The 57,222-nt window shown below is 58.0% G+C and carries 54 protein-coding genes and 1 tRNA gene (2 of these 55 only partly in view); 31 read left to right on the top strand and 24 right to left on the bottom strand.

Annotation, left to right across the window (positions count from 1 at the left end; genetic code table 11):
- From QMG40_RS13795 to xerD, 8 genes are all read left to right on the top strand, one after another.
- On the top strand, positions 1–745 hold the 3' portion of the coding sequence (locus tag QMG40_RS13795; RefSeq protein WP_283531648.1) for an HAD-IIA family hydrolase. Its footprint begins 278 nt before the window's first position; the window shows 745 of its 1,023 coding nt (coding positions 279–1,023); its start codon lies off the left edge, out of view; its stop codon occupies positions 743–745.
- Positions 746–747: 2 nt separating this feature from the next.
- Positions 748–963: a hypothetical protein gene (locus QMG40_RS13790; protein ID WP_283531647.1), complete on the top strand. Its 216-nt coding sequence runs from the start codon at positions 748–750 to the stop codon at positions 961–963.
- Positions 960–1,775 (top strand): TlyA family RNA methyltransferase, encoded by an 816-nt coding sequence (locus QMG40_RS13785; protein ID WP_283531646.1) that lies wholly within the window; start codon positions 960–962, stop codon positions 1,773–1,775. Before QMG40_RS13790 ends, QMG40_RS13785 begins: the two co-directional genes overlap by 4 nt.
- A gap of 119 nt (positions 1,776–1,894) precedes the next feature.
- Positions 1,895–2,971 (top strand): NAD kinase, encoded by a 1,077-nt coding sequence (locus QMG40_RS13780; RefSeq protein ID WP_283531645.1) that lies wholly within the window; start codon positions 1,895–1,897, stop codon positions 2,969–2,971.
- Positions 2,968–4,695 (top strand): DNA repair protein RecN, encoded by a 1,728-nt coding sequence (gene recN, locus QMG40_RS13775; RefSeq protein ID WP_283531644.1) that lies wholly within the window; start codon positions 2,968–2,970, stop codon positions 4,693–4,695. The genes QMG40_RS13780 and recN overlap by 4 nt, the downstream gene beginning before the upstream one ends.
- 69 nt (positions 4,696–4,764) lie before the next feature.
- Complete coding sequence (locus tag QMG40_RS13770) at positions 4,765–6,471, top strand: CTP synthase (RefSeq protein WP_283531643.1); 1,707 nt, start codon at positions 4,765–4,767, stop codon at positions 6,469–6,471.
- Between the two features lie 5 nt (positions 6,472–6,476).
- On the top strand, positions 6,477–7,160 hold the full coding sequence (locus QMG40_RS13765; protein ID WP_283531642.1) for an NUDIX domain-containing protein: 684 nt from the start codon (positions 6,477–6,479) through the stop codon (positions 7,158–7,160).
- Between the two features lie 95 nt (positions 7,161–7,255).
- Positions 7,256–8,224, top strand: a complete 969-nt coding sequence (xerD, locus tag QMG40_RS13760; RefSeq protein WP_283531641.1) for a site-specific tyrosine recombinase XerD — start codon at positions 7,256–7,258, stop codon at positions 8,222–8,224.
- A 71-nt stretch (positions 8,225–8,295) separates the two neighbouring features.
- Here the strand turns inward: xerD and QMG40_RS13755 are convergent, their stop codons facing one another.
- Genes QMG40_RS13755 through QMG40_RS13745 form a run of 3 tightly spaced genes read right to left on the bottom strand, consistent with a single transcriptional unit; the run spans position 8,296 to position 10,483 of the window.
- Positions 8,296–8,700 carry a RidA family protein gene (locus QMG40_RS13755; RefSeq protein WP_283531640.1) on the bottom strand — a complete coding sequence of 135 codons (405 nt, stop codon included), beginning with the start codon at positions 8,698–8,700 and terminating at the stop codon, positions 8,296–8,298.
- Entirely contained in the window at positions 8,697–9,458 is a 762-nt protein-coding gene (locus tag QMG40_RS13750; RefSeq protein WP_283531638.1) for an IclR family transcriptional regulator, read from the bottom strand. Before QMG40_RS13750 ends, QMG40_RS13755 begins: the two co-directional genes overlap by 4 nt.
- Positions 9,455–10,483 (bottom strand): sugar kinase, encoded by a 1,029-nt coding sequence (locus tag QMG40_RS13745; RefSeq protein ID WP_283531637.1) that lies wholly within the window; start codon positions 10,481–10,483, stop codon positions 9,455–9,457. The genes QMG40_RS13750 and QMG40_RS13745 overlap by 4 nt, the downstream gene beginning before the upstream one ends.
- A 249-nt stretch (positions 10,484–10,732) precedes the next feature.
- On the opposite strand from QMG40_RS13745, the gene QMG40_RS13740 reads away from it, so the two are divergent.
- Genes QMG40_RS13740 through QMG40_RS13725 form a run of 4 tightly spaced genes read left to right on the top strand, consistent with a single transcriptional unit; the run spans position 10,733 to position 15,781 of the window.
- Entirely contained in the window at positions 10,733–12,094 is a 1,362-nt protein-coding gene (locus QMG40_RS13740; protein ID WP_283531636.1) for a type III PLP-dependent enzyme domain-containing protein, read from the top strand.
- Between the two features lie 24 nt (positions 12,095–12,118).
- Complete coding sequence (locus QMG40_RS13735; protein WP_283531635.1) at positions 12,119–13,729, top strand: N-acyl-D-amino-acid deacylase family protein; 1,611 nt, start codon at positions 12,119–12,121, stop codon at positions 13,727–13,729.
- Complete coding sequence (locus QMG40_RS13730; protein ID WP_283531634.1) at positions 13,726–14,358, top strand: bifunctional 4-hydroxy-2-oxoglutarate aldolase/2-dehydro-3-deoxy-phosphogluconate aldolase; 633 nt, start codon at positions 13,726–13,728, stop codon at positions 14,356–14,358. The genes QMG40_RS13735 and QMG40_RS13730 overlap by 4 nt, the downstream gene beginning before the upstream one ends.
- 28 nt (positions 14,359–14,386) lie before the next feature.
- Entirely contained in the window at positions 14,387–15,781 is a 1,395-nt protein-coding gene (locus QMG40_RS13725; RefSeq protein WP_283531633.1) for a GntP family permease, read from the top strand.
- 91 nt (positions 15,782–15,872) lie between these two features.
- On the opposite strand, the gene QMG40_RS13720 is transcribed toward QMG40_RS13725, so the two are convergent.
- The 5 genes from QMG40_RS13720 to QMG40_RS13700 form a co-directional block, all read right to left on the bottom strand.
- Complete coding sequence (locus QMG40_RS13720; protein WP_283531632.1) at positions 15,873–16,688, bottom strand: IclR family transcriptional regulator; 816 nt, start codon at positions 16,686–16,688, stop codon at positions 15,873–15,875.
- Positions 16,685–18,421, bottom strand: a complete 1,737-nt coding sequence (locus QMG40_RS13715; protein ID WP_283531631.1) for a beta-N-acetylhexosaminidase — start codon at positions 18,419–18,421, stop codon at positions 16,685–16,687. The genes QMG40_RS13720 and QMG40_RS13715 overlap by 4 nt, the downstream gene beginning before the upstream one ends.
- Before the next feature lie 25 nt (positions 18,422–18,446).
- Positions 18,447–19,256, bottom strand: coding sequence for a carbohydrate ABC transporter permease (locus QMG40_RS13710; RefSeq protein WP_459253016.1), 810 nt, complete (start codon positions 19,254–19,256; stop codon positions 18,447–18,449).
- A gap of 98 nt (positions 19,257–19,354) precedes the next feature.
- On the bottom strand, positions 19,355–20,338 hold the full coding sequence (locus QMG40_RS13705) for a carbohydrate ABC transporter permease (protein WP_283531629.1): 984 nt from the start codon (positions 20,336–20,338) through the stop codon (positions 19,355–19,357).
- 31 nt (positions 20,339–20,369) lie between these two features.
- Positions 20,370–21,662: an extracellular solute-binding protein gene (locus QMG40_RS13700; protein ID WP_283531628.1), complete on the bottom strand. Its 1,293-nt coding sequence runs from the start codon at positions 21,660–21,662 to the stop codon at positions 20,370–20,372.
- Positions 21,663–22,033: 371 nt separating this feature from the next.
- Between QMG40_RS13700 and QMG40_RS13695 the strand changes: the two genes are divergently transcribed.
- The gene (locus QMG40_RS13695) at positions 22,034–22,546 is read left to right on the top strand and encodes an 8-oxo-dGTP diphosphatase (RefSeq protein WP_283531626.1); all 513 of its coding nucleotides are present in this window, start codon (positions 22,034–22,036) and stop codon (positions 22,544–22,546) included.
- Between the two features lie 24 nt (positions 22,547–22,570).
- On the opposite strand, the gene QMG40_RS13690 is transcribed toward QMG40_RS13695, so the two are convergent.
- The 5 genes from QMG40_RS13690 to QMG40_RS13670 all read right to left on the bottom strand — a co-directional run bounded on the left by QMG40_RS13690 (position 22,571) and on the right by QMG40_RS13670 (position 27,348).
- Positions 22,571–22,900 carry a cupin domain-containing protein gene (locus QMG40_RS13690; RefSeq protein ID WP_283531625.1) on the bottom strand — a complete coding sequence of 110 codons (330 nt, stop codon included), beginning with the start codon at positions 22,898–22,900 and terminating at the stop codon, positions 22,571–22,573.
- A gap of 146 nt (positions 22,901–23,046) precedes the next feature.
- On the bottom strand, positions 23,047–24,186 hold the full coding sequence (locus QMG40_RS13685) for a bifunctional 2-methylcitrate synthase/citrate synthase (RefSeq protein WP_283531624.1): 1,140 nt from the start codon (positions 24,184–24,186) through the stop codon (positions 23,047–23,049).
- A gap of 35 nt (positions 24,187–24,221) precedes the next feature.
- A complete protein-coding gene (gene prpB / locus QMG40_RS13680; protein WP_283531623.1) occupies positions 24,222–25,151 on the bottom strand; it encodes a methylisocitrate lyase in 930 nt (309 codons plus the stop codon).
- A 1-nt stretch (position 25,152) separates the two neighbouring features.
- Entirely contained in the window at positions 25,153–26,673 is a 1,521-nt protein-coding gene (locus tag QMG40_RS13675; protein ID WP_283531622.1) for an MmgE/PrpD family protein, read from the bottom strand.
- A gap of 39 nt (positions 26,674–26,712) precedes the next feature.
- Entirely contained in the window at positions 26,713–27,348 is a 636-nt protein-coding gene (locus QMG40_RS13670) for a GntR family transcriptional regulator (RefSeq protein WP_283531621.1), read from the bottom strand.
- A 206-nt stretch (positions 27,349–27,554) separates the two neighbouring features.
- Between QMG40_RS13670 and QMG40_RS13665 the strand changes: the two genes are divergently transcribed.
- Positions 27,555–29,465, top strand: a complete 1,911-nt coding sequence (locus tag QMG40_RS13665; protein ID WP_283531619.1) for an AMP-binding protein — start codon at positions 27,555–27,557, stop codon at positions 29,463–29,465.
- A 51-nt stretch (positions 29,466–29,516) separates the two neighbouring features.
- On the opposite strand, the gene QMG40_RS13660 is transcribed toward QMG40_RS13665, so the two are convergent.
- From QMG40_RS13660 to QMG40_RS13650, 3 genes are all read right to left on the bottom strand, one after another.
- Positions 29,517–30,086 carry a DUF559 domain-containing protein gene (locus QMG40_RS13660; RefSeq protein ID WP_283531618.1) on the bottom strand — a complete coding sequence of 190 codons (570 nt, stop codon included), beginning with the start codon at positions 30,084–30,086 and terminating at the stop codon, positions 29,517–29,519.
- Between the two features lie 524 nt (positions 30,087–30,610).
- Complete coding sequence (locus tag QMG40_RS13655) at positions 30,611–31,312, bottom strand: response regulator (protein WP_283531617.1); 702 nt, start codon at positions 31,310–31,312, stop codon at positions 30,611–30,613.
- A complete protein-coding gene (locus tag QMG40_RS13650) occupies positions 31,309–33,126 on the bottom strand; it encodes a sensor histidine kinase (RefSeq protein ID WP_459253012.1) in 1,818 nt (605 codons plus the stop codon). The genes QMG40_RS13655 and QMG40_RS13650 overlap by 4 nt, the downstream gene beginning before the upstream one ends.
- A gap of 129 nt (positions 33,127–33,255) precedes the next feature.
- Between QMG40_RS13650 and QMG40_RS13645 the strand changes: the two genes are divergently transcribed.
- Positions 33,256–34,650: a cation:dicarboxylate symporter family transporter gene (locus tag QMG40_RS13645; RefSeq protein ID WP_283531616.1), complete on the top strand. Its 1,395-nt coding sequence runs from the start codon at positions 33,256–33,258 to the stop codon at positions 34,648–34,650.
- 149 nt (positions 34,651–34,799) lie between these two features.
- Here the strand turns inward: QMG40_RS13645 and QMG40_RS13640 are convergent, their stop codons facing one another.
- Together QMG40_RS13640 and QMG40_RS13635 are read right to left on the bottom strand one after the other, a co-directional pair.
- Positions 34,800–36,476, bottom strand: a complete 1,677-nt coding sequence (locus QMG40_RS13640; protein ID WP_283531615.1) for a DUF6297 family protein — start codon at positions 36,474–36,476, stop codon at positions 34,800–34,802.
- A 4-nt stretch (positions 36,477–36,480) separates the two neighbouring features.
- Positions 36,481–37,275 (bottom strand): ABC transporter ATP-binding protein, encoded by a 795-nt coding sequence (locus tag QMG40_RS13635; RefSeq protein WP_283531613.1) that lies wholly within the window; start codon positions 37,273–37,275, stop codon positions 36,481–36,483.
- A 279-nt stretch (positions 37,276–37,554) separates the two neighbouring features.
- Here QMG40_RS13635 and QMG40_RS13630 point away from each other — a divergent pair, with 279 nt between their 5' ends.
- From QMG40_RS13630 to QMG40_RS13590, 9 genes are all read left to right on the top strand, one after another.
- Positions 37,555–38,436 (top strand): ParA family protein, encoded by an 882-nt coding sequence (locus tag QMG40_RS13630; RefSeq protein WP_283531612.1) that lies wholly within the window; start codon positions 37,555–37,557, stop codon positions 38,434–38,436.
- Between the two features lie 49 nt (positions 38,437–38,485).
- Positions 38,486–39,409 carry a segregation and condensation protein A gene (locus QMG40_RS13625; RefSeq protein ID WP_283531611.1) on the top strand — a complete coding sequence of 308 codons (924 nt, stop codon included), beginning with the start codon at positions 38,486–38,488 and terminating at the stop codon, positions 39,407–39,409.
- Positions 39,393–40,025, top strand: coding sequence for an SMC-Scp complex subunit ScpB (scpB, locus tag QMG40_RS13620; protein ID WP_283531610.1), 633 nt, complete (start codon positions 39,393–39,395; stop codon positions 40,023–40,025). The genes QMG40_RS13625 and scpB overlap by 17 nt, the downstream gene beginning before the upstream one ends.
- Positions 40,026–40,061: 36 nt before the next feature.
- Positions 40,062–41,210, top strand: coding sequence for a pseudouridine synthase (locus QMG40_RS13615; protein ID WP_283531609.1), 1,149 nt, complete (start codon positions 40,062–40,064; stop codon positions 41,208–41,210).
- Between the two features lie 7 nt (positions 41,211–41,217).
- Positions 41,218–42,321, top strand: a complete 1,104-nt coding sequence (locus tag QMG40_RS13610; RefSeq protein ID WP_283531608.1) for a prephenate dehydrogenase — start codon at positions 41,218–41,220, stop codon at positions 42,319–42,321.
- Complete coding sequence (cmk, locus tag QMG40_RS13605) at positions 42,318–43,058, top strand: (d)CMP kinase (protein WP_283531607.1); 741 nt, start codon at positions 42,318–42,320, stop codon at positions 43,056–43,058. The genes QMG40_RS13610 and cmk overlap by 4 nt, the downstream gene beginning before the upstream one ends.
- Positions 43,059–43,081: 23 nt before the next feature.
- Positions 43,082–43,771: a lysophospholipid acyltransferase family protein gene (locus QMG40_RS13600; protein WP_283531677.1), complete on the top strand. Its 690-nt coding sequence runs from the start codon at positions 43,082–43,084 to the stop codon at positions 43,769–43,771.
- A 2-nt stretch (positions 43,772–43,773) separates the two neighbouring features.
- Positions 43,774–45,330, top strand: a complete 1,557-nt coding sequence (gene der, locus QMG40_RS13595; RefSeq protein ID WP_283531605.1) for a ribosome biogenesis GTPase Der — start codon at positions 43,774–43,776, stop codon at positions 45,328–45,330.
- A 104-nt stretch (positions 45,331–45,434) separates the two neighbouring features.
- Positions 45,435–45,511, top strand: a tRNA-Pro gene (locus QMG40_RS13590).
- Between the two features lie 177 nt (positions 45,512–45,688).
- On the opposite strand, the gene QMG40_RS13585 is transcribed toward QMG40_RS13590, so the two are convergent.
- Positions 45,689–47,476, bottom strand: a complete 1,788-nt coding sequence (locus QMG40_RS13585) for an acyl-CoA dehydrogenase (protein WP_283531603.1) — start codon at positions 47,474–47,476, stop codon at positions 45,689–45,691.
- A gap of 194 nt (positions 47,477–47,670) precedes the next feature.
- Here QMG40_RS13585 and QMG40_RS13580 point away from each other — a divergent pair, with 194 nt between their 5' ends.
- Positions 47,671–48,417, top strand: a complete 747-nt coding sequence (locus QMG40_RS13580) for a sulfite exporter TauE/SafE family protein (protein WP_283531602.1) — start codon at positions 47,671–47,673, stop codon at positions 48,415–48,417.
- 355 nt (positions 48,418–48,772) lie between these two features.
- On the opposite strand, the gene crcB is transcribed toward QMG40_RS13580, so the two are convergent.
- Genes crcB through QMG40_RS13560 form a run of 4 tightly spaced genes read right to left on the bottom strand, consistent with a single transcriptional unit; the run spans position 48,773 to position 50,906 of the window.
- Complete coding sequence (crcB, locus tag QMG40_RS13575) at positions 48,773–49,150, bottom strand: fluoride efflux transporter CrcB (RefSeq protein ID WP_283531601.1); 378 nt, start codon at positions 49,148–49,150, stop codon at positions 48,773–48,775.
- The gene (locus QMG40_RS13570) at positions 49,147–49,704 is read right to left on the bottom strand and encodes a fluoride efflux transporter FluC (RefSeq protein ID WP_283531600.1); all 558 of its coding nucleotides are present in this window, start codon (positions 49,702–49,704) and stop codon (positions 49,147–49,149) included. Before QMG40_RS13570 ends, crcB begins: the two co-directional genes overlap by 4 nt.
- Positions 49,701–50,066: a hypothetical protein gene (locus QMG40_RS13565; RefSeq protein WP_283531599.1), complete on the bottom strand. Its 366-nt coding sequence runs from the start codon at positions 50,064–50,066 to the stop codon at positions 49,701–49,703. The genes QMG40_RS13570 and QMG40_RS13565 overlap by 4 nt, the downstream gene beginning before the upstream one ends.
- 9 nt (positions 50,067–50,075) lie before the next feature.
- Positions 50,076–50,906, bottom strand: a complete 831-nt coding sequence (locus QMG40_RS13560) for a hypothetical protein (protein WP_283531598.1) — start codon at positions 50,904–50,906, stop codon at positions 50,076–50,078.
- Between the two features lie 210 nt (positions 50,907–51,116).
- On the opposite strand from QMG40_RS13560, the gene gcvH reads away from it, so the two are divergent.
- The 5 genes from gcvH to QMG40_RS13535 all read left to right on the top strand — a co-directional run bounded on the left by gcvH (position 51,117) and on the right by QMG40_RS13535 (position 54,265).
- Entirely contained in the window at positions 51,117–51,503 is a 387-nt protein-coding gene (gene gcvH, locus QMG40_RS13555) for a glycine cleavage system protein GcvH (protein ID WP_283531597.1), read from the top strand.
- Between the two features lie 72 nt (positions 51,504–51,575).
- Positions 51,576–52,133, top strand: a complete 558-nt coding sequence (locus tag QMG40_RS13550; protein WP_283531595.1) for an FHA domain-containing protein — start codon at positions 51,576–51,578, stop codon at positions 52,131–52,133.
- Positions 52,134–52,175: 42 nt separating this feature from the next.
- Positions 52,176–52,904 carry a transcriptional regulator FtsR gene (gene ftsR, locus QMG40_RS13545; protein ID WP_283531594.1) on the top strand — a complete coding sequence of 243 codons (729 nt, stop codon included), beginning with the start codon at positions 52,176–52,178 and terminating at the stop codon, positions 52,902–52,904.
- Positions 52,901–53,407 carry a bifunctional nuclease family protein gene (locus QMG40_RS13540; RefSeq protein WP_283531593.1) on the top strand — a complete coding sequence of 169 codons (507 nt, stop codon included), beginning with the start codon at positions 52,901–52,903 and terminating at the stop codon, positions 53,405–53,407. The genes ftsR and QMG40_RS13540 overlap by 4 nt, the downstream gene beginning before the upstream one ends.
- Before the next feature lie 264 nt (positions 53,408–53,671).
- Positions 53,672–54,265: a MerR family transcriptional regulator gene (locus tag QMG40_RS13535; protein WP_283531592.1), complete on the top strand. Its 594-nt coding sequence runs from the start codon at positions 53,672–53,674 to the stop codon at positions 54,263–54,265.
- A gap of 242 nt (positions 54,266–54,507) precedes the next feature.
- Here QMG40_RS13535 and QMG40_RS13530 read toward each other — a convergent pair whose 3' ends face one another.
- Entirely contained in the window at positions 54,508–55,344 is an 837-nt protein-coding gene (locus tag QMG40_RS13530; RefSeq protein WP_283531591.1) for a ParA family protein, read from the bottom strand.
- A gap of 154 nt (positions 55,345–55,498) precedes the next feature.
- Between QMG40_RS13530 and gcvP the strand changes: the two genes are divergently transcribed.
- Positions 55,499–57,222, top strand: the 5' portion of a protein-coding gene (gene gcvP / locus QMG40_RS13525) for an aminomethyl-transferring glycine dehydrogenase (RefSeq protein WP_283531676.1). It continues 1,150 nt past the right edge of the window; only the first 1,724 of its 2,874 coding nucleotides appear in the window; the start codon lies at positions 55,499–55,501; the stop codon falls past the right edge of the window.

Raw genomic sequence — 57,222 nt, 5'->3', positions numbered from 1 at the left:
CGCCAAAGTGCTTGTCACAGGCAGCGTCGCTTTGTCGCAAGAAGTTGCGGCGTTGGGTATGGAGGTTGTAACCAGCGCCACGGATTCCCCCGACGTTGTGATCCAAGGGTTTGACCCCTCACTTGGCTGGGCCGATCTTGCCGAGGCTAGCTATGCTATCAACGCTGGCGCGCTCTGGATTGCTACAAATACCGACATGACGATCCCTCGGGATCGCGGAATCGCCCCGGGCAACGGAACCTTGGTTGCTGCGGTCCGAGCCGCCGTCGAACATGATCCGTTGGTGGCTGGAAAACCTGAGGCGCCGCTGTTTCGCACGGCCGCCAACCGTTTGAAGTCCAAGGCCCCGCTGGTCGTGGGGGACAGGCTGGATACTGACATTTTGGGCGGCAACAACGCTGGGATGGCTACTGCTCTGGTGCTGACGGGTGTGGACACATGCGAAACTGCGCTGCGGGCACGCACTGCGGAAAGGCCACGGTTCATCGTAGATACTCTGGCGCAGCTGTATACGGCGTACCCCGAAGTGAAGTTCGACGGCGCGAGAGTCACTTGTGGCGTTGCTGCCGCGACTGTAATGACCTCCGGATCGGGGGATGCAGCCCTGCACATTGCCGGCCGTGCTGATGACACCGATTCATGGCGGGCCGCATGCGCTGCCTGGTGGGCAGCAGTTCCGAGCGCCGCAGAGCCAACGGACCCCACTATTACCTGGGCTAAAACCGGCGCTGGACCGGCAGAGTAATCATGAGAATAGAAGAATCTCCAGAGGAGTCTTTAGAAAAAAAGTCTCTCTCTCAACCCACGGGAGATCCTGCTGTGGACGCTCTAATCGAGCTTGCCAAGGAGACGCTTCAGAGCCCGGTCAGCCAGCATAAGGAACGCTACACACAGACGCTAGAGGGCCTAGAGCGTGAGCTTGATGCCGATCCAGCTGTCGCCATGAGCGGTAAAGAAGCATGACTCGACTCGACCAGGAGTTAGTAAATCGTGGTTTGGCGCGATCGCGAACTGTGGCAGCCACTCTCATCAAGGCCGGCCGCGTCACCGTTGCCGGAGCTCCAGTGATCAAGGCGGCCTACGCCGTTGACACGGAGTCGCTAGTGGTCATTCTCCCAGGCAACGAAGAAGACTATGTGTCCCGGGCAGGCCACAAACTTGCCGGAGCTTTGGCACATTTTCCGCAGGTGCGCGTAATCGGAAAGCGCTGCTTTGATGCGGGAGCTTCCACGGGGGGATTCACCGACGTGCTGTTGCGACGGGGAGCTTCTGCGGTGGCGGCCGTGGATGTTGGGCACGGCCAGCTGGTCGACTCGCTACGTAATGATCCTCGCGTTGAAGTCTACGAGGGCATGAATATCCGCTACATGTCAGCCGATGATATTGGTGGACCCGCCGATCTCACCGTTTGCGACCTCTCTTTCATCTCACTGACGCTTGTCATGGCACCACTTGTCCTTGCCACCAAAATTGGCGGTGACCTGCTCCTGATGGTGAAGCCACAGTTTGAGGTGGGCAAGGATCGTCTTGCTCGTACTGGTGTGGTCAGCAGCGAGAATGAACGACGGCGCGCGGTCGCCCTGGTTGCCTCAGCGGCGGTTGCCAACGGACTTGTTCTGCAGGGTATTGGAGTGAGCGCATTGCACGGTCAAGATGGAAATGTTGAGTATTTTCTACTCGCCACGCGTGTTGTGTCCGGGGCTGCGCATAAGATCGAAGAACAGGAACGTTCTGTGAGGACGTTGCTAGCTACACTATGGCCCGGATCCATGTGAAGACCAGCCATTAGGGCCCAACTTGTTTGAGTTTGAGCATTGTGGGCTTGTGCACGCAGTCCTGACACTAGTGGTTCCGCAACCATGCGGTCCCGCGGAAAGCGATGAGGAAACAACACATGACACGGCGCGTCTTGATTCTGGCCCACACTGGCCGTGAAGAGTCGATGCTTGCCGCCCTCGAGGCGTGCGTTGAGCTTCATGCAAACAACATTGTCCCGGTTATGTATGCCGATGAACTCTCCGACATGACAGGTTACCTAGGCGTATCCGGAGTAAATATGGAGATTCTTGACAAAGATGTCACTCTGGCAGAGATAGAGCTGGTGATGGTTTTGGGCGGGGATGGCACCATATTGCGTGCCGCCGAGATCGTCCGGGAGTACGATGTTCCCCTGCTTGGGGTGAACTTAGGTCACGTCGGTTTCCTTGCAGAAAGCGAACGTGAGGAACTCATTCAAACCGTCGCAGCCGTTGTCCAGCGCAGATACTCGGTGGAAGAGCGTATGTGTCTTGACGTGATAGTCAGGGTGGCTGGAAAAATGGTCGCACACACCTGGGCGCTGAATGAGGTTGCACTTGAAAAAGGCAATCGTGAACGGATGATCGAGGTGGTTACCGAGGTGGACGGGCGCCCACTGACATCCTTCGGTTGTGACGGTGTTGTCATGGCAACACCAACAGGTTCCACGGCGTATGCATTTTCTGCCGGCGGCCCCGTTGTATGGCCCGGTGTGGAAGCGCTTTTGATGGTTCCCATCAGCGCCCACGCGCTCTTTGCTAAACCGTTGGTCGTGGCTCCAACCTCCACGCTTGCCGTTGAGGTGTTGAGCCGCAACGGCGCCTACGGAGTTATTTGGTGCGATGGACGGCGAACAGTTGACCTTTTGCCTGGCGCGCGGATTGAAGTGACGCGTTCCCCTAAACCTGTGAAACTGGCACGGACCCAGCAATCAACGTTCTCCGAACGACTTGTGCGCAAGTTTGAGCTGCCAGTTCAAGGCTGGCGTGGCCCCTCGGCCGAAAATCCGCTGCCCCCAACTACACAGCTGCCGATCATCAAGTCACCAAGGCCCAAATCGGCACTTGAGGGTACGCGCAGCGGTGTGATCCGGCCCGTTCCTGACCTTACCGTTCCGCCGCAGCAAAGTTCTTATTCCGGTACAACCTCTGTTTATGGGGAGGATGAGAGATGATCGAGGAAATTCGCATCCGTGACCTTGGCGTCATCTCAGAATCAACGCTGCCACTGGGGCCCGGCCTAAGTGTTGTCAGTGGTGAAACTGGTGCGGGAAAGACCATGGTGGTGACCGCCGTCGGACTCTTATTGGGTAACAGGGCTGATGCTGGAGCTGTACGTAATGGAGCCAAGTCGGCCTCTGCCGAGGCCACACTAACCCTGCCTTCAGGCCACCCAGCGCTTGTGCGCGCGTTGGAAGCTGGTGCCGACATTGACGAACACAACGGCAGCGCTCAACTGATTCTGGCCCGCTCCGTCAATGCCGATGGCCGTAGCCGAGCCCACGTAGGCGGACGTAGCGCACCCATTGGTGTACTTAACGAGTTGGGTGAGACACTCGTGGCTGTGCATGGTCAATCAGACCAGATTCGGCTTAAAAACCCTTCCGCACAGCGGGCGGCACTAGATAAATTTGCGGCCGAGGCCCACAAAGGCTTTGCCGCCAAAATGCATAGCTACCGCACTGTCTTTGAACGGTGGAGAATTACGCAGTCCCAGCTGCATGAATTGCACACGGCCAGCCGAGAACGGTTGCGAGAAGCGGATGCGCTAACCACAGCCTTAGCCGAGATCGACGCTGTCGAACCACTTGGCGCCGAAGATGAACTCCTCAAAGCCGAGGCGGTCAAGCTGGGCAATGTTGAAGTGCTCCGAAAAGCCGCCTTGGGAGCTCACGAGGCGCTGAGTGCTGCCGACTATGGCGATGGAATCGATGCCGCCACACTTGTGGACAGTGCCCGGCGACTTGTGGAAACCGTCGCCGAGACTGATGAGGAACTGGGGCAGACAACCAAACGACTCGCCGAAGTTGGCTACCTTCTCGCTGACATCGCCCGTGATCTGGTCAGCTACGCCACATCTCTAGACTCCGAGGGGCCTGGTCGACTTGCCGAGGTTGAAGACAGGCGCGGAGAATTGGCCGTATTGGTGCGCAAATATGCCCCTAGTATCGATGAAGTTATCAAGTGGGCTGACACCGCAAGGATCCGGTTGACCGAACTCAGCGATGATTCAGGGCGGATAGAGACGCTGGAAGCCCAGGAAACTGCGGCAGTTCACGAACTCGGCGTGCTGGCCATGGAACTTACCTCACTGCGCAGGAAAGCCGCAGAGAAGCTTGCCAAGGCTGTTAGCGCCGAGTTGAAGGCACTAGCTATGCCAGATGCCAGCCTTGTCATTGAAATCAGTGCAGCCGAGCGCAGCATTCACGGCCAGGATGAGATTGCCTTCCTCCTTGCACCCCATGCCGGTGCGCTCCCGCGTCCATTGGGCAAGGGAGCCTCCGGTGGTGAACTCTCACGGGTCATGTTGGCGCTGGAAGTGGTCCTTGCCGCCGTGGACCCTGTGCCCACGTTTGTCTTTGACGAAGTGGACTCCGGGGTGGGTGGTAAAGCCGCAGTGGAAATTGGCCGCAGACTGGCCATGCTCGCTGAACACGTGCAAGTGTTGGTTGTCACGCACCTGCCCCAAGTGGCTGCTTTTGCTGACCAGCATATCTTGGTGACCAAGAGCTCTGTGAGCAAAAACTCAACCGGAATCACTACCAGCAACGTGCGACTTTTGAATGATGAAGAACGGGTCGTGGAACTGGCGCGCATGCTCGCAGGGCAGGAGGATTCAGCAACAGCGCAGGCACACGCCAAGGAATTATTGCTGCAAGCTGCCCGACCCGTTAAGTAACTCGTGGAGATGGACGGCAGAAAAGCAAAAAACAATGTTGCCGTTCTCAAACTTTTACTGGCTCATTAGATGATAGGCTCGAACTCCGTGGTGCAACGATCAAATTCCCGGTTCAGTGGTCAGTCCAAGACGACCAAACATATCTTCGTCACCGGTGGGGTCGCGTCCTCGCTTGGTAAGGGGCTGACGGCTTCTAGCCTCGGTCACCTACTGCGTGCTCGCGGACTCTCTGTGACAATGCAAAAGCTCGATCCCTATCTCAATGTGGATCCAGGGACAATGAATCCCTTCCAACACGGTGAAGTCTTCGTTACCGATGACGGCGCCGAAACGGATTTGGATATTGGCCATTACGAACGCTTCCTCGATGAAAATCTGGAAGGCTCCGCTAACGTCACAACAGGACAGGTGTACTCAACTGTCATCGCCAAGGAACGCCGAGGCGAGTACCTGGGGGACACCGTGCAGGTCATCCCGCACATCACCGATGAGATCAAACGTCGCATGCGTCTGCCCGCCGAGGGCCCCAACGCACCCGACGTGATCATCACGGAAATTGGCGGCACAGTAGGAGACATCGAGTCCCAGCCGTTCCTAGAGTCGGCACGGCAAGTGCGCCAGGACGTTGGCCGGAACAATGTGTTCTTCGCCCATGTTTCTCTTGTCCCCTACATTGGTCCCTCCCAGGAACTGAAAACCAAGCCCACCCAGCACTCTGTTGCTGCGCTGCGCTCATTGGGTATTCAGCCGGACGCCATCATCCTGCGCTCGGACCGGGTCTTGCCTGAGGCCATGCACACCAAGATCGGCCGCGCCTGCGACGTCGACGTTGAAGCCGTTATTGGCTGCCCGGACGCCTCAAGCATCTATGACATCCCCAAGATCCTGCACTCTCAGGGACTTGACTCCTACATTGTGCGCGCACTTGATCTGCCTTTCAAAGACGTTGACTGGACCAAGTGGGACAAGCTGCTGGACGTGGTGCACAATCCGGCGCATCACATTGAGATTGCGCTTGTGGGCAAATACATTGATCTACCTGACGCCTACTTGTCGGTGACTGAGGCGTTGCGTGCAGGCGGCTTCGCCAATGCCACCAAGGTTAAAATCCGTTGGGTCCCTTCAGATGACTGCGCCACGGAAGCCGGAGCCATCAAGGCTCTTGGCGATGTTGACGCCATCTGTGTCCCCGGTGGATTCGGCATCCGCGGGCTAGAAGGCAAGCTGGGTGCGTTGCGGTTTGCTCGCGAAAACAAGATCCCCACACTGGGACTCTGCCTAGGTCTGCAATCAATGGTTATTGAATACGCACGCAACGTTGTTGGGCTTGATGGGGCTTCCTCCTCAGAGTTTGATGAGAACCCCACTTACCCCGTTATTGCCACCATGGAAGAGCAGCAAGACATTGTTGCTGGCAAGGGGGATCTTGGCGGAACCATGCGCCTTGGCCTATACCCCGCGGTACTGGCTGAGGGATCCGTTGTTGCGCAAACATATGGCAGAACGGATGTCTCTGAACGTCACCGCCACCGCTACGAAGTTAATAATCTGTACCGCGATCAGATTGCTGCGGCAGGACTCGTCTTCTCCGGCACCTCACCGGATGGCAAATTGGTTGAGTACGTTGAGCTTCCCCGCGACGTTCACCCGTATTATGTGTCCACGCAGGCACACCCGGAATTGAGCTCGCGACCCACCCGGCCGCATCCGCTCTTCGCCGGGTTGGTTGCTGCAGCGCTGGAACGCCAGAGCGCCACACGGTTGTTGGAGGTATAGAGACGATGCGCCTGGATACACCGGAGAACCGAGAGCAGCCTGTTGCGGCAGAACTGTCAGCTGTTGTGGCTGATGAAGAAAGCTGTAGGCCACTGCATGCTCGGTCCACGGTGTACCAAGGGCGTATCTGGAACGTCGTCTCAGACACGTTTTCACTGTCTGCTGACTCCGCACCTTTAACCCGGGACTATATTGATCACCCGGGAGCAGTAGCCGTTGTTGTCCTCAACGAGCACAACCAAGTGTTGTTGCTGCGTCAATACAGGCACCCTGTCCATATGAACCTGTGGGAGATTCCTGCCGGATTATTGGACATTGAAGGTGAAGACTTTGTTGTTGGTGCGGCCCGTGAACTCGCTGAAGAAGCCGATCTGGTGGCAGGACAATGGCATGTGCTCACCGACTTCTTCAATTCGCCCGGCTCCTCCAGCGAGGCCATAAGAATTTATCTGGCCCGCCAAATTACGGAGGTACCAGAAGACCTGCGGCACGTGCGGACCGAAGAGGAAGCTGAAATTAAGTTTGCCTGGGTTGACCTGGAAGAAGCGGCAGCCGGCGTCCTGGAGGGCCGCATACATAACCCATCCGCCGTCGTCGGTATCTTAGCTGCTGCACAGGCGGTTCGAACAGGGTTCTCCACGCTGCGCCCCGGCAATGCGCCTTGGCCCGAGCACCCGTCCCAGCGGTGACGGCCTCCGGCGCTGCCGGCTCAACGGCATCCAGTGCCGGAGCACCAGATTCCGGGACCTTTAGGGGTGCTACCTCGCCGTCACCTTCGTCAAGAGTGAGCCCGCTGCCCTCAAGCTCGCTTCCTCCCACAAAGCTGTCTCGCGCCATCGCAGATTATCTACTCCATGTGGGTGTTGAACGTGGTCTGGCCCCCAACACTTTGGCGGCTTATAGGCGAGACCTTAGACGGTACGAAGATTTTTTGGTGTCTGCTCACGTCAGTGAGCCCGCCCGTGTTACGAGACATCACGTCAGCGAATTTGCACAAGGACTCTCCGACGGTGCCGACGGCGGATCCACCCTCGGATTAAGGTCTGCGGCCAGAACCATCGTGGCGGTCCGTGGTTTGCACAAATTCTGGGCACTGGAAGGTCTCAGTGACGCAGATCCGGCGGCGGACGTTCATCCGCCACAGCCGGGTAGGCGGCTGCCCAAGGCCATCAGCGTTCATGACGTAACGCGTATCCTTGAGGTGGCCGGTACGGATACCCCTTCCGGGCTCCGCGATGGGGCTATGCTTGAATTTTTGTATTCTACTGGTGCCCGTATCAGTGAAGCCGTTGGCCTCGATATCGATGACCTGGTGTTGCCTGACTCTGTGGAGGACGGGCCCTCACTTGTCCGGCTCTTTGGTAAGGGCTCCAAGGAACGTATTGTGCCGATTGGTTCCTATGCTCTGCGGGCACTGGAAGCGTATTTGGTGCGTGGCCGGCCCGTTCTGGTGGCCAAAGGCCGAGGTACGCCGGCGTTGTTCCTCAATGCACGGGGTGGGCGGATAAGCCGGCAGAGTGTTTGGACAATATTAAAAGTTGCTGCCGAGAAGGCGAACGTCACTGTGGATGTCTCACCCCATACACTTCGGCATTCATTTGCTACGCACCTGCTTGAAGGTGGTGCAGATGTACGGGTGGTGCAGGAATTGCTGGGACACGCTTCAGTGACCACCACTCAGGTTTATACACTTGTCACCGCGGAAACCCTGCGTGAAGTGTATGCCGCCGCACACCCGCGGGCTTTGGGCTAGCATCCGTGGGTTCCTAGAGCCACCAGAGCTTTTGGAACCCACGGATGCTAGCTCTTGGAGCTACCCACACTCTAAGACGTGACAGCCAGTGCGTCGATCTCCACCAGCATGACCTCGTGCGGGAGATCAACGAACACTGTGGTGCGTGCTGGGAGTGCGCCGCTGGGCACATTTTTCCCAATGAAGTCGCCGTAGACTTCGTTCATGGCAGGGAAGTCCGCGCGCGCGGTCAGGTAGATCCGGAACATAATGACGTCCTCCACCGAGCAACCGCCTGCTTCCAAAATGGCCTTGACGTTTTCTAGTGTGCGGCGAGTCTGGGCGCGGACGTCGCCGGCTCCAACGTACTCGTTGATAGCGGGATCCATAGGGCCCTGACCGGAAACCTGAAAGAGGCCTCCTTTCTTGACCCCTTGCGAGAAAACATGGGCCGGTGCGGGCGCGTTTTCAGTAAGGACAATGGTCTTTTCACTCATGGAGAGTTCCTTTCGTTGATGGTCCAGCCCAAATCCCTTGAGATGGCTTCTGTTCCGTTCATAAGAACGGGCAATAATTTCAGCAAGTCTTCATAGTCCAACAAGACCACAGGGACCGAAAATGAGGCAGCTCCTACTACCCTGCCGCTGGCATCCCTGATGGGAGCGGCTATGCAGTGCACAAACGCCTCGTGCTCGCTTTTGTCGTGCGCCCAGCCTTGCTCATGTACAAGAACTAGCTCTGCCAGTAACTCCTCAGCCGAGGTCAGGGTGTTCTCCGTCATTTTGGCGTAGTCCAATCCCGCAGTGATATGTTCCTGTCGGGAACGGGACATATCAGCGAGAATAACTTTCGCGACGGCCGCTGAGTGGAGCGCTGCGGTCAGCCCGATCCGTGAATACATGCGAACCAGGTGGTGTGATTCGTACTTATCCGTGTACACCACCTCGGCGCCTTCCAGCTCAGCAAGGTGGACGGTATGCCCTGTTAGATCATTCAGTTTAGTGAGATGTGGGCGGGCCACTTCACGCAGCTTCCGTTGCTCCAGCGCACGGGAAGAAAGCTCAAAGAGTTTACGCCCCAATTGAAACTCTCCAGCCGCGTTACGGACTAGAAAATGTTCCGCTTCCAGGCAGTGCAACAAGCGCATAACGGTTGTTTTGTGCACTGCAGATGCGCTGGCGAGCTGGTCCAACGTGGCAGGCTGCTCAGCCAGCTGTGCCAGCAGATCAAGGGCGCGCACCAAGCTCTGACTCACAGTGTACTTCCCGTCAGCGTGGGGGATTCGATCCGGCCGGGAGAGACATGGGTTGCAGCCCATTCCGCCTCGGAACAGGCCAGAATGTGCTGGAGTATTTCCTGCGCAGGAAGTGGACCCCGGTCGCCAGGAACGGTGAGCGTGCAGGCTGCACTAAGGTGCCCGCGTCGAAGGGAAGAACGCTGATCAAGACCAAAGAGCATGCCACTAAGGTATCCCGCTGCGAAAGCATCGCCAGCACCCACGGGTTCCAGCACGGAAACAGAAAGGGCGGGTACCTCAACCCTGTTGCCATCATGCAGAAGCGCTATAGCAGACGTGTGGGCGTTTTTGAGGACAATCACGGAGGGCTCCGGTAGCAGTTTGCGGAGTTCGACTTCGTCATCGGTACCGAAAGCGAGCAGGGCCTCATCAGCGCCCACCAAAACGACGTCGGACTTGTTGGCTAAGAAAGCAAGAACAGCCTTATCAGCACTTGCCCAGAGAGCTTCGCGCCAGTTGACATCGAAGGAGAAGAGCCTGTCATTGCGAGGTGCGCTCAGAACGGCCGAAAGCATCTCCTGACACTGTGGTGCCAGAGCCGCCGTGATACCGCTGAGGTGGATGAGTCCCGCTGACTCGACGAGATTGGAAATCGCTGGGTTGGTCAACATGGCCGGGCTCATTGCCGAGGCCGCGGAACCCTGACGGTAATACAATACGGTGCCCTCCTGGGAGGTGTGCTCTGGTCCGGGCGGGACAGCCGGGACCTTGACATACAAGCCAGTGGGGAGTAGGTCGTCGACCTCTACGCCGTTTACACCAACTCCATGTGCTGCCAGCTCGTTCAGGATACGCGTGCCAAAACCGTCGCGGCCAACGCGGCCAACCCAGTGGGCTTCAACCCCCATGGCAGCCAAGCCCATGGCCACGTTTGACTCGGCGCCGCCCACCCCGTAGAGGAGCTCAGCGGCCTCTGACAAGGGCACATTGTTAGTTGGAGTGAGCATGGCCATTGTCTCCCCGATACATACAACTGAAAGCATGAGCCTTCTGCACTTCCTCTCACTGACTTAGAGCGCTCGTAGTTCTGTGGCTGTCCGTTTTGGTCCCGGCAATCGCCGGGGACTGCTGCGAGAGCCGTTTATCACGCATGGGTTGAATCTACGGTGCCGAGCAATTGCTGTCTTGACGGGTGAATAGAGACCATGTTAGACATGTTCTTGGTGAGTTTGCAACTAGCGTTGCAACATACGCAACGGGGCTAGGTGCCGAGCCCACGAAAGGAAGCAACAATGTCCAACTCCGTAGCATCAAACCGTAGCGCTACAACGGCGGGCATCGACTCCGCAAAAGTGGAGGCCCTAGATACCGTGGAGCTTGGCTGGCAACACAAGGCCCTTCCAGCCTCTTCTCACGGCATGAGTGCCGGAGCGTATGTTGGCTCGGGCGTGGCTCTGAGCAATTTCCAAACACCCTTGGTGACTCTGGACGCCGACGCCATGGATGCTAACGCTGAGAAGATGGCCACTTGGTGCGCCGCACACGGGGTGTTGCTGGCCCCGCATGGCAAGACCACCATGGCTCCGCAGCTGTGGCGTGAGCAGTTGGACGCTGGCGCCTGGGGGATTACGCTGGCCAACGCCTCGCAGCTACGCGTGGGGCACGCTTTCGGGCTGCGCCGGGTGATGGTCGCCAACAGCCTCACCGACCCGCAAGCCATCACCTGGTTGGCCGCGGCCCAAGGACCAGACTTCTCTGTGGTTTCCTGGGTTGACTCGATGGAAACCGTCGCCTTGCAGGAGACGGTGCTTACGAGAGTTTCCGGTACCGTCCCCTTGCTGGATGTCATTGTGGAACTAGGTGCCGCCGGAGGCCGAACGGGTGCGCGTACCGTGGCTGAGGCGCTAGAAGTTGCTCGAGCGGTCAACGCTGCCACACATCTGCGCTTGGTGGGGGTTGGCGGTTATGAGGGCTCCTTGGCACATACTGCTGACGCTGATGCTCTCACGGCTGTCCGTCGCTACCTCGGGAACATCAAAGAGTTGCATGAGCAGTTTCTTGCCCAAGACCTGTACGCTGCTGGCGCAGATGTGATCGTGACGGCTGGCGGTAGCGCCTACTTTGATGATGTTGTGAGCGTACTCGGTGACTGTGCGGTGACGGCCAGCACTAGTGGTCCTGAACGGGTTGACGTCATCATCCGCAGCGGAGCGTACATGGTCCACGACGACGGCTTCTACCGGGGCATCTCACCATTTTCCCGTGCGGACCAGGAGACCTCTGGGCAGGCTCCTTTCCTCTCGGCCATGCACGCCTGGGCTCGGGTTGTTTCCCGACCGGAACCAGGGCTTGCCATCCTTGACGCAGGGAAACGGGACATGCCCGTGGACGAGGGGTTGCCTGAACCGCAGCTTTTGGCTCGTTCGCTCGGTGGGGAAGCCAGCGCGCTTGCCGGGGCGTCCATCAGTGCCGTCAATGATCAGCATTGCTTCCTGCGGTTCGATCCGGCCACCACAACGGTGAATATTGGTGATGTTCTTCGCCTCGGGCTCTCCCACCCCTGCACAGCCTTTGATAAGTGGACGCTCATCCCCGTACTCGCCAACTCCGGCACCGACTACCGCGTTGTGGATCTTATCCACACGTTCTTCTAAACCGTGACACGAGAGAGCAGAACCGTGCGGACCATCATCGCCAATGCCACCGTTGTGGACGGCAGCGGCGCACCCGGCTACAGTGCCGACGTCGTCCTTGAAAACGGCACAATCCTGCACATCGCCGCCCCTGGCACGTACGCAGGGGAGCCGGGAGCCCTCGATGCCAGCGGACTGGTGCTGAGCCCGGGGTTCATTGATATGCATGCGCATTCGGATTTGCAGCTGTTGGTGAATCCCCAGCACTACGCCAAGCTCAGTCAGGGTGTTACCACTGAGCTGTTGGGCCAAGACGGGCTGTCGTACGCGCCCATCGATGACCTCACCCTGGCGGGTGTCCGGCAAAAGATCGCTGGCTGGAATGACAACCCCGAGGACTTTGACTTCAGCTGGCGCACGGTGGGGGAGTACCTCGACCGGCTCGATGAAGGTATCGCCACGAACGCCGCCTACCTCATCCCGCAAGGCACAGTCCGGGCCATGGTGCGTGGCTTCGGTGACGGCGAAGCGACCCCTGCGGAGGTTGCGGCCCAGCGAAGCGTCATTCGCACGGCCATGGAGCAAGGCGCTGTGGGGATGTCCTCCGGGCTGACCTATACGCCGGGCATGTACGCCACAACCGAGGAACTAGCACAGTTGTGCGCCACAGTGGCAGAATTTGGCGGCTTTTACGCACCGCACCACCGCTCCTATGGCAAGGGCGCACTGGAAGCGTACGACGAAATGATCGAACTCAGCCGTGCCACAGGCTGTGCGTTGCACCTCTCCCACGCCACCATGAACTTCGCCCCGAACAAGGGCCGTGCCCCGGAGCTACTCGGGCTGATCGACAGGGCGCTGGAGGACGGGGTGGATATCACTTTGGACACCTACCCGTATTTGCCCGGTGCCACAACGCTGTCAGCCATCTTGCCTAGCTGGGCTTCGGCGGGAGGCACCGAAGCAACACTGGCGCGCCTGCGCGATCCAGAGACGGTGGCACAGATCCGCGAAAACGTGGAAACTTATGGATCCGACGGGTGTCACGGCGTCGTCGCAGAATGGGACACCCTGGAAATATCCGGCGTGAAGAACCCGGAACTGGACTCCTGCGTGGGAAAGACCATTGCGCAGATCGCCTTGGAAACTGCAGTGGAACCCTTCGAAACGTTCGTGGATATTCTGCTGCGCGATTCGATGGCCACAGGCATCCTCCAACACGTGGGACACGAAGAAAACGTTCAAGACATTATGGTCCACCGCACCCACTGCGGTGGTAGCGACGGAATCCTTGTTGGCGCTAAGCCCCACCCTAGGGCATGGGGCACTTTCCCACGTTTCCTCGGCCACTATAGCCGGGAACTGGGCCTACTGAGCCTAGAGACGATGGTTCACCACCTCACCGGACGGCCTGCCGAGCGGCTGAAACTCATCAAGCGAGGACTGATCCGCGAGGGCTTCGCCGGCGACCTTGTCCTGTTTGATGCCGAAACCATCAACGCCACCGCCACTTTTGAAAACCCGCGCCAAGCCGCTGCAGGTATCCACTACGTCTTTGTCAATGGCATCGCCGCCATCAAGGCAGGAGCACCCACGGGTGCCCTCGCCGGCCGGGCGTTGCGCCGCACTACAGAAGGGACCCTCTCCACCCCATGAACAACACTGAATTCATCGCCCGACTCGAAGCAGACCGCACCATCGCGGTGGTCCGCGCACCCGAGATCGCCGACGCCGCCGAACTATGCCGAGCCCTCGTGGCTGGCGGCATCAGCGGCGTCGAGCTGACCTACACCACCCCGAACCTGCTCAAACACGTGGCCCGCGCCGCAGAAACCGTGGCCGATCACGGGGCCGTTGTCGGGGTGGGAACAGTCCTGACCGCAGAGCAGGCCAGGGCCGCCATCGACTCCGGCGCCCAGTTCCTGGTGACCCCGGGCATCCGTCCGGAAGTGGCCCACGTGGCCGTTGCTGCAGGGATCCCGTTTGCCCTCGGTGCACTGACGCCCACCGAGGTTGCCATGGCCCTTGACCTAGGCTCCGCCGTGGTGAAGATATTCCCAGCAAGTGCCATGGGTCCGACCTACCTGAAGGATCTGCAGGGCCCCTACCCAGGTATCAAGCTGTTGCCTTCCGGCGGGATCAATGCAGCCAACGCCAAGGACTTCCTCAACGCCGGAGCACTTGCGGTCTGCTGCGGGACCGCCGTGGTCCCGCCCGCCGTTGTCGCCGCAGGCACGTGGACGGATATCACCGCACGCGCCGCAGCGTTCAGCAGCATTCTCTAACCAACTCTCCTCTTTTGAAAGTCGTTTCATGACTGATTTCATTACCTGGCTGCACCATGATACGGCCGGGCTCTTACTCCTGGCCGGTGTGGGAATCGCCGTCCTGCTGGTCCTGATCATCAAGATCAAACTTGAACCTTTTATTGCCCTGCTGGTGGTGGGTGTGCTGGTAGCACTCGCTGGAGGCGTGTCGGTTGAAGACCTTGTCGGCTCCGCCACCAAAAGCTCCGGAGCCCTGATTGAAAAGGGTTTCGCCGGGATCCTCGGTCACATCACCGTGATCATTGGGCTGGGCACCGTGCTCGGCGCCATCTTGGAACGTTCAGGAGGAGCTGAAGTACTGCTGGGCAAGCTTGTGAAACTGTTCGGCGAAAAGGGTACACCCTTAGCCATGGGCATCACCGGCTTCCTGCTAGGGATCCCCGTGTTCTTCGACATCGGTATCTTTGTGCTGGCCCCATTGGTCTATGTGGCAGCCATCCGTGGCGGAAAATCACTGGTCCTGTATGCCTTGCCGTTGCTGGCAGGACTCTCCGTCACCCACGCGTTCCTGCCACCACACCCCGGCCCGGTCGCCGCTGCCGGTCTGTTCCACGTCGATTTGGGGTGGATCATCATTATGGGCCTTGCCTGCGGTATCCCTGCTTGGTTCGCCTCCGGTATTCTCTGGGGCACCTGGATCGGCAAGCGGGTCTTGGTCAATGTGCCGCCAGACAATGTCATCCCCGAGTCTGAGGCTGCCAAGGTCATGGGTGAACCCGCCCTTGGCACCGTCATTTTGGCGATCGGCACGCCCATGATCTTGATCTTGGGCGGCACCTTTGGAAACATTTTCCTGGCCGACGGCGGCTTGCGTACGGTTTTGCAATTCTTGGGCAACCCGGCCATCGCCTTGACTATCGCCGTGCTGTTGGCCATGTGGTTGTTGGGCACTCGTCGCGGAATGACGCGCGAGGAATTGGCCGAACTCACCTCCACGTCCCTGCGGCCGGTGGGTATGATCCTGCTGGTGGTCGGTGCTGGCGCATTCTTTGGTGCGGTTTTGGGTGCAACAGGAGTGGGTAACGCCGTCGCTGATTCCTTAGCCACCGCTGGGCTGCCGCTGCTGCTCTCGGCATTTGTCATTGCCTCCGGTTTGCGCATCGCCCAAGGCTCGGCCACTGTTGCGATCGTGACCACCGGTGGGATCCTGGCACCGAGTGTGCTGGCTGCTGGTTATTCACAACCGCAGTTGGCCTTGGTGGTGATGGCCATCGCTTCTGGTTCAGTGATCGCCAGCCACGTGAACGACGGCGGTTTCTGGATCATTTCCAAGTACTTCAACATGTCAGTCAAGGACACTCTCAAGACCTGGACCGTGCTAGAAACCGTCCTCTCAGTAGTGGGCTTCGGCATGGCGGCGCTGATCTGGCAGTTCGTCTAGCCGTTCCAGAGGTTTTTTAAGTACGACGGCGGGCGTTCCCTCAAGGGGGCGCCCGCCGTCGCACTGTCAATGGCTATTGTTCAGCCATGGTCTATTTCGCCAGTTGAGCGGCCGCCCGGCGTGAGCCAAGTTTGACGGAGATTCGCAAACCCACATCGGCTGCCATCGGCCCCACCTCACGTACTTTCGCGGGGGTCATGCGCGAGGTCAGGGATGACACGCTCAAAGCGGCGACCACCACGTCGTCGTGGTTGAAAATGGGGGCGGCGACACAGCGCACCTCGGGCTCGTTTTCGCGGTCATCAATGGAATAGCCACGACGCTTGACGGCGCCCAGCTCCATCCGAAGCTCTCCGGGGTTGGTGATGGTTTTGGACGTGATGGGAGCCAGCGGAACTGACAGGATGGAGGACACCACTTCTTCCGGGCTATAGGCCATGATCGCTTTGCCAACGGCTGTGCAATAGGCCGGCATGGTGGCGCCCACCCGGGAGGCCATGCGCACGGTCGCCTCATCCTCCACTTTGTCCAGATAGACCACATCGTGACCGGATAGGACCACCAGATGGACTGTGTTGGCGGTCTTACGCATCAGAGCACGGAGCTCTTCGTTGGCGGCACTGCGCAGGTCCAGAGAGTCCAGATAGGACTGTCCTAGACGGAGGCTGCCAAAGCCAAGGCGGAACTTTCCCGTGACCCTGTCCCGTTCGATCAGGTGCTCATCGATCAGCGGTGCGGTGAGCCGAAGAACAGTGCTTTTGTTCAGCTCAGTAATTTCGGCCAGGTCGCTCAGAGCCAACCCTTCTGGATCTGACGGTTGTTCAGCCACCACTGAAAGGATGAGCAGGGCCTTGCGCAGCGACGAGGAAGAGTTTCGCTTCTCACCGACAAGCTCTATGGCGTTCACAAAGCACCTGCCGTGGATGCTGTTTCCTGGTCATAGTCGCGCATCCAACCGGGGATACCAGGGCGTTGCTGCCACGGATGGGGGCCATCGAGCGGACGGAACTCCACACCCATAGCGGACAACCTGGCCAAATGTTCGGTACTGAGTCGACGCAGGAAATCGGAGTAATCCCGGGTATCCGGGTTGGACCAAAACACTTCGGCAATAGCACTTAGACGCGGGTAGGTAGCGTAGTTGACGCGGCGGGCGTTGGGCAGGTGTTCGGTCCAGATATTTGCTTGGGCACCTAACAGCTGGCCCGGGTATTCTCCAGCAGTGGTCTGCGGCATCGGGTCAAAGTCGTACACGGCCTCCAACGTGGTCACGAAGCCTACCGGCACGGGTTCGCCGTCGCCGTCGGCCTGACGGTGGTCAAGGTAGAGCTTGTGTTCGGGACACATGACCACGTCGTATCCCTTGGCTAGGGCGTCGAGCCCGCCTTGGTAGCCGCGCCACGAGGCGACCAAGGCGCCATCGGGCAGACCGAAGTCGCCGACCTCATCCCACACGGCAGACTTGCGCCCGTGGGCATGGAGGTGCGCGGCTAATTGGCCCACAAACCAGCCATGCAGGCCCGCTACCGAATCGTAGCCAAGCTCCGCCGCCTTCTGACGGGCCACGGGACTGGATTCCCACTGGTTAAGAGGAACCTCATCCCCACCCAAACCAATCCACGGCGACGGGAAGATGTCTATGACTTCATCGAGCACGTCTTGATAGAAATCTACGGCGAAGGCTGTCGGTTCCAACACGTTGGGGTTGATGCCCCAGCGGGTCCACACCTCTAGGGTGGACCAGGGCAGGCCCAGCTCAGGGTACGCGGCGATGGCTGCCTGGCTGTGCCCGGGAACATCAATTTCCGGGATGACGGTGATGTTGCGTTCGGCGGCAAAGGCCACGATCTCACGCAGGTCATCTTGGGTGTAAAAGCCGCCGTGGGGCTGGCCGTCCTGCAGTCCTGCCCGCCAAGCACCAAGGGAGGACTCTCTGCGCCAGCCACCAACCTCTGTCAACAACGGGTATTTGTTGATGTGGATGCGCCAACCCTGATCGTCGGTCAAGTGGAGGTGCAGCACGTTGAGCTTGTGCATGGCGGCCACCTCGATGAAGCGCAGCACATCATCTTTGGGCTGAAAATGCCTGGCTACATCCAGCATGACGCCGCGGTAGCCAAACCGCGGTTTGTCAGTGACGGTCACGGCCGGCAGCTGCCAGCGCACTCCCTCCTGGTCGGAGGGTGTGATGGGTGCTTGGCGGAACGCGCGCGCACCCAGGAGTTGCAGCACGGTCTGTGCCGCATAAAAGGCCCCGGCCTCCGATGAGGCTGCGATGCGCACGGTGCCATCCACGCGCAACTCGTAGCCTTCGGGCGGTTGTGCACTGTCGAAGACGAACTCCACGGTGGCTCCGGTCGTGTTGCCGGTGTTTCCGGTAGTTGTTGCAGCGAAGCTTGCGGGGGCGGCACCCGCGGTGGCCGCATTGGCGGAGGCGGCAACCGGCCACGGCAGGACTGTCAGCTCCCACCCGGTGGTAGCTTCTAGCGCCCGCCCCAACCAACGCCGCGCCTGGGTGAGGCGGGGATCGGCGGTGAGTGACGACGTCGAACATAAGAGCGCAGGATGAGCCGCAATGCCTGAGGTGGGCGAGGCAGCAACGATTGACCAGGGTGCGGGGACCACAGTGTGCGAAAGCATGAACAACCTATCTTTGTGGATGGGGCTAGCCCTTGACGGCGCCGGCGAGACCGGACACCAACTTGCGTTGGACGGCAATGAAGAAGATCAGCACCGGGATGGTCATGATCACTGATCCTGCCATGATGGCGCCCCAGTCGTTTTGGTCCGGTTTGAAGAACGTGAGCAAGGCCATGGGCATGGTGGAATTTTCTTGCGCGGAGATGATGAATGTCTTCGCAAACAAGAAATCATTCCACGTGGAGATGAAGGAAAATACCGAACACGCCACCACACCCGGTGCCACGAGGGGGAACAGGACGGAACGGACGAACCGGAAGCTGCTGGCGCCGTCGAGCTTGGCGGCCTCCTCCAATTCGATCGGAACGGCCGCAACGAATCCGCGCAGCATCCAAATCGCGAAAGGGATGGAGAAGCCCATATGTACCAGGATCAGCGAGCCCAGATGGTTGAGCCCGATGACCGGGATGACATCACCAAAGCCTTTGAACAGGAAGAACAAGGGGATGGTGAGGGCCTCGATCGGCACCATTTGCGCGACCAAGATAATGATCAACAATTTGGTGCGCATCTTGAAGTTATAGCGGGTCAGGGCAACTGCCGCCAAAAAAGCGAACAGGGTCGAGAGCACTACCACTGAGAGGGCAACGGTGAGTGAGTTCAGAAAATACTGGCCGAAGTTGTTCACGCTCAGCACGCGGGCAAAGGAATCAAAGGACGGTTCGAGGGTGAACGGGGTGGAGTCGCCGGCATCCAGCGCAGTCTTCGGCTTCAGGGCGGAGAGCAGCATCCAGTACAGCGGGAACGCCACGAATGCGGCGATCAAGACCCCCACGAGGTTGTACCCGACGCTCTTCTTGGGGCGTTTAGCGGCAGTTTTTGACCCACGATGGGTGGGCGGCGTCGGAGCTTTTGGTTCTAGTTTGAGCGCGGTCACAGGACCTCACCGCTCCTTTTGAGTAGTCGTAAATACACCAGAGTGATGACGAGCAGCATGAGGGTCATGATGACGCCAATCGCGGAACCGAGGCCGTAGAGGCTTGCAGCGAACGCCTGCTGATAGGAGTAGACGTTCAAGACCATGTTCTGCCCGGCAATGCCGCCACCGTTGGTCATGATGTAGATTTGCGAGAAAATTTTGAAGTTCCAGATGATGGACTGGATAGTCACGATGATGACGATGGGGCGGAGTATGGGCAGCATGATCGAGTAAAAGATCCGCGGCATGGAGGCGCCATCGAGGCGTGCAGCTTCAATAGTCTCCGTTGGCACGGCCTGGATTCCCGCATAAATAGTCACCATGACGAACGGGAATGAACACCACACCACTTCGCTTGCAACGAGACCGAATGCCGACCATTTGTCATAGGTCCAGGAATAGTCCATGAACTGCGAGAGGCCAACGCCGGTCAACATTTTATTGATCAGACCCTGGGTCGAATCAAAAAGGAAAAGCCAGACGGCGCTACCTGTTACTGCGGGGGTGGCCCAGGCGCCGAGGGAGACGGCAAAGAGGACGGTGCGCACCCACGGGCGTAACCGGGTCGCAAACACTGCCAGCCCGGCGCCGATCAACAGGGTCAAGATGACGCAGGCCGAGGCGAAGATGACGGTGTCACGCAGTACCGTCCAGAACTCCGGATCCTTCATGAGGATCGCATAGTTCTCCATGCCGGTAAATTTAAGTGGTGCATTGCCACTGACCTGAGCCTGCCGGTAGTCGTAGAGCGACATATTGATGAGCTGGTACAGCGGGTAGCCCAGCAGGGCGATGAGGACGATGAGTGCGGGAGCAAGATACAGCCAATGCTCCACACGGCTCACCCCGCCGCGTCCCTTTTTACGGGGAGGCGGCGGGGTGAGTAGACTCTCGTTCTGCGCGGAAGGCGGCGCAGGGACGTGAAGTTGCGTGGTCATTAGATCCGACCCGCTATGTGGGGGGAATGCATTACTTGGCCTCGAAGATCTTGTTCATGGCGGCAGCAGCGTCTGCTGATGCCGTATCGACGTCGGACTTGCCGGTGACGATTTCTTGGTACATCCCGGTGAAGATGCCCTTGGCGTCAACCGTTGACCAAGTGTCAGTGATCGGCACAAAGTTGGTGCCAGCGGCGATCGTGTCGATGAATGGGGCCACATAGGCGTTGGCGTCGGAGACGTTCTTTTGGACGTCAGTGAAGGTGGGCAGGTTGCCCATGGCGTCGAACATGGCTTGCTGTGACTTCTTGCTGGCCAGTGCCTTAACGAAGTCGGCTGCCAGAGTGTGACGCGTGGAGCTTTGGAAGACGCCGAGGTTATTGCCTCCGGCAAATGCCGGTGCGATGGAACCTTCAGTGATTCCGGGGACCGGAACCACAGCGAAGTTGTCTTTGAATTCGCTTTCGGCAATGGCCTTGTAGTTGAAGTCGCCACCGATGGTCATGGCTGACTTGCCAGCAATGAACTGCTGGACGCTGGCGTTACCGCCAAATTCGGCGCAGGTCTGCGGTGGGCAGATGTCATCCTTGACCAACTCCGTGTAGGCCGTGATGCCGGCGCGGGAATCGGCGCTGTCCAGTGCAGAGGTAAAGGTGCCGCCGGCTTCGGTGGCGATGGCGCCGTCGTGGGCCCACAAGTAAGGCAAAGCGGAGAATTGTGAGGCGCCACCAACGGAGATGCCCAAGGTGGTTGGGTTCTTGGCACGGACGGCGCGGGCCACTGTGGCAATCTCAGCCATGGTCTTGGGGACTTCGACACCGGCATCCTTCAAAAGGTCTGTGCGGTAGTACAGGGCGCGTACGCCAACAAACCATGGCACGCCGTAGTTCTTGCCATCAATGGCGGTGGTGGCGAGAACCTTCGGGTCCAGGTCTGTGCCTTCGTCCCATTCTTTGATGTCAGCGCTCATGTCTGACAGACCTCCGGCAGCAACGTAGCTGGCGAGATCGGTGTTGCCAAACTCCGCCACGTCGGGGGCGCTGGAAGGATCGTTGAATGCTGCCTTGAATTTCTCTGCCCGCGTGTCCACCGGGATGTATTGGACGTCTACTGTGACGTCGTTGTGGGCGGCTTCGAAGTCTTTGATAGTTGCGTTGACCACCTCTGACTTGGGATCCTGGTTGACCTCAGAGAACAGCCAGACACGCAGAGTGCCAGTGGCCTCGTCCTGGGACGAAACTGCGTTGTTCGACGTGGGGGGAGCACAACTGGTCAATGCCATGGCGGCGAGGGCTGCCACGGCAAGAGTGCGTGTGTATTTCATAAGTCCTCCATAAAAGTAGTAAGCGATGAGGTCATGCCTGAAGTTGTTCCTGAGGGCATGAATAGACCATAGAAGTAGGGCTTGGCCACTTTGAAGCGATACCTGCAAGTGTTTTGCACTGCAAAAGCAGAGTTTGCTATTTGATACATCAGCCGAAAGTGTGATTCAGCTCTCCGGTTGAAAAAATTTCAATCGATATTTTTCTGTTGGCCGCGTGGAGGGGCCTTAGGTGCTGGTACGTGAAGGATTTGCTTGCCGGATGAGGGATGTTATTGGAAACAATGGAGGGTTATTCGTGAAAAGCCGTCAAATAGCTCAAATCGTTGACTGACGGTTCGGCTTGCGCAGCGATTCCCGCATAGGCTGGTCGGATGAGTGCACCCGTAACCCTGTGTTTTTTGCTCCGCAACCACAACGCCGAGCAGCAGGTGCTGCTCGGCGTGAAAAAGACCGGCATGGGTGTTGGCAAGGTGGTTGGTATTGGCGGTCATGTGGAAGCCGGGGAAAGTGTTGTCCAAGCCATCTGCCGCGAAGTGGACGAGGAAACCAGCATCGGTATTGCAGCCATGGACCTGATTCCCGCCGGCACAGTTGAGTTTATTTTTCCGGCCAAGCCGGTATGGGACATGTTCACTACTATTTTCTTATGCAGAAAATATACTGGCAGTGCTATCGAGAGTGATGAAATCAAGCCGCACTGGTACAGCGTGCACAACCTGCCACATGCTCAGATGTGGGCTGACGCCAGCCATTGGTTGCCAGCCTTTTTGGCAGGGGAGGGAGGTCACTGGCGAGTGGTGCTTAATGACGACAATGAGACCGTCTCCGAGAGTACTCACATGCTCTCCCCAGCCGATGCCGACGAATCTTTGCGAGGCAGCTAACCGGGGCAGGTATCCGAGAAAAAGTTAGGGTTTAGCCACTGTCAGCAGAAAAGCTGAGTCCTCAACGGCATCAACACTGTGGCGTGCCTGCGGGACCACCAGGTGATCTCCTGGGGAGCCTTCCCACTGAACGTCGCCGGCGTTGAGTCGAATCCTGCCGACAAGCACCTGAACGGTGGCTTCACCGGGGTTGTCGTGCTCATCCAGTGATGCTCCTGCGCTGAGGGCCACAAGTGTCTGGCGGAGAACCCGCTCATGGCCGCCATACACCGTTCTGGCACTGCGGCCGCTGCTCTTAGTTTTGGCGGAAGCCATGAGTTCGCGGGCTAGTGCTGTCAGCGATGACTTTTCCATGATGCTCCTTGAAAACTGCGTGGTGGTCTGGGTGTTCTCTTCACAGTACCTTTGAATGGCGTTAAACACGGTTGAGGTTGGAGATCGTGACGCCTATTCGTCCCTCATAGGCGTCACGATCTCCAACCTCAACGTACAAGGTGCAGCTAACTTACGTGTCGCTCAGCCACACCGTTGTAAGCGCTCAACGGACGAATCAACGCATTGGCAGCGCGCTGCTCCATGATGTGTGCCGTCCACCCCGTGATGCGGGCTGCGATGAAAATAGGCGTGAACATCTCGGTGTCAAAGCCCATCAGGTGATACGTGGGACCGGCAGGGTAATCGAGGTTGGGCTTGATGGCCTTTGCCTCTTCCATTGCCTGCTCTAGGCCGTCATACAAACCCATCATTTCCGGGCGGTTGTAGTGAGCCACCATCCGCTCCAACGCACCCTTCATGGTGGGAACGCGTGAGTCACCGTTTTTATAGACACGGTGGCCAAAGCCCATGACCTTCTTCTTCTGCGCCAGGGCATCTTCCATCCACGCCTTGGCACGTGCGGCGGCCTCTTTGCGAGACTCATCGGCATTGATCCCGATCTCGTTAAAGGTGTGCATGACAGCCTCATTGGCGCCGCCGTGAAGGGCACCTTTAAGAGCGCCAATGGCGCCTGTCACGGCCGAATGCAGATCAGAGAGCGTGGAAGTGATGACTCGGGCCGTGAACGTTGAAGCATTGAAGGAATGCTCCGCGTACAGCACCATGGAGACACGGAAAGCATCCACAACCTCCGGGGCCGCTTCCTCACCAAAGGTCATCCACAAGAAGTTTGCCGAGTAGTCCAAGTCGCTGCGCGGTTCCACTACCCCTAAACCACGACGGCGGCGCTGGTCATAGGCCACCACCGAAGGGAACTGCGCAAAGAGTGCCTGAGCCTTCTCCAACTCCGCTTCCGGGGATGAGTCCTCGGCGCGAGGATGGCGAGCACCCAGAACAGAAACAGCAGTCCGGCCCACATCCATCGGGTGGCAGTGCAGCGGCAACAGATCGATCGCGGCTTTGAGGTTTTCATCTAAGGCACGATTACTCCGTTCGAACGTCTCAAAAACGTTCAGTTCCTGTGCAGAGGGTAATTCGCCGGTCCACAGTAGCAGGGCTACCTCTTCAAAGGACTTGTTAGCGGCCAGTTCCTGTACCGGATAGCCGCGATAGAGCAGCGAATTGGAGTCGGGGTTGACCTTGGAGACAGCGGTGTAGTCCGCAACCACCCCAGCTAGACCTTTGCGTACTTCTTCTTCACTCACAGTGTGCACTCCTTCTTCTAAACGACATTGTTGACCTAGAGGGTTGCGTTGTTGGTGGCAATATCCAGGCTGGGAACCTGGAAGTTGAAAATACCCGCATCAAATTGGTTATACGCCTCATAGTCAACCAGATCATAAAGGCGCGCGCGTGTGAGCATCTGGTCCACCGCCGCTTCCTGGGTCCCATCCGCGCTGATAGCGTCCAAAACCCGCTCGGCTGCCCCCATCGCGCTGCGTAACAAAGTGACGGGGTAGATGATCATAGCCACCCCGGCGGCAGCCAGAGCATCCTTTGTGAACAGTTCACTTTTGCCAAACTCCGTCATATTGGCAAGGACAGGTACATCAACTGCCTTGACGACAGCTTCGAATTCGGCCACGCTCTTCATGGCTTCGGGGAAGATGGCGTCAGCGCCTGCATCGACGAGTGCCTTAGCCCGATCGATCGCAGCATCCAGACCTTCCACGGCACGAATGTCCGTGCGGGCCATGATCAAAAAATTTGGATCGCGACGGGCATCAGCTGCGGCGGCAATGCGTTTGACAGCTGTCTCGAGGTCAACCATATTTTTACCATCAAGGTGACCGCAACGCTTGGGGTTGAACTGGTCCTCAATATGGCAACCAGCCAACCCGGCGTTTTCCAACTCTGCGATGGTGCGGGCCACATTCATGGGCTCGCCAAAGCCCGTGTCAGCGTCAATCAGGCAGGGCAGGTCAGTCATTCGGGCAATCTGTGCGCCGCGGGTTGCCACCTCGGTCAGCGTGGTCATGCCAATGTCCGGCAAGCCCAGTTCGTTGGCCAGGACGGCGCCTGAGATGTAGACGCCGTCGAACTTTTTCTCCTCAATGAGGCGGGCCGAGAGCGGGTTGAAGGCACCAGGGAACTGGCGGGCCGAGCCCGGGACCAGCATGGCACGCAGGTCCCGGCGCTTCTCTTCAGCGGTTTTCTTGGAGTACAGCATCTTAGAAGAGCCCCTTGGGTGCGGCTGCCAGATCCACGACGCCAGGAGCTGCCAGGATGTTCAACTGTCCCAGTTCCCCGTTCGTTAGGTTGGGCAAATTCTCTGCTGCCGTGATGAAGCGGCTGATCTCAGCTTCCTCCACCAGACCAGCGGCCAGGGTGCGGAATTTGTTGATGTACTGCTCACGGGCGAAGGGCCGGGCGCCCAGTGGGTGGGCGTCGGCCACTGCGATGGAATCCGTAATGACGCTTCCGTCATTGAGGGTGATTTCCACTGTTCCGCCAAAGGCCTTCTCGGCGATATCGAGGGAGTGGTACCGGCGCGTCCACTCGGCGTCCTCCTCCGTGGTTACCTTGTGCCACAGCTCTACGGTGTCGGGGCGGCCGGCACGCTCGGGGGAGTAGGAGTCAACGTGGTGCCAAGCACCATCTTGGAGGGCCACGGTGAAGATGTACGGGATGGAGTGATCGAGAGTTTCCCGTGATGCCGTGGGGTCGTACTTCTGCGGATCGTTGGCGCCTGAACCAATCACAAAGTGGGTGTGGTGGCTGGTCTTGATCAGCACGGAGGCCACGTTTGCCGGATCGGTGGCCTCAGGGTGCTCTCCATGGAGTTTGCGGGCAAGGTCAATCCAAGCCTGAGCCTGGTACTCGGCAGAGTGTTCCTTGGTGTAGGTGTCCATGATGGCGCGCTTGGCTTCGCCCTCGGCCGGCAACGGCACCGTGTACTGGGCGTCGGGGCCATCCAACATCCAAGCGATGACACCGTCTTCGCCTTCGTAGATCGGTACGGGGGAGGTCTGTCCACGCATGGCACGGTCAGCAGCCTCAACGGCCATCTTGCCGGCAAATGCGGGGGCGTGCGCCTTCCACGTGGAGATCTCGCCCTTGCGCGACTGTCGGGTAGCTGTGGTGGTGTGCAAGCCCTGACCCACAGCTTGGAAAATAGTTTCAACTTCAAGGTTCAGCAGTGTGCCAATACCTGCCGCGGCGGAGGGGCCGAGGTGGGCAACATGGTCAATCTTGTGTTTATGCAGGCAGATTGATTTGACCAAATCGACCTGGATCTCATAACCGGTGGCAAGCCCACGAAGCAAGTCAGCACCGGAGGCTCCGGTGTGCTGGGCGACGGCGAGGATCGGCGGGATATTATCGCCTGGGTGTGAGTACTCGGCTGCGAGGAAGGTGTCATGATAATCCAGCTCGCGGACGGCCACGCCGTTGGCCCAGGCCGCCCACTCGGGAGAAACCAGCTCTGCAATGCCGAAAACGTTGGCGCCGGAGCCTCCGGTGGAAGGAGCGTGTGCAAGTGCCTGAGCACGGGCGGCAACGATCGGGCCACGGTTCAAGGAGGCAATCGCCACGGAGGCGTTGTCTATGACGCGATTAATGATCATGTCTGTGACCTCGGCGGTCACGGGGACGGGATCGGCGGCGACCTTGGCGATCTTGTGTGCAAGCTGGTCCTCGCGGGCCAGGTTCTCATCGCTCTTGTAAACGCGGACAGTGTGATCAATTGTCATGGTGTTCCTTTCGCAGGGTGTGTCAGAAATGTGGAAGCTCTAGGGGTTTGTGCTCAGTAGGTGACGCAGACTGTTATCCAGATGCATAGTGGTGGCAGCGCTGGCAACAGTGGGGTTGCCATTGGCAATTGCCAAGGCGATCGCGGCGTGCTCACGAGCCGCATCGCGCAGTCGTGCTGGGTTGTCTTTACCTAAACGCCGTACACGTACCAAGTGCACTCGTAGGTTCTTTAGCGCTAGATTCAGGTAGTGATTGCCAACCGCAGCGTCCACTGCAGCATCTAAGTCACCCGCCAGCTGGTAGTAATCAGTGCGGGTGGGGTCATCGGAGGTGATGAGCTCACCGGCGTTGGCAAGTTGTTGATGCAGGGTCCTGAAAATGTCAGGGTCACAGCGCTGAGCAGCCAGTTCAGCTGCACGGCACTCAAGAGCGGAGCGGAGCTCGAAAAGTTCACCCAGATGGTCAAGTGAAATCTCACTGACAACCATCCCACGCCCACTTTGTGGCTCAGTCAACCCCTCAGCGGTGAGTTTTGCCAATGCTTCACGGATGGGAGTACGGGAGACGCCCAAGCGTTCGGAGAGTTCAACCTCTCCCAACACTGTGCCAGGAGTCAGGTGCCAGTTGATGATGTCGGTGCGCAACGTGACATAGGCCCGTTCACTAGCTCTCATGACCCCTCCTTTAGCTCTTCCTGACGTGCAATACAGCAACAATACCCCCTTATTGTATACAATGAACTGGGCATTTGGGCAATATCCACGTAAAGTTAGCTAAAATAACGCCTAAAAAAGGTTTTGTGTATACATTAGGGCTTGTTATGGGTCAACCTACGCATGTAGCATGGCTCACATCACATCAACGTGGATGGAGACCCACCATGGCATTGCAGGCCGTTAGCTACCGAGATGAATACCAGCGCAGCATGACCGAGCCAGAGAAGTTCTGGCTCGAAGCGGCACAAGCCGTGGATTGGGTGGTGCCGCCACAGCAGGGCCACAATAAGGCAGATTCTCCCGATGGCCGGTGGTTCGCTGACGCTGAACTGAACACCTGCTACAACGCTCTGGATAGGCATGTTGCCGCCGGGCGCGGTGCACAGAGCGCACTCATCCACGATTCAGCGATGACTGGTCGCCAGCACAGCTATAGCTACGCAGAGCTGACGGAACAAGTAGCACTTTTTGCCGGGGTGCTTAGAGCTCAGGGGGTAGGCAAGGGGGACAGGGTACTGATTTATCTGCCCATGATTGCCGAAGCAGCCATTGCCATGCTTGCCACCGCCCGATTAGGGGCCATTCACTCGGTGGTTTTTGGCGGCTTTGCCGCCAGCGAACTGGCTGTGCGTATCCGGGACGCTGCTCCGAAAGTTATTGTCACCACCTCCGGCGGGCTAGAACCGAACCGTCACGTTGAATATCTGCCCACCGTTCATGAAGCGTTGGCTAAGGCAGGTGTCACCGAACTCCCCGTAATCCTCAAACACCGTGATGGCTTCGCCACTGACCCCAAAAGCCTGAATCTAAAGATCGTGGACTGGGATACTGCGCTCGCAGCCGCTGAACCCGCGGAACCGGTTCCGGTCAAGGCGACGGACCCTCTCTACATTCTCTACACTTCAGGAACTACGGGTGCGCCCAAAGGGGTGGTCCGCGACAATGGCGGGCACGCCGTCGCACTTTTATGGACCATGGCCAACCATTACAACATCGGCCCTGGTGATGTTTGGTGGACGGCGTCGGACGTTGGCTGGGTAGTGGGGCATTCCTACATTGTGTATGGGCCGCTGTTGGCCGGGGCCACCACGCTGATGTATGAAGGCAAGCCCGTGGGAACCCCGGACGCCGGCGCGTTTTGGCGTGTCATTGAGCAGCACAAAGTGAAGGCGTTGTTCACGGCGCCAACCGCTTTGCGTGCCATCCGCAAGATGGACCCGGACGCTGCCTTGTTGGAGAATTACAACATCGGCAGCCTCCAAACGCTGTTTACCGCCGGTGAGCGGCTGGATACTGACACTTATCATTGGGCGGGCAAAGTTCTCGGAGTGCCGGTGGTGGATCATTGGTGGCAGACAGAGACAGGCTGGGCGATCGTGGGTAATCCGCGTGGATTGGAGCCGCTTCCCTTGAAAGCAGGCTCACCCACCCTTCCAATGCCCGGCTTTGACCTACGCATTGTTGATGGCATGGGTGTGGAGGTGGCTTCCGGAGAAGAAGGAAACATTGTGTTGGGTCTGCCGTTGCCCCCGGGCACATTGACCACCCTCTGGAATAACGACCAGCGTTTTTTAGATTCCTATCTGAATACGTTTGAGGGTTTTTATCTCACCGGCGATTCCGGATACCAGGATGACGATGGTTATGTGTTTGTCATGGGCCGCACCGACGATGTTATTAACGTTGCTGGGCATCGGCTTTCCACCGGCGCCATCGAGCAGGTCATCGGTACCCACCCGGCAGTGGCAGAATGTGCTGTCATTGGTGTTGCCGACGCGCTTAAAGGGCAAAAGGCTATGGGTTTCGTGGTTTTGAAGTCTGGGGTGGTCATCACAGCGGATGATCTGCAGAAAGAACTCGTGGCGTTGGTGCGTAGAGAAATCGGGCCTGTGGCGGATTTCAAATCCACCACAGTGGTTGAGGCCCTGCCCAAGACCCGCTCCGGGAAGATTCTGCGTAAAACCATGCGTCAAATTGCTGATGGTGACGATTACACAGTGCCCTCAACTATTGAGGATCCTGCCGTGATTGAGGCGTTGATCCCTGTCCTTTCCGGCGATCGCCCTCCTCGTTGACATTGGAGATAATGACGCCTCCCCTTGCGTTGACATTGGAGATAATGACGCTCAGCGGGTGTCGCGACGACCCGTCCACCCTTGGGCACGTAGTGCCGTCTTAACAAGTGCGACGACGGCCTTGTCGCCTTCTTGATCCAACATGGCTTTGGTGATTCTCACCTGCCGCCACCCCAAACTCGTCAGCAACCGATCCCGGGCCGCATCAATCTTGCGCTGTCGCTCTGTGAGGTGATGCTCGCCGTCGTACTCAATGGAAACCTTCCACACAGGGATGCAGAGATCCGGCCATGATGAGTCATTTCCCTCTTCGTCTAAAACAACGAAGTTCAGGGTCAGCGTTGGTATCCCTGCTCGCTCGAGGGCAAGACGGATTCTGGTTTCCGGTGGAGAGTCGACGCCCACCTTGATGAGGTCAGCGGCCTCGCGAGCCCTCACTATGCCGCGCCTGCGGGATTCATGCTTGACGGCCTCTTGGAGGGCGGTGAGGGCTACCAGGGCAACCCGTTTAGGCCCGAAAATGCGATCGTGCTCACAGACCAGAAAGTCACCAGCTGCCACCAAATCATCGAGTTCGAGCATGACGGCCAGGTCAAGCCACGTGCGCAGTGGGGAAGTCACTGCCATTCCTCGGAGATGCACCACCTGACCTGGCTTGAAACAGGTGTGGTGCCCTGCAACGCCAATTCTCCAGGGCGGGCTCGTTGTGGCATCACGAGAAATATGGACATCAAAGTTACCTGCAAGCCACGGAGGCAAAGGAATTCCCCACAAAAGGGCTGCAGTGCAGTGGCTTGCGATTCCACCTGGCGTCACCGAGAGGATAGGCCGAATACGACTGTCGATGTCTTGATCAACTCCCCAGGGAACCCTGATGCCACGGCTGGGAGTATGAAGATCCGGTCCGGCAGTCCGCCGTCGATTGATTCCGCACTCATCGGATTCGTTGACGGTGAAAGATCTGCCTTGTATCCATTCGGGTAAAAGCTGGGCACAAGTCATGAGTTAATTTTGACTCAATTGTTACTATATTTCAGAAGTTATCCACAGGCCCGTTGGAATCGATCTGGGCGGAGGCCAGATACCGGTCACGGGGTGTAGTTATCTCCAATGTCAACGGGGGCGGGGTGTAGTTATCTCCAATGTCAACGGGGGCGGGACCAGCTGTACTCCAGTTCCGGTCGACCAGGTGAGCCGTGTCGAGGTGCTTTGGTTGCGGAGCCTGTCTCCACCAGGTGGTCAAGATATCGACGTGCGGTGACTCTGGACATGACAAGTGAAGCAGCAGCCTCGGTGGCTGAGGAGGGAGCTTGCTGCGTTCGCAACCAGTCAGCCACAGCGCTGAGTGTCTCGGGCAGCATCCCTTTGGGGAGCAGGAGCTTCCCCGTTGGACGCAACTGTGACAGGGCTCTGTCAATGGCGTCCTGCGAGGTGTGGGTCCTATCCGTGAGCACGTCGTGATAATTGCGGTAGTTGTCCAGCTTTTCTCGAAACGCCGCAAAAGTGAACGGTTTGATCAAATACGCTGTGATGCCAAGTGCAATGGCCGAACGCACCACTTGAACGTCCCTCACGGCCGTGATTGCCACTACATCTGGCATCAGACCCAGCCCATGGATACGCCGCAACAAATCCAGTCCATGTCCGTCTGTCAGATTCATGTCCAAAAGAATGAGCTGAATGGATGCGATATTGGGATCGTTCAGCACAGCCAGGGCAGCCCCCATTCCGTGGGCCTCAGCCACCACCTCAAAGCCTTCTAGTCGACGGACATATTCTGCGTGGGCCGCCAATGCAATGGGTTCGTCATCCACGACGAGCACCCGGATGGGCTCGGGAGCGCTCATGATGGATTCCTAACTTCTGGAGTTGGGCCTAGGGGGAGGGTGCCGGCGGGGCGTGAACCTTGCGGGTGTGGTCCCAGCGGCAGTCCCGCTAGGGGCACGACGGCGGTCATGACAGCGCCGCCGTCGTTCTCGCCAGTGATGGTGCCGCCTAGCGCTGCGGTGGCTCGGCGGATCAAGGCAATGCCATAGCCGCGGCCACCAGGTGCCACGGAGGTTTTGCCGGTGGTGCCAATCCGGCCCAGCACATCCAGATCAGTGGTGGGCAAGCCCTGACCGTTGTCCGCCACGGTGAGTGTCAAGGCTCCGTCGGCAACGAGGAGGTCCACCCAGACGGTGGGCTGTGGCGATTCGTTGGTAGGGGATTCTATGCCGGTGGATTCCTTGCCGGGGGATTCTATGTGCAGGGACGCTGACGCAGCGGCTTCAATGGCGTTGTCCACTAAATTGCCCAACAAAGTTACAAGTTCGCGAGTATCTAAAGTATTTGTTGGAAGTGTGCCGGATGCTGTGAGTTCTAGGATGACCCCACGTTCATCGGCTTGGGCACGTTTGCCCAGCAGAAGGGCGGCTAGGAACGGTTCAGTCACGCTGCTGACAAACTCGCCACCGAGCAGCACACTCTCGGAATGTTCTGCCGTAGCGAAGTCAAGGGCTTCCCGCGTGCGGTCAAGTTCGATCAAGGAAATGATGGCATGTAAACGGTTGGCGTGCTCGTGTGTTTGAGAGCGCAACGCCTCAACCAACGTTTGGGTGCTGCTGAGACTGCCTGCCAAGGCTGTCAGCTCCGTGTGGTCGCGCAAGGTGGCAACCGTGCCGGCCGGAGCCGGATTTCCCGGTGTCTGTGCAGGACGTTGGCTCACAACCAGCAAGCGGTCCGCGGCGAGGTGAACCTCGTCCGTGGCGATGCGCCCGCTTTGTAGTAATTCCCGCAGTGAAGCGGGCAGACCCAGCGAAGCGAGGCCGGGGCGTGGCGGGGGAGAAACACGCGCACGGCTAAGGGGGCTCTGCGACGTCGCCCGTCTTGGGGTGCGCGTGGAAACAGACGCCACCGTGGGACCGGGCGGATCGATGCCCAACAGCAGCGCGGCGTGATCGTTGTACAAAACCATGGATCCGCGCGTATCCACAAGGATCAGGCCCTCACGGACGGAATGCAGCACAGATTCGTAGTAGGCAAACAACTGTCCTAGTTCCTCCGGGCCCCAGCCCAGAGTCACACGTTTGAGGTACCTGCCCAGGGCCCAAGCCGCCAATGACCCGGCCAGTAGCAGGGCTGCGGCAAGCCCCAACACTGCCGGGAGCCTAGCGGCTACGAGTACCTGCACATTGCTAACAGTCACCCCGGCGGCCACCATGCCCGTCACGTCTCCGGAGGCGTCCTTGATGGGAACAACAACCCGCACTGACGGGCCAAGGGTGCCTGTTGTGGTCTCGGAATAAGTAGCTCCTGACTGCGCTTGAGTCATGGAACCTACATATGGTTTGTTGATCTGGCCCGGGTCGGGGTGGGTCCACCGGATACCATCCGGGTCCATGATGGTGATGAAGTCAACCCCTGCATCGCGCATGACTGCTTTGGCATACGGCTGGAGTACGGATGTCGGATCGGGCTCCGAAGCTGCCGCAACAACCAGCGGTGAATCGGCAATAGTCGTGGCGACCGAAAGCATGCGTTGGCTGGTCTGCTCATAGGTTCGGGAGCCGGCGTCGGACACCCAAAGGGCGGCTAAGCAGCCCGTCAGGAGCACGACAAACAGCAGATTGGCTGCGAACAATCTGCGGGCAATGCTCCATCCTCGCCAGAACCGGACCAACGTGGGCACCTTTCGTACGACCAATATGAACACAACAGTGAGATAAGTCACTCTGACGGGCAATCTTATGTGAGAGGGATCGCACGCGACACCCACCAATGCTAATCACCAGAACCACAAGGAGTCACCATGAGCTCTCAAAGAAGAGGGACCGCCGCTACGGTCAAAACGAAACGACGCAGGATGGATAAGACCCATTGGCTGTACATCGCAGTCATTGCAGCGGTGGTAGTGGGCACGGCGATCGGATTGATGGCCCCTGAACTTGGGAAAGCGCTCAAACCGCTCGGCACAATGTTTATCGCCTTGATCAAGATGGTTATTGCCCCCATTATTTTCTGCACCTTGGTGATAGGCGTTGGCTCCATCGCCAAGGCAACCACAGTAGGCAAAGTAGGTGGCCTGGCGCTGCTGTACTTCATGATCATGTCCACAGTTGCTTTGGCAATCGGTCTGCTGGTGGGCAACATCATCCACCCTGGCGCCGGTCTAAAGCTGCAACCGTACAGTGCCGCTGCGGGAGCTCAAGAAAACTCCACAGTGAAGTTCCTCATGGAAATGATTCCTGGCGATATCCCGGTGCTGCCTACTCTGGTGCTTGCTTTGATGGTTGGGTTCGCGCTGCAGTCCATGGGCAAATCAGGGGAGCCCGTTCTCAACGCCGTGAAGCAACTACAAAAAGTTGTCTTTAAACTGATGATGATGATTATGTGGCTGGCCCCGGTAGGCGCTTTTGGCGCCATTGCCGCCGTTGTGGGCGCCACAGGATGGGCTGCTATCGGCTCCATGGCCATCCTGATGGGTGCGTTCTACCTAACCTGCGCGCTTTTCATTGTGGTTATCCTGGGCTCTATTCTGCGTCTTGTCACGGGCCTGAACATCTTTGCTTTGATGCGCTACCTGGCTCGCGAATACCTCTTGATTTTTGCCACATCCTCCTCCGAATCTGCCCTGCCGCGCCTGATGGCAAAGATGGAGCACGCAGGAGTTTCCAAGCCGGTTGTGGGCATCACCGTCCCCACCGGTTACTCCTTCAACCTCGACGGCACAGCCATTTACCTGACAATGAGCGCCCTGTTCATCTCCACCGCCATGGACATGCCTATGAATCTTGGCGAACAGATCGGTTTGCTGGTGTTCATGGTCATCGCTTCAAAGGGTGCTGCCGGTGTCACTGGTGCCGGGCTGGCCACTCTTGCCGCCGGTTTGGCCGCACACAAGCCGATCCTGCTCGACGGCATGGGCGTGATTGTGGGCATTGATAAGTTCATGTCCGAATGCCGTGCCCTCACCAACTTCACCGGTAACGCCGTAGCCACCTTGCTCATTGGCAAATGGACGCATGAGTTGGACATGGATAAGGCCCGGGCGGTACTCGCCGGCCGTGACCCCTTTGATGAGCTGTCAATGGACGACGACGAACATGACTCCCAGCCCTCCGCCGGCATTGACGGGAACGACTCCGGCAACGACGTTCCTGCCCGGCCAACAGATGCGAAGAAGCCGGTCCCGGCATACGTCTAGATCGCATACGTCTAGATCGCATACGTCTAGATCGAGTACGTCTAGAACTCGAAAATAAAGCAGGTGGCCACCGTTGTGGGGTGGCCACCTGCTTTATCCATTGACGTGGTTGCGGTGGCGGCTCCGGAATACGGGCAGAGCCGGTGGGGCTACTTGGGGACGGGGACAGCTGGCATGCCGAAGAGGCCGCCGTCTTTTGCCGATTTTGGTTTGCGGATGTGAGTGCCCCACAAGAACGCCAGCCAGGTCAGTGTCAACTGAGCGGGGAATGCTACAAGTGGCACCCCGCCAGAGATCAGACAGATCAGCACCGGCAGGAGCACAATCAAGGTTAAGTCCGGTCCAATCAAAAATGATTTAATGGCTCCGGTGGGAATGGGCCCCATGGGAGCCGCCACAGGAGGCATATTCCAATCGGGCGCCGGCCTGAACCCTGCACGTAAGGTGGCTGCACCCAGACCAGGGCCGGCAAACACTACCAACGCCAGCAGTGCCGGTGAACCCACGCCCAATGCCAGCAACAGTGAGAAAGCGACTGGCGCCCACAGAGTCATTACGGCTGCTGGAAGAACATAGTGCACCAGGCGCACGGTCTTGGCAGGCAGCGGCATCAGCATGTCCACGGCCGGGTTCCCTGCCGAGAAGCGTGCCGTTGACCCTAGCGCCATAGCGGAAAAATGCGCGCACAAATAAAGTGCCACAGCAATCAATACTGCATTGCCCAGGAACTCTACCGATGCCAGGGAAGCAGGAATTGCAGCCAGTACCAGGACCCGTAGAAGAACCGTGGGGGATCGAAGAGCCATGGTGGCGTGGGTGCTGATCAGTGTTTTCACACTTCGTGAAGTGAGCGTGCCACCCTTGAAAATCAGTTTCAGCCGCACTTTGCTTTTGCCTGTAGACGGTCCGGCGCTCAACGATCTGGATAACTCCGTTGCATCCATGGACAACAAAGAGCTGGCCGCGTAAGCCCCGGCCGCGGCGCTGGCCTTGAGCTGGCCTGTGGTGATGCGTTCAAGATTGAGGTAGACAATTGTTAGCAGCCCCAATGCCAGGACCAGCACCACCAACAATGGCCAGCGTGCACCGTCGGCCACCAATAAGGGCCAACTGGTGGGAAGGTACTTCATCCATGCCGTTTGGGCCCCGGTAATGGCTCCCGTTCCGGCAACATTGTTGTAAAGCGCCGTGGCAACAAGTGTCAGGGGGGCAATGACAGTGATAGCGCCCATGATGTTTTTTAGCCATGCCCCCGAATTGGTGATCTGGCACCAAGAGGCCAGACCATAGAGCAGCCAGGCCAGCCCAGCCCCACAGAGCGAGGCCAAGGCAATCGAGCCAGGAGTGGGGTTCTTGGACATGCCGAGAGCCAACGGCAAAACTATGATCAGAGCGGCCACGCTTGGCAAGATCATCGATTTCAAAAAGCCTGGCTGGATGAAGCCTCGCCGGCGCACCGGCAGCCCCAGCCACCACGCAGTTTGGGGCAGTGCCATGGCGATCGGGCCCATCGTCATTTCAAGGGCCAACAGTCCTGCCGCCAATGTCAGTAAGACTGTGGCGCTGGCTTGGAGCAGCGTTACCGAGTGGAAGCCTGGGGCCACTGCTGAGGCCAGCAGCGCCGATTCATCCCCCACGCCCAAGCTATGACGCAGGGCCACAATAATTGCCCCAGCCATTGTTAGCAGGGTTAAGCCGCCGAGAATGGAAGTGTAGACCTCCGAAATGAGTTCCATGAGCCCGCCTTCAGTGCGGCTCAGGCCAGCACGGAAGGTGTATTGGCGAATATCTTTGGCGCTAAAACGCTCGCGTGTTTGCAAGGCCATGGCGTTAGTCCGTGTGGGGGTTCTCGGAGGCAATGGCCACCGCGGCTTGGGCTGGGGTCATCGTGTGAATCGTATCTGCAATGAACAAAGCCTTAGTGGCCACGGTGGATAGAAAGGCGGGGTCGTGGGTGACAACGAGCAGAGCCAGTCCGGCGTCTACTTCTGCTCGCAGGCGGGTGGCCAGCCTGTGCCGCATTGACGTGTCCAGACGTTGTTCGGGTTCATCAAGGACCAGCAAGGAGCGTGGGCGCACAAACGCGGACGCGAGGAGCATTCTCCGGCGCTGTCCGGAGGATAAATTGTAGGGTCTTGACTTCGCTTGGGCGGCCAATCCAAAGAATTCAAGCTCGGTGGCAATGACCTCTTCGACGTCTTCGACCCCATGCCCGGCCGCAACGATCGCCAGGTGCTCCTCAACTGTCAACGCGGGGAAGAAAGCATCGTCGTCAAAAACCACGGCAACTTCGCGGCGGAAGTCCAGGGTCCTGTCATCCACTGCGGCACCGTTGATCATGGTTGTTCCAGAGACAGCCGGAAGCTGACCCACCACTGTTTTCACAACAGTTGATTTACCGGCCCCGTTGGGACCAACCAAGGCCAGAGCTTGGGCCGAATGCACACTGAAGCTGACAACCCCACAGACAGCCTTACCGCTGTAACCGGCCTGCAACTTCTCGGCGCGGACAATATCTTTGCGACCCTTGCCGTTGGGACCCTTGGGGTCTGTAGGACTCTTGGGATCCGTAGAATCTTTGGGCTGTGGGGGATTACGGTGGGAAGGGCTGGTAGCTTTGGTCATCACTTGGAAGTATAGGCGCGCGAGCGCACCAAACAGCAGTTGATCACGGTGAACGGCACTGACTTCCTTGGCATGTCAAGGGAGAATATAGGGTTCGGGATGGAAAGATTTTGGCTCTCTGATGGGCTTCTTGGGGCCCTGAGCGAAACATTCATCCTCAACCTGAGGGTCAAGGCTCAAAAGCTATCAAGGGTAAATGTCCTAAACATGCCCGCAGAAACCGGTAACGTAGTCACTGGCAGTGGTGGATTAATTAGCGGCGAAAGTGTGGACTGACAGGTGAGCAACGAGCAGGGTGCAACGGCACTTGCCGGCGAAGATGTAATGGGCCCTACGGGTCGGCCCCTAACGGAATTCCCAGAGCCGCCAGTACTGTCTTCCCATGGCCCGGCACGCGTTATTGCCATGGTCAATCAAAAGGGCGGGGTCGGCAAAACTACTTCGACCATTAATTTAGGTGCTGCCTTGGCCGAAGCCGGGCGCAAAGTACTATTGGTGGACTTCGATCCCCAGGGCGCGTTGTCCGCCGGTTTGGGAACAAACCCTCACGAACTCGACATCACCGTATATAACGTGCTGATGGACCGAAAAGTTGATATTCGTGACGCTATTCTCCATACGGAGATCGAGAACATTGACATTCTTCCCGCCAATATTGACCTCTCAGCGGCTGAAGTTCAACTTGTCAATGAGGTTGCGCGCGAGCAGGTCCTAGCCAGCGCGTTGCGCAAGGTTGAAGATGACTATGACGTTGTCCTCATTGATTGCCAGCCCTCCTTGGGGTTGCTCACCGTCAATGCGCTGACGGCTGCCCACGGCGTGATCATCCCGCTCATCTGCGAATTTTTTGCCCTGCGTGCTGTGGCTCTTCTGGTGGAGACCATTGACAAAGTCCAGGACCGTCTCAACCCCGGTCTACAGGTGGACGGCGTGTTGGCTACTATGTATGACTCCCGCACATTGCATGGGCGGGAAGTGCTGGCACGTCTTGTAGAGGCGTTTGGCGATAAAGTCTTTGAAACCGTGATTAAACGGACCATTAAGTTCGCGGATGCATCCGTTGCCGCCGAACCAATAACTACTTTTGCAGCGAACCACCAAGGTGCCGAGTCCTATAGGCGGCTTGCCAAAGAACTGATAGCACGAGGCGGCTCGCCCTAATTTGATGTCACCAACACAAACCGCGGGGATCGCGGTAGAGGCAGCACCGATGAATGAACAGCGTGCCAGCACACAGCTGGCCAAGGAGCAGTCGGCTGCAGTGCAGACTGGCAGCAAGGGTTTTGAAGTTCGATTAGAGAACTTCACCGGGCCTTTTGACCTGCTCTTGGGGCTCATTTCCAAGCACGAAATGGATATCACAGATGTTGCTATTGCCACTGTCACCGATGAGTTCATCAGTTACTTGAAGTCGCTGGCGGAATTGGGGCAGGAATGGGCTCTGGATGAGGCCAGCGAGTTCCTGGTCTTAGCCGCAACACTTTTGGACCTCAAGGCTGCCCGGCTGTTGCCTGCCGGCGAGGTGGAGAATGACGAAGACTTGGCCCTTTTGGAGGCCCGCGACCTGTTGTTCGCCCGTCTTTTGCAGTACAAGGCCTTCAAGGAAGTTGCCATCCTCATGGGTGCGGAGCTCCAACGAGAAGCACAACGCTTTCCCCGCCAAGTGGGCCTTGAACCGCAATTTGCCGCCCTCCTGCCCGAATTGGTGTGGCGCCACACTCCTGAGCAATTCGCCGAACTTGCCGCCAAAGCGTTGGAAGCCAGAGCTGCACCACGCACGGACGTGGAACTTTCACATCTGCATGTCCAGGCCGTCAGTGTTAGGGAACAAGCCGCCATCATCACGGCCAAGCTCACAGCAGGACGGCCCAAGGGCATGATTGCCAGCGTCCCGGTCTGGACCGGAACGCCGCTGTCCTTTGCCACCCTCAGTGCTGACGCAGAATCATCCATGGTTGTTGTTGCCCGATTCCTGGCCCTGCTAGAACTGTTCAGGGACCAAATGGTGGCCTTCGATCAGCCCCGCCCTCTAGGCGAACTATTGGTGCAATGGTGTGCGGGAACAGCCATCGTGGACAGTACGGCAAGCGACTTCGATCAGGAGAGCAGGGATGTGGATGACGGAGGAAAATGACCAGCAGTTCCCTGGCTTGACTATGCCGGAACTGCTGGAATCTCCAGACGGTGTCAAAGCTGCCCTTGAGGCTGTTTTGATGGTTGTTGATGAGCCTGTCTCCGAAGAAGCGTTAGCAGCCGTAGTGGGTTTACCCACAGCAACGGTACGTGATCTATTACACGAACTGGCAAGGGAATACGACGGTTATACTAGAAAGGGTGGCACCTTACCGGTCCGCGGCTTTGAACTCCGGCAACTAGCCGGGGGATGGCGTGTTTATTCACGGGCTGCTTACGCCGAGATCGTGTCGAAGTTTGTTGTGGACGGCCAGACGGCCCGGCTCACGCAAGCGGCCTTGGAAACCTTGGCGGTGATTGCCTACCGTCAGCCGGTCTCACGAGCTCGTGTTTCCGCTATTCGCGGAGTCAACGTGGATTCGGTGGTGAGGACGCTTGCGCAGCGCGGACTGATTGAGGAAGTGGGCACCGATCCGGTGTCTGGCGCATTCCTGTACCGCACCACAGCGTACTTTTTAGAACGGCTGGGGATGGGCAGCGTTGATGAGTTGCCGCAAATTGCACCTCACCTGCCCGGTCTGGAAAACCTCCAAGATTTTGATGATTCACATTTTTAGCACGACCACAACATTTAGTATTTTAAGGACACACCAATGACACCGACACCTCGCTCCGGAAGTTCTTCCGGGCAGAACCAGCCGCGTGGCGGCAAACCCCGTTCTGGCGCACCCAAGTCCGGTGGTTTTAAAGCCGGCGGTAGCAAGTTTGGTGCACCCAGATCTGGTGGCAGCAAATTTGGCGCACCCAAGACCGGGAGCAACCGGTCGGAGTCCAACGATGGCTACATCAAGCCGGGCGCGGCTAGGGCAGCCGGTTACAAAACCGGTGGGCCCAAGGACAGCTCCGCCAAGTCTCGTGGACCGAAGCCGGCCGCACGCAAGCCCACCCAGAGCGGTGCCCGTCCGTTTAAGAATGAGCAGTACGGCCGCACCGTCAGCCCGTCCAAGAACCGGCCCACTGAGCAGAACCGCCGCCCAACACGCACCACTGACGACATCGACATGCACAATGCCGAAGGCATTCGCCTGCAAAAGGTGATGGCCATGGCTGGCGTAGCATCCCGCCGTTTGTGCGAGGACATGATCCTTGAAGGACGCGTTCAGGTTGACGGCGTCACCGTTACACAGCTTGGTTTGCGCGTGGATCCGGAAACAACTGACATAGCAGTTGATGGCATGACCATTCAGACCAACGAACAAATGGTCTACATGGTGTTCAACAAGCCCAAGGGTGTTGTTTCCACCATGGATGATCCTGAAGGGCGTCCGTGCATTACGGACTTCTTGAAGAAGCGCCAGACTCGGGAGCGTCTTTTCCACGTGGGTCGTTTGGACACTAGCACTGAGGGCTTGCTGATCTTAACGAACGACGGCGAGCTTTCCAACCGCTTGAGCCACCCCAAATACGAAATTCCTAAAACCTATTTGGTGCAGGTTCGCGGTCCGATGGCACATGGAATTGGTGCCCAGCTCAAGGATGGCGTTGAGCTTGAGGACGGCTGGCAGCGGGTTGACTCCTTCCGCTTGGTGGACTCGACTCCGGGGCACGTGCTGGCAGAAGTTGTTTTGCACTCAGGAAAGAACCGTATTGTGCGCCGCATGTTTGATGCTGTGGGCTACCCGGTTGAGCGTCTTGTCCGCGTAAAGTTTGGACCCATCGCTCTGGGCGATCAGCGCCAGGGCAGTGTTCGCGTCCTGGGCCGTCACGAGGTTGGTTACCTGCTGGCAGACGTAGGGATGTAAGCAGCGAATGAATCCGTCGCACTTGAGAGGTCCAGTGCTGATTCTTGGCAGCGGGCTGCTGGGAGCCAGCATTGGTCTTGGGCTGCGGGCCCGTGGTATCGAGGTTGTTCTTTACGATCCCTCCCCCTCGGCCCAGGCAGTGGCTGTGGACATTGGTGCCGGCTGCGCCTTTGACGCCGCAGCTGAACTGAACCCTGAGCTAGTAGTGGTCGCTGCACCGCCGGATGTTACGGCTTCGGTAGTGGCTGCCGCGCTCACCACCTACCCCCGCGCCGTCGTGGTGGATATAGCAAGTGTCAAGGGTTCGGTCCTGGCGCAACTTCAGTGTCTTGAAACACTGGAGAGCAAGTCTTTGGAGCGTTATGTGGGCACCCACCCTATGGCTGGACGGGAACGCTCAGGCCCCGTTGCTGCGCGCGCGGAACTGTTCAATTCGATGCCTTGGGTGCTATGCCCCGCAGAGTCAAGCAGCGCGCATGCCGTGAAGGTGGCGCATTCATTGGCGCTGGAACTTGACGCTGTCGTGTTCGCGTTTACTCCGGATGAGCACGATGGGGCTGTGGCACTTGTTTCGCATTTGCCTCAGATCATGTCCTCCCTGGTAGCAAGCAGACTCCAGGAAACGCCGTCGCACGCTTTGTCACTTTCTGGCAACGGCTTGCGCGACGTGACCCGGATTGCTGCCAGCGATCCCTCCTTGTGGGTGCAGATTCTAGGCGCCAACGCTCCGAAGCTGCTTGAAATCATGGAAGGGGTCCGGACGGACCTGGACCGTTTGATCAAAACGCTCAGTGCGCCCACGGCTCCCGGGGCACGGTTGGACCTGGCACAGCTCATGGCTGAAGGGAACGCCGGGCAAAGCCGGATTCCCGGTAAACATGGTGGTCCTGCTTTGCAGTACTCGTGGTTGACAGTGCTTGTTAACGACAAGCCCGGGCAGATCGCAAAGTTGCTGACCGAGATCGGTGAGATTGGCGTCAACGTCGAGGATCTGCGCCTTGACCACTCGGCAGGGCATCAGGTTGGCATGGTTGAACTTTCAGTGCTGCCCTCACGGCGGGTACTGCTGGTTGATGAATTGACTGTACGCGGTTGGAAGGTAATGCAATGAACAAGTTTGAAGAGGCTGCACAGGGTGCAGAGCCGGTGGATGCTCAGTTGCGCCAAGGCAAATCCTTCGTGGTTGCCGTGGACGGACCCTCCGGATCAGGGAAGTCAAGTGTGAGCAAGGCCGTTGCCAAGCGGCTTGGTCTGGCATTTTTGGACACCGGGGCCATGTACCGCGGTTTGACCTGGCACTGCCTCAACGCCGGTTTTGACCTGAATAACGCGGCCATGGTTGAGGCCGCGGCGCGGACCATCAAGCTTGAACAGAGCATGGAACCAGAGTCTGAATTTGTCAGGGTCAACGGCGTGAATGTCACAACGGCCATCCGTGAGCCGGAAATTTCCGCCTCCGTCAGCACAGTGGCAACTAATCTAGGTGCACGCGCCGAGCTGGTGCGTCGCCAGCAGGCCATCATTGCCGAGTACAACCACCGCATTGTGGTTGAAGGACGGGACATCACCACTGTTGTTGCCCCCGGAGCCGAGGCACGCCTGATCCTGACAGCCAGCGAGGAAGCCCGTCTGCGTCGACGAGGCCTGCAACTGGGTGGGACGCAGACTGCCGAACAGCTTGCCGAGCAGGTGCTTGCCCGCGATGCCAAGGACTCGAGCGTCGTAGACTTCCGGCGTGCTGCCGACGGAGTTTATACAGTTGACTCTTCGGAACTGGATTTTGTGCAAACTGTGGAGGCCGTCATTGCCGTGATCCGCCAAGCAATCAATGCAGATCCGCCTGCATGAACACAAAAGAAAAACCGTTGGCGATGATTACTGTTCCACCTCCGCGGTGGAAAACGCGCTGGAGCCGGCCTCTGGGGCGTGTGATTGACCACGCCGTGTACAGGACAACAGTCTTGGGGCGGGCTAACATTCCTTGCGAGGGCGCTGTCGTGTTTGCTGCAAATCACCTCAGCTACCTTGATGGCCCGGTGCTGGTTGGCGCTAGCAGCAGGTACATGCATGTTTTGGTTCGCCATAACATGTTTAAAGGACTTCTCGGTTGGATTTTGCACGCCTCCGGACAGATCCCAGTCAACCGGGGTGGAGACCGTACAGCCCTACAATGCGCTAAAGCGGTCCTGGACCGCGGAGACTGCGTTGGAATCCTGCCAGAAGGTACCAGGGGCAGCGGAGATGCCTCTGCCATGAGCGGTGGGGTAGCGTGGCTGGCACTTAACTCAAGTGCCGTCGTCGTCCCGGTAGCTATTCTGGGAACCCGGTATACGGGGGAACATCTCGATAAAATTCCAGCACCGCGGCGTAGGCTCTATGTGGTGTTTGGGGAACCATTGTCAATCACGGGTGAGCCGGGAGTTTCCGGCCGTGTTTCAATGGACAGAGCAACCGAACAAATCCGCCTGCGGCTGGCGACACACATAGCCGCCGCACAAGCCGTAACGGGGCAGGATTTGCCTGCGGACGATCACCTATCTTCAAAGCATAAAGGACAGTAACCATGAGCGACTCCAAGTCAACCACACCCGCCGGTGACGGCGAGGTTGGTCACCAGGACTACGTACCCACGGGTACTGACCAGATAGCTGAGAGGCTGGCGGCGATCTCTGACGAGGACGCCGATGCCCGCGCGGCAGGGCTCCTTGCAGGCCTTGCCAACTACGAGCTCGACGACGAAGATGCGGCACTGCTTTCGGGTGGGTTCGACGAAGGCGACGACTTTGATGCGCTGCGTCAGGATCCGATACTTGCCATTGTTGGCCGTCCCAACGTGGGCAAGTCAACACTTGTCAACCGTATCCTGGGCCGCCGTGAAGCGGTTGTCGAGGACACCCCCGGAGTAACCCGCGACCGGGTCCAGTACACAGCCGACTGGCTTGGACGCAATTTCACCGTGGTTGATACCGGTGGCTGGGAGCGCGATGCGCGTGGACTGGATTTGCGCGTTGCTGAGCAGGCCGAACTGGCTGTGGAGATGGCTGATGCAGTACTCCTGGTAGTGGATGCGATAGTAGGAATTACTGCCTCCGATGAGGCTATTGTGCGCATGCTGCGCAAGTCCAAGAAGCCTGTCATCCTTGTAGGTAATAAAATTGATGACCTCGTCCAGGAAGCCGATGCCGCAACTCTGTGGGGGTTGGGGCTGGGGGAACCGCACCCCGTTTCCGCCGTCCATGGCCGTGGTGTGGCGGACATGCTTGATCGGGTCATGGAGGTTCTGCCGGAGTTTTCCGCAGTTGACGGCATCGAACGCACGGGAGGGCCCCGCCGCATCGCTTTGCTGGGACGGCCCAACGTGGGAAAGTCTTCACTGCTGAACAAGCTCGCAGGCACGGAGCGCGTGGTAGTTGATAACGTTGCAGGCACCACCCGCGATCCGGTAGATGAGCTCATTGAGCTTGGCGATCGCACCTGGCGCTTCGTGGACACAGCAGGAATACGTCGCCGCGTGCACATGGCCCAGGGTGCCGACTTCTACGCGTCGCTACGTACCCAGACTGCCTTGGAAAAGGCGGAAGTTGCTGTAGTGCTGATGGCGGTGGATGAGGTACTCAGTGAGCAGGATGTGCGCATCCTGCAGTTGGTTATTGAGTCAGGGCGTGCACTGGTGTTGGCGTTCAATAAGTGGGACTTGATGGACGATGAACGCCGCAAGTACCTAGAACGTGAAATCGATCAGGATCTTGCCCACGTCGAATGGGCACCGCGGGTGAACATTTCAGCTAAAACTGGTTGGCACAAGGACAAATTGGTTCCCGCCCTGGACATAGCACTGGAGAACTGGGATCGGCGCATCCCCACAGGTCGCCTCAATGCTTTCCTGGGGGAATTGGTTTCGGAACACCCGCACCCCGTGCGGGGCGGCAAGCAGCCACGTATTTTGTTCGGCACTCAGGCATCGAGCCGACCGCCGAAGTTCGTCCTGTTCACCACAGGCTTCCTTGACCCCGGATACCGCCGCTTCATTACTCGCCGCCTGCGTGAAACCTTCGGCTTCGAAGGAACACCCATCGAAGTGGCCATGCGAGTACGTGAAAAACGGAGCCGGAAGAAGTAAGCTGACTCACAGTTCAACCTGTTTTGGTCCTGTCTCGGGTAAATATGAGGTAAGCTTCTTCAGGTGGTTCAGCCACGGGAGATACCTTCTGGATGCTGAACTTTCGGGCTGTAGCGCAGCTTGGTAGCGCACTTGACTGGGGGTCAAGGGGTCGCAAGTTCAAATCTTGTCAGCCCGACCACAACAAACCCGCTGTTCTCTGGTTTCAAACTAGAGGACAGCGGGTTTTTTGGTGCCGCAAACCGACTGGCTGGTAGCACCTAAGTCCACGGCGAATTGAGATAACAATGCCCGGCTCCCGATCCACGATGGGGATAGGAGCCGGGCACTTTTGCCGCACTTGTAAATGCTGGCTTTTCTACTTTCGGGCTGAGCCCGAGAGTTGACGTGCATCCAGTGCGAACAAGTCTGCAGAACCGGCGGTGGCAGCACCCAGTAAGCTACCGCATTGGGGGAGTAGCTGTTCCGCATGGAAACGGGCCAGTACCAGCTGGCTCTGTGCCAGGGCCGTGTCACCTGTTCCTGCGGCGGCCACGGCAGCTCGGGCCAGCATCCATGCGGAGGTGCAGAGCCCCCACATGCGCAGGTACGGAGTTGAGCCCGAAAGTACCGCGTTGGGATCGCTCTGGCCTGTCTTTAGCATCCAGTGAGTAGCTTTTTCAAGCGCATCGAACTGTTTGGCAAGTTCCGCACGAATCGTAGAGAAGTCGGTTCCGGCCCCCGCAAGATCCATGTCGATCTCCCGCATTGTGGACAGGAACTCCAGGATCGAGGCGCCGCCACGGATTCCAAGCTTGCGACCCACAAGGTCTGCAGCCTGTATCCCGTTGGTACCTTCGTAAATCGCAGCAATACGTACGTCGCGTACATGCTGAGCTGCTCCTGTCTCCTCTATGAACCCCATGCCGCCCTGAATCTGGAGCGCCAAAGACGTGAGTTCATTGCCAAGGTCCGTTCCGAAAGACTTGCAAATCGGAGTAAGGAGGCCAACAATTTCATCGGCACGAGCCCTGACGGCCGGGTCTGGATCGTTGGTGCTGCGGTCAACGTAGGTGGCGTCGAGCAAGGTGAGGTAGCGCAAGCCGGCAATGGAGGCACGCTGTGTCATCAGCATGCGGCGCACGTCCGGAAACTCGATGATGGGTGAGCTGCCCGTGGTAACACCGATGGCCTGGCCCTGCTGCCTATCTTGGGCGTAGGTGAGCGACTGCTGGTACGCGCGTTCGGCCACGGCCAGTCCCTGCACACCAACACCGAGCCGTGCGCTGTTCATCATGACGAACATGATCCGCATACCCTTGTTTTCCTCACCGATCAGGTAACCGGTGGCATTCTCATAGGAGAGTACGCAGGTGGGAGAGGCGTGGATACCCATTTTGTGTTCAAGGGAGAGTGTTTCTACAGTGTTGCGTTCCCCTAGGGAGCCATCCTCATTAACAAGGAACTTCGGCACTATAAAGCAGGAGATTCCGCGGGTGCCGGCCGGGGCATCCGGGGTTCGTGCCAGAACCAGATGAACAATTTGTTCAGCCATGTCGTGATCGCCATAAGTAATGAAAATTTTCTGACCCGTTATGGCGTAGCTGCCGTCCGCATTCCTCACCGCACGGGTGGTCAGTGCACCCACATCCGAGCCTGCCTGCGGCTCGGTGAGGTTCATGGTTCCCGTCCATTCACCGCTTACCATTTTGGGAAGGTAGCGCTGCTTAAGTTCATCGTCGCCATAGTGCAGGAGCGCCTCAATGGCCCCCTGTGTCAGCAATGGGCAGAGAGAAAAGCCCATGTTGGCGCTTGTCATGAGTTCCTGGATGACCAGCCCTACAGTGCGAGGGAAGCCACCACCGCCAAACTCCTCCGGTAGGGGCACGGACCCCCAACCAGCATCCACGTACTGCTGGTACAACTCTTTGAAACCGTCAGGGGTGGCCACAGTGCCATCTGATTGGAGTGTGGAGCCCTGGATGTCACCCGTGCGATTCGTCGGGGCCACAGCCTCCGACATAAACTCACCGCACTGTTCAAGGAGCTCTGTCACCGTTTCGAGGTCTGCGTGTTCGAAACCTGGCAACTTGGCGATGTCCTGGTATTCCACAACATGCTCAAGTGCGAAGGAAATGTCTGCGATTGGGGGTTGGTATTGGCTCATAATCGCCAGCGTACCTTGGTAACCACCTTTGTGGCGAGATTTTGTTACTAACCAGTAATGTTGCACGGGTCACATTGTGCGCACAGGGGCAACTTCGGCTTCAAGCGCCCGTGTGGAACAATCGGGCAGGGTCGTGGAGGGAGAACGCCAGCAGTGAAGGTACACACCGAATCCAGTTATTTGATTTGGATTTCGTGAACGCGAGTATGGCATTGGCCCTGGTGTTGGCGATATTCACCGGTGCCACGATGCAGCGACTAACAGGTATGGGGTTCGCACTAGTCTGCGCGCCTTTCGTGGTGTTGATCATGGGGCCTGTGACAGGGATAGTGCTCGTTAATGTCTGCGGAGCCGTCGCCTCAGCCCTGGTCATCTTTAGAGTCTATAAATATATTGACTTTAAAAAATATCTCATCCTTGCTTTCGCGGCGCTTGCCGGAGTTATTCCGGGGGCAATTATCCTCAAGTACATTCCGGGTGCCTGGCTGCAGGTCGGAGTGGGGGTGGTTGTGCTCATCAGTTTGACCATGTCGTTGCGAATGAAATCGCCTAGCAAGGAAACACGACTGAGCCCAATGATCCTCGCGGGCACAATGAGCGGTGCTATGAACACCACAGCAGGCGTGGGTGGACCGGCTATGAGCGTGTACGCCGTTGCATCAAAATGGGACCAGCGCTCATTTGCTGCAACCATGCAACCATATTTTCTAACCATCGGAGTTGCATCTATTCTCGCCAAATGCCTTGCGACTCCCGGGTCTATGCCTCAGATGGAGATATGGACATGGGCAGCCGTTGGGGTAGCGATCGTGGCTGGCTTGATTGCGGGCGAGATATTGGCCCACTGGATTGCACCCCACCGTGCGCGATCCCTTGTGGTCATCCTTGCCTACGCAGGGGCCACGGCTGCAACTGTCGGTGGCATTGTGGAGCTTGCTTAGCCAACACTCGCTTTTCTTTTACTTGGGGGCTCTGATGGTTAGGGAGGAGCATGAGCCACAAAGAATGTCACACCGTAAGAACTCTGCACCATGAAATTAGGCAGTGTGTAATCACGCACTGTGAAATACGGCTCATCGGGGCTTTTCAATACAACTGTTCAGCTAATGGACAGGTAGTGTTCTTGTTAGCCAATGCGCTCTTCTCAGAGTTAGCTGCGGTTAGGCCCGTACGAGTATCTCGCCGATGCTCTGCGGGTCGTCTTATTTTAATCGCCTTGGCTGCTCAGGGTTAGCGGCCAGACCGGCCAGGACAGCTAAAAGTGCCGTGGCCGATCTTTGGTGGCGCTGGAACGCACTAAAAGAGCGAACCAAGCCAAAAGCCAAAAGCTGCGGCTGCCACAGTGGAAATTAGAGATCCCAAAGCGTTGGCCAATGAAGCAAAGTACCGGTCTTCACCCATCAAGCGCACAGTTTCATAACTGGCGGTACTGAAAGTGGTGTAGCCACCCAAAAACCCGGCGCCCAAGATTAGCGCCCATTCCTGGGAAAATAAATGCCCGGCCGCCAACGAGGTCAATAGGCCCAGCGCCAACGACCCTGAAACGTTGATGATGAACGTGGCCAGCGGAAAAATTGTTCGCAAACGGCTTCCAACCGCTCCATCGACAGCAAACCGGGCAGCGGCACCCATCCCGCCGGCAACCGCCAGAGCAGCAAAGACCAAAGGTGTCATGGCTGGCTTTCTCGCTGAATTCTGGGTTTCTCAGGAGTGTCGTGACTGACTCTTTCGGAAAAGGTACCGACTCTTTCGGAAAAGGTACCGAGTGCTATCCCAGCCCAGGTAGCCAAGACACCTGTGAACACCGTGCCCAGTCCATAGGCAGCAGCCCAGGCCCAGGCCGATCCACCTGAACTGGAGCCTCCAGCGATGAGTACGACGCCAACGGCCAGTGCACTGTAGGTTGTGAAGCCGCCACAAAACCCGGTTCCCAACAGCAATCGCAGTCGTCGGTTGCGCTCCAGTGCATTTCTGGAAGAATTCGACGGCGGATAGCCTTCCGCGTCGTTGCTTGAGTGCGGGCGGTCATTAAGCGCATCTTGGCGGTTGAGAATGGCGTAAAGGAGCCCCAAGAGAAAAGCGCCAACGATGTTTGCAACGATGATGGACACGGGCAGAGGACCGGCATCAGGCACGGCCAAAACAAGAGCCTGTCGAGCTCCGGCCCCCAGCGTGCCACCCACGGCGACAACGGATAAGGTTCGGACGTCTAGATACGGTATTTTCACTTGCTGGCCTGCCCCGGCAACCCCAGCTTGGTGGTGATCACCAAAACCGGAATGTGGTCAGTGCAGGCACGTTTCACCGCCACGCAACGGTGGCATTTTTTATGCAGCGAAGTCCGGCTGTCTCCGTGCGTGCCTCCCAGAGTCGTGTTTGACTTGAGCGTCTGCACGCCCCGGGGGATAGCCGGCGCGGGCGAGCCGGGCCACCGGAGCGGCCACTGCAAATCCAGGGCTCCGGTTTTTTGTTCCAATGAGTAGGCGAGTTGTGCCGGGAGATCGGCCGCTAGGCGTGCTCCTTCAGCCACGATGGTGGACGACTGCCCTGGCTGGACGCCAACTAGTGTGCAGGGCTGAATCTGTTCCATAGCCGAGCTCTAGTTCGGAGGCGTGTCGGTGTGCGGGGCTGGGGGCAGCGCTTCTGATGCTGGGGTAGATTCGATGGTGTCGGGCCCAGCATCTTGCTGGGCCGGGGCCGTGCGACGTTCCAAACGGGCGGTTGCCTTGGTTGCTTTTTCGGCTGCTCGGGCATCGGCTTTAGCCTGCTTGTCAGCCACCTTGGCGGCATCCCTGCCCGCGAGCTTCTGGGCCAGTTTGTCCTTATAAACTAATTTCTCGGCGGTTTTAATCTCCCTGATCCGTTTCCCGCGGCGGCGCCACATGCGTCCCAACACAACCAACGCCACTGCGCACACCACCCCGACAACCATGAACAACTGACTCCATGTACCAAACCAGTTGGCGCTATTGGCCCAGATGGACCGTGCATCGGCGGCAGTTTTTGTGTTCCCGAACAGGACGGCGAGTGTCAGTAGGTTGGGGATGGTTAGGAGCACAGCGAGTGCGAGCAAGGAAACCCGTACCCACTTATTGAGCCGACGCCTGTGAGCTTGCCAGGCGATGACGACAGGGAAGAACGAGAAGACAAATCCGTAAAACATGCCAAGCGGAATGCTGTTGCCCAGTTGACCGCCGATCTGGTCCCTGATCGAGTTGGCCCACATCAGCGGCACAGTCACAGAGGCCACAAAATAAACAATGACCAGCACAGCAGCGGCGCCCATGCCAAGAATGGTGCGAAAAAGCCAGCTGGGCATTTTCGTTTCATTGCTGGTTCCTGGTGCCGTCGGCAAATGTGTGGGCGTGCTGCCCCGGGTGTCTGGGGCTTGCCCGTCACCGGAGTAAGTAGGAGTAACTGAATCGGTCATAGGTAAATCATCCCAGATTCGTTGCAGGACGGGGTAGATTTGCCACTAGAGGCCTTAGAAAGTACCTTCGACTTGTAAAGAGCGGCCCCACACTAAAGACTGGTTGTGGTTTGTGGGTAAAATCAGCCATGACCCTAGTTTTGATTTTCTTTAATGTAAACTCCAGTTTCTCTTCGCGCGGCCGCGAGTGAACCCTGAAAGGCGCCCATAATGAGCAGCATTCCCGCAGACCTGTCCTATACAGCAGAGCATGAATGGGTTATGGCACCCACAGCTGATGGCGTGGTGCGAGTTGGCATCACCGATTTCGCTCAAGATGCCCTTGGTGACGTTGTGTACGTCCAGGTTCCTGAACTTGGCACCGAAGTCACGGCAGACACGGTGGTGGGTGAAGTTGAATCAACGAAGAGTGTCAGCGATATTTACGCACCGCTGACGGGGAAAGTGACTGCCCGCAATGAAGCTCTTGATACCGATCCGGCGCTCATCAACTCAGCTCCTTACGGTGCCGGCTGGCTCATGGAAATCACTCTTTCTGAGACGTCCACTTTCGACTCGTTGCTCAGTGCGGAGGACTACCAGAAAAAGGTAGGCTAGTACTTAGTTCTATAGAGTTTTATTTGGGGCCCAACAGGGTTTCCTACTACTTTGCGGCAAGGAGGAGTACCAATGGTTGACAAGGGCAACGACGCCGGGGTGAATGATCAGGCCAACGCCCAAGATCACTCCGGTGCAACAGATACCACCTCAATTCATCTGCCTCCCGTCCAAGCTGGGTCCTTGACGGTCCCTGTTTTGGCATCGGATGAGGAAAATGCAGTGAGCTCGCTTCCCACGGGTTCGGCGCTGCTGATCGCCCACGTGGGGCCAAACGCAGGTGCAAGGTTCTTGCTTGACAGCAAGGTCACCACAGCTGGTCGTCACCCTGACGCTGACATCTTCTTAGATGACGTCACGGTTTCGCGTAGGCACGTGAATTTTTTGAAGTACGACGGCGGGTTTGAAGTCATTGACGCTGGAAGCCTCAACGGCACCTATGTCAATGGGGACCGGGTCGATGCTGTGCGCTTGCGTTCAGGTAATGAGGTTCAAATTGGTAAGTTCCGGCTCACCTACTACTTCAGCGCAGCAGACACAGCGCCCGCAGACACAGCGGTGGGCGATGCAGTGTCTGACGGTTCCGTATCCGGCGGTTCAGTGTCAGGCGATACGGCTGCGGACTCTTAGGGCGTTGTGGGAAGTCTGAGCACTGGAGCCCGGAGCCGATTGGTGGACGTCCAAACTAACCGGCATCTAGGTGCCGGAGGTGTCTTGAATATTGGCGAGGTTTTGGCCCTGCTGTGCACGGATTTCCCAACTGTCACGGCATCCAAGATCCGCTTTTATGAAGAAAAGGGATTGATCACCCCTCAGCGGACGCCCGCCGGTTACCGTCAGTTCCATGACTCCGACGTTGAACGGCTGCGCTTTGTTTTGGCTCTCCAGCGAGATCATTACCTGCCATTGAAAGTCATCCGCGAATACTTGGATGCTATTGACTCCGGTCTCACCCCGGTGAACCTACCTCCGGGTGTTTCGATTACGCCGCGGATGGTCTCCGAGGACCTTGCTAAGGAACTTAAGAGTCGATCACGACGGCTGACACCCGAGCAACTGTGCGCTGAATCCGGGGCCAGTGCTGAGCTGTACGAAGCTATGCTCAGCTATGGCTTGATAGGGCTCCAGGATGGCACATTTGATGATCACGGCCTGAAAGTTGCGCAAGCGTGCACCGCCTTGGCTGCACACGGACTTGAACCGCGGCACTTGCGGCCCTTTCAGGCTGCTGCCGAAAGAGAATTTGGTTTGGTTGAGCGAGCCGTTGGGCCCGTGTCCTCGCGTAAGGGCAGCACCTCAACTATGCGGGCGGCTGAGGCGGCCCGGGAAATAGCCGAGTTATGTTTGGGATTGCATAGTGCTCTGGTGCAGGCCCGGATAGCCGAAATGGAAACGCCGTGATTGAAGTAAAAATTGTCGGTGTTCGAATAGAGATGCCCTCAAATCAGCCGCTGGTCCTACTGCGTGAATTGATGGGTGAGCGTCATATCCCCATCTGGATAGGTGCCTCTGAGGCCACCGCCATAGCTTTGGCAGAGCAGGGCGTTGTGCCGCCAAGGCCTCTGACTCATGACCTGCTCTGCGGAGTTGTACTGGCTCTAGGCCACAGTATTTCGCAAGTGAACCTGACAAAAGTTGAAGACAGCGTCTTCTACGCCGAACTGGTTTTTGATAACGGAACCATCATTGGTTCGCGAGCCTCAGACGCCATCGCCATCGCTCAGCGAGCACAATGCCCCATTTGGGCTGCGGAGTCTCTCGTGGATGAAGCCGGGGTTGTCATTGGCGATCACGACCAGGATGGCAATGAGCAAGCTGTCGCTGACGATGAGGCGAAAGAACGTGAAGTACGTCAATTTAGGGAATTCCTCAATGAGGTCGAACCGGAAGACTTTGACAAGTAATTTCGCCGGATTTCACGTTTTTTGGACAATGTCTAAGGTTAAACTTGAAGCTGAAACTTTCGACACGGTTAAATTGTTGTGCAGACGTCTTTGACCTTGGTCCCGCACCCCTCTAACGTCGGAGTATCGAGTTCCCCATTGCAAGCTTCGGCTGGCACGGGCACACTTGAGGTACGAGCCCGTAAAGCTCGCCCTCGACGTGTCTGGCCTTGGCCGTGTGTCAGCAAACCAACCGTCCAGGGGGCTGTGAACAGGAGGATCCACGTGAGTGCTAAGAGTGACGCCGGCGAGCTAACGGCAGCCGTTGTCCCCAGCACTGCCATGAAGGCAGGTTCGCAGGGTTTGCTTTTCACTGAAGATCTGCCCGTACTGGATGAAAACGCAGGCTACCGAGGGCCAACAGCCTGCAAGGCCGCCGGTATCACCTACCGCCAACTGGATTACTGGGCCCGGACGGGACTGGTGGAACCTGCCGTGCGCGGAGCAGCCGGTTCCGGTTCGCAACGGCTCTATGGTTTCCGGGACATTCTCGTTTTGAAGGTTGTCAAGCGGTTGTTGGACACAGGTGTTTCGCTGCAGCAGATTCGCGCGGCCGTTGAACACCTGCGCGAACGTGGCGTTGAAGATCTGGCCCAAATCACTTTGATGAGTGATGGCGCATCAGTCTATGAATGCACCTCAGCGGATGAGGTCATTGACCTTGTCCAGGGTGGCCAAGGTGTCTTTGGGATCGCCGTGGGACGTGTCTGGCGAGAAGTTGAAGGTAGTTTGGCGTCGTTGCCCAGTGAGCATGCAGCCGTGCAGAGCTTCCCCGATGATGAGCTGGGTAAGCGCCGGGAAACCCGCAAGATTTCCTAGAACCAACTCTCCTAGAACCAACTACAGCTAGAAGTGGAACCGGGAAGAATTAGCAACAGGTTCTGGTTTTTGAGTCAGTCATGCTCAAATACATTTCCCCCTCAATGTGTATTTCAACTAGCCCGTAGTAATGGTTGAGACTCTCCACCACTGGAGAGCTAGTAACGGCTACTGTTAATGTGGTTTCATTTATTGGCCGGGCAAGAGCATCATGCTGGCGGCTCTTGGCGAAGTAGGCTTGCTCAGCCGCGGTAGAGGCGGCTGCGGGTGGCGCTTTGGTTCAGCACTGAATCCAACAAACTGTCAAAGAGAGCTGAGGCGTTCTTTGCCGAGTCTCCGGGCCACTGGTGCACAGGGTGCGCCGCACCCTGTATCTGCTGCCAGTTTGCCTGCTCAGGGATCGTGGGTGAGAGAAGCAGTTCGCCAAACATAGTCTTCATTTCAGACAATCTGTAGGCATGCTCATTGGAACCTGTGCGCACCCTGTTGGCAACGATGCCGGCAGGAACTAACGCTGGAGCGAATTCGGTGCGGAAAAGTTCAATAGCCCGAAGCGTGCGCTGTGTGCCGGCAACAGAGAACAGCCCAGGCTCGGCAACCAACAGCACCCGGCTACTTGCTGTCCACGCCATGCGGGTGAGCCCGTTTAGTGAGGGAGGGCAATCGATAAGCACTAGTTGGTATGGCGCTGTGCCGTCACGGTCTGCATTGGCTAAGATTGTGGCAAGGCGGCGAAGGTCTCGTTTGCCAAGATCTGGCCTATCGTAGATCCCGCTGAAGGCAGAGCCCATGGCGACGTCGAGCGTTGGTGTGCTTTCGTTCTCGCTCTGGTGCGCTGCAAGCCAACCACTGGGCACAACGTTGGCTGCTAAGTCAGCTTTACGAGAATTCTTGATCAGTTGACCGATGTCCAATTGCCCACGCGCGGCTACACCGAGCCCAGTGGTGGCGTCGGCATGGGGATCAAGATCGATCACCAAGGTTGGGATGCCGGCGGCCAAGGCTGCTGAGGCCAAGCCAAGCGTGACTGACGTTTTGCCGACGCCGCCTTTGAGGCTGCTGATACTCACTACTTGCACGGATGAACCATTACCCTTTGCGTTGCTTACCTAAATCTTGTGCTGCTGCGAATAGCTCTGACACATACAATAGCTGTGGAACGTTCGCGACTTGGAGAACCCATTGACAAACACCCCTGAGAATTTACCCGGGCGCCAAGACACAAACAACCTTGTGTCGGCCGTTTTTAGTGATCGACACATTGGGGTTACTGCGCAACCCCACGTTCATCATATGTTGAGCACCCTAGGATTCGCTTCTTTGGAGGAGCTTTCAACAGCCGCGCTGCCCAAATCCATCTACACCACAGCCCCCCTGGCCTTGCCGGCAGCCGCTTCGGAGGAAGCCATGCTTGCCGAGTTAAAGTCGTTGGCAGCGAAGAACACGCTGAACAAGTCATTTATCGGTCAAGGCTACTACGGCACGCACACCCCTGGGGTCATCCAACGCAACGTGCTGGAGTCTCCCGCGTGGTACACGGCATATACGCCGTACCAGCCGGAAATCTCCCAGGGCCGGCTCGAGGCGCTGCTGAATTTTCAAACAGTGGTGGCAGACCTGACCGGGATGGTGACAGCCAACGCTTCCATGCTTGATGAAGGAACGGCGGCAGCTGAGGCGGTGGCACTGATGCGCCGCAGTAATCGCACAGCAGCGCAGGATGCCGTCCTGTTGGTTGATGCTGATGCGTTCCCGCAGACTCTCGCTGTAGTGCATACGCGCGCCAAGGCCATGGGCATCCCGGTGCTAGCGCATAACTTTGATGAAAAGCTCCCTGATGTTGCGTTCTTTGGTGTGCTTCTGCAGTACCCGGGGGATTCCGGGCTCATCCGGGACATTGCCCCGATCATTGCCGCAGCCAAAGAACGGAAAGCCGTAGTAGCTGTGGCCGCTGACCTGCTGGCCCTGACCCTGCTGGAATCTCCGGGTGAGTTGGGTGCGGACCTTGCGGTGGGGACATCTCAACGTTTCGGCGTGCCTATGGGCTTTGGCGGCCCACACGCAGGGTACATGGCGGTTCGTCAGGGCCTTGAGCGCGCACTGCCTGGCCGCTTGGTGGGTGTCTCCAAGGATGCAGCGGGTAATCCGGGATACCGGTTGGCATTGCAGACCCGCGAGCAGCACATCCGCCGGGAGAAGGCCACCTCTAACATCTGCACCGCCCAAGTACTCTTGGCCGTCATGGCAGGCATGTACGCTCTCTACCACGGACCTGACGGGCTGCGCAGGATCGCTACCGCAGTACATACCCGCGCCAAGGCCGTAGCAACGGCGGCCACGGACTCCGGGCATGCCGTGGTGCACACAAACTACTTCGACACACTCAAAATTCGGGTCGCTGCTGGTAGCGGACATGCGGCAGCTGAACTAGTTGCAGCAGCCCACCGCGCAGGGATCCTCCTACGCCACGTTGACCACGACCATGTACAAATTGCGGTTGATGAAACTACTACGGATGCCGATGTAGCTGAAATTTCAAGGCTCTTAGCCGGTCAGGTGCCCGTTCAGAACGGTGGCACCGGGCCGGCGCGTGAGGCGAGGGAGGCCCGCGCCGTAGAATTGCCCACCCCCGCCCGCTCTACCGGATACATGAGCAACGCGGTGTTTCATGCGCACAACTCTGAAACGCAGATGCTGCGCTACCTGCGCAAACTTTCCGACGCGGACTACGCCCTTGACCGTGGCATGATTCCGTTGGGCTCGTGCACCATGAAATTGAATGCCACAGCCGAAATGGCGGCAGTGACCTGGCCGGAATTCTCCCAGTTACATCCCTTCGCACCGGCTACGGACACGGTAGGGATCGTAGAGCTGGCAACACAGTTGGAAGCGTGGTTGGCGGAGATCACCGGCTACGACGCTGTTTCTGTGCAACCCAATGCCGGCTCACAGGGGGA

This window comes from Arthrobacter antibioticus (assembly GCF_030063205.1).
Classification (GTDB): Bacteria; Actinomycetota; Actinomycetes; order Actinomycetales; family Micrococcaceae; genus Specibacter.
This window is presented reverse-complemented; position numbering and strand designations above follow the sequence as displayed.

Bases quoted from the DNA above. Each gene is read 5' to 3' on its own strand.
- QMG40_RS13790 (WP_283531647.1), top strand. From the start codon at position 748: ATGAGAATAGAAGAATCTCCAGAGGAGTCTTTAGAAAAAAAGTCTCTC.
- QMG40_RS13785 (WP_283531646.1), top strand. From the start codon at position 960: ATGACTCGACTCGACCAGGAGTTAGTAAATCGTGGTTTGGCGCGATCG.
- QMG40_RS13780 (WP_283531645.1), top strand. From the start codon at position 1,895: ATGACACGGCGCGTCTTGATTCTGGCCCACACTGGCCGTGAAGAGTCG.
- recN (WP_283531644.1), top strand. From the start codon at position 2,968: ATGATCGAGGAAATTCGCATCCGTGACCTTGGCGTCATCTCAGAATCA.
- QMG40_RS13770 (WP_283531643.1), top strand. From the start codon at position 4,765: ATGATAGGCTCGAACTCCGTGGTGCAACGATCAAATTCCCGGTTCAGT.
- QMG40_RS13765 (WP_283531642.1), top strand. From the start codon at position 6,477: ATGCGCCTGGATACACCGGAGAACCGAGAGCAGCCTGTTGCGGCAGAA.
- QMG40_RS13755 (WP_283531640.1), bottom strand. From the start codon at position 8,700: ATGAGTGAAAAGACCATTGTCCTTACTGAAAACGCGCCCGCACCGGCC.
- QMG40_RS13745 (WP_283531637.1), bottom strand. From the start codon at position 10,483: ATGCTTTCAGTTGTATGTATCGGGGAGACAATGGCCATGCTCACTCCA.
- QMG40_RS13740 (WP_283531636.1), top strand. From the start codon at position 10,733: ATGTCCAACTCCGTAGCATCAAACCGTAGCGCTACAACGGCGGGCATC.
- QMG40_RS13730 (WP_283531634.1), top strand. From the start codon at position 13,726: ATGAACAACACTGAATTCATCGCCCGACTCGAAGCAGACCGCACCATC.
- QMG40_RS13725 (WP_283531633.1), top strand. From the start codon at position 14,387: ATGACTGATTTCATTACCTGGCTGCACCATGATACGGCCGGGCTCTTA.
- QMG40_RS13715 (WP_283531631.1), bottom strand. From the start codon at position 18,421: ATGCTTTCGCACACTGTGGTCCCCGCACCCTGGTCAATCGTTGCTGCC.
- QMG40_RS13705 (WP_283531629.1), bottom strand. From the start codon at position 20,338: ATGACCACGCAACTTCACGTCCCTGCGCCGCCTTCCGCGCAGAACGAG.
- QMG40_RS13700 (WP_283531628.1), bottom strand. From the start codon at position 21,662: ATGAAATACACACGCACTCTTGCCGTGGCAGCCCTCGCCGCCATGGCA.
- QMG40_RS13695 (WP_283531626.1), top strand. From the start codon at position 22,034: ATGAGTGCACCCGTAACCCTGTGTTTTTTGCTCCGCAACCACAACGCC.
- QMG40_RS13690 (WP_283531625.1), bottom strand. From the start codon at position 22,900: ATGGAAAAGTCATCGCTGACAGCACTAGCCCGCGAACTCATGGCTTCC.
- prpB (WP_283531623.1), bottom strand. From the start codon at position 25,151: ATGCTGTACTCCAAGAAAACCGCTGAAGAGAAGCGCCGGGACCTGCGT.
- QMG40_RS13675 (WP_283531622.1), bottom strand. From the start codon at position 26,673: ATGACAATTGATCACACTGTCCGCGTTTACAAGAGCGATGAGAACCTG.
- QMG40_RS13670 (WP_283531621.1), bottom strand. From the start codon at position 27,348: ATGAGAGCTAGTGAACGGGCCTATGTCACGTTGCGCACCGACATCATC.
- QMG40_RS13665 (WP_283531619.1), top strand. From the start codon at position 27,555: ATGGCATTGCAGGCCGTTAGCTACCGAGATGAATACCAGCGCAGCATG.
- QMG40_RS13655 (WP_283531617.1), bottom strand. From the start codon at position 31,312: ATGAGCGCTCCCGAGCCCATCCGGGTGCTCGTCGTGGATGACGAACCC.
- QMG40_RS13645 (WP_283531616.1), top strand. From the start codon at position 33,256: ATGAGCTCTCAAAGAAGAGGGACCGCCGCTACGGTCAAAACGAAACGA.
- QMG40_RS13640 (WP_283531615.1), bottom strand. From the start codon at position 36,476: ATGGCCTTGCAAACACGCGAGCGTTTTAGCGCCAAAGATATTCGCCAA.
- QMG40_RS13635 (WP_283531613.1), bottom strand. From the start codon at position 37,275: ATGACCAAAGCTACCAGCCCTTCCCACCGTAATCCCCCACAGCCCAAA.
- QMG40_RS13625 (WP_283531611.1), top strand. From the start codon at position 38,486: ATGAATGAACAGCGTGCCAGCACACAGCTGGCCAAGGAGCAGTCGGCT.
- scpB (WP_283531610.1), top strand. From the start codon at position 39,393: ATGACGGAGGAAAATGACCAGCAGTTCCCTGGCTTGACTATGCCGGAA.
- QMG40_RS13615 (WP_283531609.1), top strand. From the start codon at position 40,062: ATGACACCGACACCTCGCTCCGGAAGTTCTTCCGGGCAGAACCAGCCG.
- QMG40_RS13610 (WP_283531608.1), top strand. From the start codon at position 41,218: ATGAATCCGTCGCACTTGAGAGGTCCAGTGCTGATTCTTGGCAGCGGG.
- cmk (WP_283531607.1), top strand. From the start codon at position 42,318: ATGAACAAGTTTGAAGAGGCTGCACAGGGTGCAGAGCCGGTGGATGCT.
- QMG40_RS13600 (WP_283531677.1), top strand. From the start codon at position 43,082: ATGATTACTGTTCCACCTCCGCGGTGGAAAACGCGCTGGAGCCGGCCT.
- der (WP_283531605.1), top strand. From the start codon at position 43,774: ATGAGCGACTCCAAGTCAACCACACCCGCCGGTGACGGCGAGGTTGGT.
- QMG40_RS13585 (WP_283531603.1), bottom strand. From the start codon at position 47,476: ATGAGCCAATACCAACCCCCAATCGCAGACATTTCCTTCGCACTTGAG.
- crcB (WP_283531601.1), bottom strand. From the start codon at position 49,150: ATGACACCTTTGGTCTTTGCTGCTCTGGCGGTTGCCGGCGGGATGGGT.
- QMG40_RS13565 (WP_283531599.1), bottom strand. From the start codon at position 50,066: ATGGAACAGATTCAGCCCTGCACACTAGTTGGCGTCCAGCCAGGGCAG.
- QMG40_RS13560 (WP_283531598.1), bottom strand. From the start codon at position 50,906: ATGACCGATTCAGTTACTCCTACTTACTCCGGTGACGGGCAAGCCCCA.
- gcvH (WP_283531597.1), top strand. From the start codon at position 51,117: ATGAGCAGCATTCCCGCAGACCTGTCCTATACAGCAGAGCATGAATGG.
- QMG40_RS13550 (WP_283531595.1), top strand. From the start codon at position 51,576: ATGGTTGACAAGGGCAACGACGCCGGGGTGAATGATCAGGCCAACGCC.